The sequence below is a fragment of the Jeotgalicoccus huakuii genome (assembly GCF_036665975.1).
In the GTDB taxonomy this organism is placed as follows: Bacteria; Bacillota; Bacilli; order Staphylococcales; family Salinicoccaceae; genus Jeotgalicoccus; species Jeotgalicoccus marinus.
In genome coordinates this window covers 1-57671 of sequence record NZ_JAVIYN010000011.1, presented here as the reverse complement: position 1 = coordinate 57671, position 57671 = coordinate 1, and the positions used below count along the sequence as shown (strand labels likewise).

The 57671-nt window shown below is 35.9% G+C and carries 54 protein-coding genes, 2 tRNA genes, 2 pseudogenes and 2 riboswitches (1 of these 60 running past the window's edge); of the genes and pseudogenes, 20 read left to right on the top strand and 38 right to left on the bottom strand.

The genetic code is table 11. The features are described from left to right. Together V6E76_RS07170 and V6E76_RS07165 are read left to right on the top strand one after the other, a co-directional pair. Nucleotides 1-1261, top strand: partial view of a BCCT family transporter gene (locus V6E76_RS07170; RefSeq protein ID WP_247351644.1) — the 3' portion only. The gene continues 257 nt to the left of window position 1, outside the view; the window shows 1261 of its 1518 coding nt (coding positions 258-1518); the start codon falls outside the window, past its left edge; its stop codon occupies nucleotides 1259-1261. Continuing rightward, nucleotides 1262-3265 (top strand): CocE/NonD family hydrolase, encoded by a 2004-nt coding sequence (locus V6E76_RS07165; RefSeq protein ID WP_247351645.1) that lies wholly within the window; start codon nucleotides 1262-1264, stop codon nucleotides 3263-3265. It abuts the gene before it with no gap. A gap of 195 nt (nucleotides 3266-3460) precedes the next feature. On the opposite strand, the gene V6E76_RS07160 is transcribed toward V6E76_RS07165, so the two are convergent. Next, entirely contained in the window at nucleotides 3461-3739 is a 279-nt protein-coding gene (locus V6E76_RS07160) for a hypothetical protein (protein WP_247351647.1), read from the bottom strand. Between the two features lie 199 nt (nucleotides 3740-3938). On the opposite strand from V6E76_RS07160, the gene V6E76_RS07155 reads away from it, so the two are divergent. The 4 genes from V6E76_RS07155 to V6E76_RS07140 all read left to right on the top strand — a co-directional run bounded on the left by V6E76_RS07155 (nucleotide 3939) and on the right by V6E76_RS07140 (nucleotide 6611). Next, on the top strand, nucleotides 3939-4427 hold the full coding sequence (locus V6E76_RS07155) for a pyrimidine dimer DNA glycosylase/endonuclease V (protein WP_247351649.1): 489 nt from the start codon (nucleotides 3939-3941) through the stop codon (nucleotides 4425-4427). Continuing rightward, the gene (locus tag V6E76_RS07150) at nucleotides 4424-4795 is read left to right on the top strand and encodes a DUF1722 domain-containing protein (RefSeq protein WP_026867259.1); all 372 of its coding nucleotides are present in this window, start codon (nucleotides 4424-4426) and stop codon (nucleotides 4793-4795) included. Before V6E76_RS07155 ends, V6E76_RS07150 begins: the two co-directional genes overlap by 4 nt. 86 nt (nucleotides 4796-4881) lie before the next feature. Then, the gene (locus V6E76_RS07145; protein ID WP_247351651.1) at nucleotides 4882-5931 is read left to right on the top strand and encodes an ABC transporter permease; all 1050 of its coding nucleotides are present in this window, start codon (nucleotides 4882-4884) and stop codon (nucleotides 5929-5931) included. Nucleotides 5932-5945: 14 nt separating this feature from the next. After that, on the top strand, nucleotides 5946-6611 hold the full coding sequence (locus V6E76_RS07140) for an ABC transporter ATP-binding protein (protein ID WP_026867257.1): 666 nt from the start codon (nucleotides 5946-5948) through the stop codon (nucleotides 6609-6611). Nucleotides 6612-6969: 358 nt separating this feature from the next. Here V6E76_RS07140 and V6E76_RS07135 read toward each other — a convergent pair. The 14 genes and pseudogenes from V6E76_RS07135 to V6E76_RS07070 all read right to left on the bottom strand — a co-directional run. Then, nucleotides 6970-7692, bottom strand: a pseudogene (locus V6E76_RS07135) (nitric oxide synthase oxygenase); the annotation flags it as partial. Nucleotides 7693-7803: 111 nt separating this feature from the next. Beyond that, on the bottom strand, nucleotides 7804-8229 hold the full coding sequence (locus V6E76_RS07130; RefSeq protein ID WP_026867256.1) for a pyridoxamine 5'-phosphate oxidase family protein: 426 nt from the start codon (nucleotides 8227-8229) through the stop codon (nucleotides 7804-7806). Nucleotides 8230-8372: 143 nt separating this feature from the next. Then, nucleotides 8373-8609, bottom strand: a complete 237-nt coding sequence (locus tag V6E76_RS07125; protein ID WP_247351653.1) for a DDE-type integrase/transposase/recombinase — start codon at nucleotides 8607-8609, stop codon at nucleotides 8373-8375. Next, nucleotides 8606-8815, bottom strand: a complete 210-nt coding sequence (locus V6E76_RS07120) for an IS3 family transposase (protein ID WP_499797738.1) — start codon at nucleotides 8813-8815, stop codon at nucleotides 8606-8608. The genes V6E76_RS07125 and V6E76_RS07120 overlap by 4 nt, the downstream gene beginning before the upstream one ends. 117 nt (nucleotides 8816-8932) lie before the next feature. After that, nucleotides 8933-9097 (bottom strand): hypothetical protein, encoded by a 165-nt coding sequence (locus tag V6E76_RS07115; protein ID WP_247351655.1) that lies wholly within the window; start codon nucleotides 9095-9097, stop codon nucleotides 8933-8935. 538 nt (nucleotides 9098-9635) lie between these two features. Next, nucleotides 9636-10448: pseudogene (locus V6E76_RS07110) on the bottom strand (AAA family ATPase); the annotation flags it as partial. 155 nt (nucleotides 10449-10603) lie between these two features. Continuing rightward, complete coding sequence (locus tag V6E76_RS07105; RefSeq protein ID WP_499797736.1) at nucleotides 10604-10735, bottom strand: hypothetical protein; 132 nt, start codon at nucleotides 10733-10735, stop codon at nucleotides 10604-10606. Nucleotides 10736-10764: 29 nt separating this feature from the next. After that, complete coding sequence (locus V6E76_RS07100; protein ID WP_247351657.1) at nucleotides 10765-11946, bottom strand: zinc-dependent alcohol dehydrogenase; 1182 nt, start codon at nucleotides 11944-11946, stop codon at nucleotides 10765-10767. A 182-nt stretch (nucleotides 11947-12128) separates the two neighbouring features. Further along, entirely contained in the window at nucleotides 12129-12644 is a 516-nt protein-coding gene (locus V6E76_RS07095; RefSeq protein ID WP_166626379.1) for a type 1 glutamine amidotransferase domain-containing protein, read from the bottom strand. Between the two features lie 70 nt (nucleotides 12645-12714). Then, the gene (locus tag V6E76_RS07090) at nucleotides 12715-12849 is read right to left on the bottom strand and encodes a hypothetical protein (RefSeq protein WP_499797735.1); all 135 of its coding nucleotides are present in this window, start codon (nucleotides 12847-12849) and stop codon (nucleotides 12715-12717) included. Nucleotides 12850-13651: 802 nt separating this feature from the next. Then, entirely contained in the window at nucleotides 13652-14656 is a 1005-nt protein-coding gene (locus tag V6E76_RS07085) for a ThiF family adenylyltransferase (RefSeq protein WP_247351661.1), read from the bottom strand. Continuing rightward, entirely contained in the window at nucleotides 14656-15423 is a 768-nt protein-coding gene (locus V6E76_RS07080; protein WP_115885531.1) for a thiazole synthase, read from the bottom strand. The genes V6E76_RS07085 and V6E76_RS07080 overlap by 1 nt, the downstream gene beginning before the upstream one ends. A 1-nt stretch (nucleotide 15424) precedes the next feature. Beyond that, nucleotides 15425-15625: a sulfur carrier protein ThiS gene (gene thiS, locus V6E76_RS07075; protein WP_247351663.1), complete on the bottom strand. Its 201-nt coding sequence runs from the start codon at nucleotides 15623-15625 to the stop codon at nucleotides 15425-15427. A 95-nt stretch (nucleotides 15626-15720) separates the two neighbouring features. Then, on the bottom strand, nucleotides 15721-16209 hold the full coding sequence (locus V6E76_RS07070; protein WP_499797734.1) for a thiamine phosphate synthase: 489 nt from the start codon (nucleotides 16207-16209) through the stop codon (nucleotides 15721-15723). A gap of 172 nt (nucleotides 16210-16381) precedes the next feature. Further along, a riboswitch (TPP riboswitch) is annotated at nucleotides 16382-16491 on the bottom strand. 234 nt (nucleotides 16492-16725) lie between these two features. Further along, nucleotides 16726-16828: riboswitch (TPP riboswitch) on the top strand. A 105-nt stretch (nucleotides 16829-16933) separates the two neighbouring features. Between V6E76_RS07070 and V6E76_RS07065 the strand changes: the two genes are divergently transcribed. The 3 genes from V6E76_RS07065 to V6E76_RS07055 all read left to right on the top strand — a co-directional run bounded on the left by V6E76_RS07065 (nucleotide 16934) and on the right by V6E76_RS07055 (nucleotide 20271). Continuing rightward, complete coding sequence (locus V6E76_RS07065; RefSeq protein ID WP_026867267.1) at nucleotides 16934-17683, top strand: 3-oxoacyl-ACP reductase; 750 nt, start codon at nucleotides 16934-16936, stop codon at nucleotides 17681-17683. A 12-nt stretch (nucleotides 17684-17695) separates the two neighbouring features. After that, complete coding sequence (locus V6E76_RS07060) at nucleotides 17696-19003, top strand: NtaA/DmoA family FMN-dependent monooxygenase (protein WP_198687203.1); 1308 nt, start codon at nucleotides 17696-17698, stop codon at nucleotides 19001-19003. Nucleotides 19004-20121: 1118 nt separating this feature from the next. Then, nucleotides 20122-20271 carry a hypothetical protein gene (locus V6E76_RS07055; protein ID WP_169515939.1) on the top strand — a complete coding sequence of 50 codons (150 nt, stop codon included), beginning with the start codon at nucleotides 20122-20124 and terminating at the stop codon, nucleotides 20269-20271. Nucleotides 20272-20403: 132 nt separating this feature from the next. On the opposite strand, the gene V6E76_RS07050 is transcribed toward V6E76_RS07055, so the two are convergent. Both V6E76_RS07050 and V6E76_RS07045 read right to left on the bottom strand, forming a co-directional pair. Further along, nucleotides 20404-21825, bottom strand: a complete 1422-nt coding sequence (locus V6E76_RS07050; RefSeq protein WP_198687204.1) for a sodium:solute symporter family protein — start codon at nucleotides 21823-21825, stop codon at nucleotides 20404-20406. Nucleotides 21826-22060: 235 nt separating this feature from the next. Further along, nucleotides 22061-22624, bottom strand: coding sequence for a TetR family transcriptional regulator (locus V6E76_RS07045; RefSeq protein WP_051220536.1), 564 nt, complete (start codon nucleotides 22622-22624; stop codon nucleotides 22061-22063). A gap of 117 nt (nucleotides 22625-22741) precedes the next feature. Between V6E76_RS07045 and V6E76_RS07040 the strand changes: the two genes are divergently transcribed. After that, complete coding sequence (locus tag V6E76_RS07040) at nucleotides 22742-23248, top strand: carboxymuconolactone decarboxylase family protein (RefSeq protein WP_051220537.1); 507 nt, start codon at nucleotides 22742-22744, stop codon at nucleotides 23246-23248. A 689-nt stretch (nucleotides 23249-23937) separates the two neighbouring features. Here the strand turns inward: V6E76_RS07040 and V6E76_RS07035 are convergent. Beyond that, a complete protein-coding gene (locus tag V6E76_RS07035) occupies nucleotides 23938-24231 on the bottom strand; it encodes a SemiSWEET family sugar transporter (protein WP_026867061.1) in 294 nt (97 codons plus the stop codon). Nucleotides 24232-24522: 291 nt separating this feature from the next. On the opposite strand from V6E76_RS07035, the gene V6E76_RS07030 reads away from it, so the two are divergent. From V6E76_RS07030 to V6E76_RS06995, 8 genes are all read left to right on the top strand, one after another. Continuing rightward, nucleotides 24523-25851: an ABC transporter substrate-binding protein gene (locus V6E76_RS07030; RefSeq protein ID WP_051220538.1), complete on the top strand. Its 1329-nt coding sequence runs from the start codon at nucleotides 24523-24525 to the stop codon at nucleotides 25849-25851. Between the two features lie 78 nt (nucleotides 25852-25929). Next, complete coding sequence (locus V6E76_RS07025; protein ID WP_026867062.1) at nucleotides 25930-26820, top strand: carbohydrate ABC transporter permease; 891 nt, start codon at nucleotides 25930-25932, stop codon at nucleotides 26818-26820. A 45-nt stretch (nucleotides 26821-26865) separates the two neighbouring features. Next, on the top strand, nucleotides 26866-27702 hold the full coding sequence (locus V6E76_RS07020) for a carbohydrate ABC transporter permease (RefSeq protein ID WP_247351671.1): 837 nt from the start codon (nucleotides 26866-26868) through the stop codon (nucleotides 27700-27702). A gap of 29 nt (nucleotides 27703-27731) precedes the next feature. Then, nucleotides 27732-28844, top strand: coding sequence for an ABC transporter ATP-binding protein (locus V6E76_RS07015; RefSeq protein WP_026867064.1), 1113 nt, complete (start codon nucleotides 27732-27734; stop codon nucleotides 28842-28844). Nucleotides 28845-28878: 34 nt separating this feature from the next. Next, complete coding sequence (locus V6E76_RS07010) at nucleotides 28879-30711, top strand: glycoside hydrolase family 97 protein (RefSeq protein ID WP_247351673.1); 1833 nt, start codon at nucleotides 28879-28881, stop codon at nucleotides 30709-30711. Nucleotides 30712-30734: 23 nt separating this feature from the next. Further along, on the top strand, nucleotides 30735-31781 hold the full coding sequence (locus tag V6E76_RS07005) for a hypothetical protein (RefSeq protein ID WP_051220539.1): 1047 nt from the start codon (nucleotides 30735-30737) through the stop codon (nucleotides 31779-31781). Continuing rightward, a complete protein-coding gene (locus V6E76_RS07000) occupies nucleotides 31778-32731 on the top strand; it encodes a metallophosphoesterase family protein (RefSeq protein ID WP_026867067.1) in 954 nt (317 codons plus the stop codon). Before V6E76_RS07005 ends, V6E76_RS07000 begins: the two co-directional genes overlap by 4 nt. A 51-nt stretch (nucleotides 32732-32782) precedes the next feature. After that, a complete protein-coding gene (locus V6E76_RS06995; protein WP_026867068.1) occupies nucleotides 32783-33775 on the top strand; it encodes a LacI family DNA-binding transcriptional regulator in 993 nt (330 codons plus the stop codon). A gap of 192 nt (nucleotides 33776-33967) precedes the next feature. Here V6E76_RS06995 and rlmH read toward each other — a convergent pair whose 3' ends face one another. The 18 genes from rlmH to hutP all read right to left on the bottom strand — a co-directional run bounded on the left by rlmH (nucleotide 33968) and on the right by hutP (nucleotide 53408). Beyond that, the gene (gene rlmH, locus V6E76_RS06990; protein ID WP_026867069.1) at nucleotides 33968-34447 is read right to left on the bottom strand and encodes a 23S rRNA (pseudouridine(1915)-N(3))-methyltransferase RlmH; all 480 of its coding nucleotides are present in this window, start codon (nucleotides 34445-34447) and stop codon (nucleotides 33968-33970) included. 305 nt (nucleotides 34448-34752) lie between these two features. After that, entirely contained in the window at nucleotides 34753-35541 is a 789-nt protein-coding gene (locus V6E76_RS06985; protein WP_166626391.1) for an MBL fold metallo-hydrolase, read from the bottom strand. A 5-nt stretch (nucleotides 35542-35546) separates the two neighbouring features. Beyond that, nucleotides 35547-36293 carry a two-component system regulatory protein YycI gene (gene yycI, locus V6E76_RS06980; RefSeq protein WP_166626392.1) on the bottom strand — a complete coding sequence of 249 codons (747 nt, stop codon included), beginning with the start codon at nucleotides 36291-36293 and terminating at the stop codon, nucleotides 35547-35549. After that, complete coding sequence (locus tag V6E76_RS06975; protein ID WP_198687212.1) at nucleotides 36293-37606, bottom strand: YycH family regulatory protein; 1314 nt, start codon at nucleotides 37604-37606, stop codon at nucleotides 36293-36295. The genes yycI and V6E76_RS06975 overlap by 1 nt, the downstream gene beginning before the upstream one ends. Next, nucleotides 37599-39449: a cell wall metabolism sensor histidine kinase WalK gene (gene walK / locus V6E76_RS06970; protein WP_166626394.1), complete on the bottom strand. Its 1851-nt coding sequence runs from the start codon at nucleotides 39447-39449 to the stop codon at nucleotides 37599-37601. The genes V6E76_RS06975 and walK overlap by 8 nt, the downstream gene beginning before the upstream one ends. Continuing rightward, nucleotides 39450-40151, bottom strand: coding sequence for a response regulator YycF (gene yycF, locus V6E76_RS06965; protein ID WP_026867074.1), 702 nt, complete (start codon nucleotides 40149-40151; stop codon nucleotides 39450-39452). Between the two features lie 119 nt (nucleotides 40152-40270). Beyond that, nucleotides 40271-40343, bottom strand: a tRNA-Asp gene (locus V6E76_RS06960). A gap of 34 nt (nucleotides 40344-40377) precedes the next feature. Beyond that, nucleotides 40378-40449, bottom strand: a tRNA-Glu gene (locus tag V6E76_RS06955). Nucleotides 40450-40665: 216 nt separating this feature from the next. Next, nucleotides 40666-41952 (bottom strand): adenylosuccinate synthase, encoded by a 1287-nt coding sequence (locus V6E76_RS06950; protein ID WP_247351678.1) that lies wholly within the window; start codon nucleotides 41950-41952, stop codon nucleotides 40666-40668. Between the two features lie 114 nt (nucleotides 41953-42066). After that, entirely contained in the window at nucleotides 42067-43455 is a 1389-nt protein-coding gene (dnaB, locus tag V6E76_RS06945; RefSeq protein ID WP_247351680.1) for a replicative DNA helicase, read from the bottom strand. Nucleotides 43456-43478: 23 nt separating this feature from the next. Beyond that, a complete protein-coding gene (gene rplI / locus V6E76_RS06940) occupies nucleotides 43479-43925 on the bottom strand; it encodes a 50S ribosomal protein L9 (protein WP_247351682.1) in 447 nt (148 codons plus the stop codon). Next, a complete protein-coding gene (locus tag V6E76_RS06935; protein ID WP_247351684.1) occupies nucleotides 43922-45898 on the bottom strand; it encodes a GGDEF domain-containing protein in 1977 nt (658 codons plus the stop codon). Before V6E76_RS06935 ends, rplI begins: the two co-directional genes overlap by 4 nt. Nucleotides 45899-45900: 2 nt before the next feature. Next, the gene (locus V6E76_RS06930; protein ID WP_247351686.1) at nucleotides 45901-46821 is read right to left on the bottom strand and encodes a DUF2232 domain-containing protein; all 921 of its coding nucleotides are present in this window, start codon (nucleotides 46819-46821) and stop codon (nucleotides 45901-45903) included. 66 nt (nucleotides 46822-46887) lie between these two features. Next, the gene (gene serS, locus V6E76_RS06925) at nucleotides 46888-48165 is read right to left on the bottom strand and encodes a serine--tRNA ligase (RefSeq protein WP_247351689.1); all 1278 of its coding nucleotides are present in this window, start codon (nucleotides 48163-48165) and stop codon (nucleotides 46888-46890) included. A gap of 288 nt (nucleotides 48166-48453) precedes the next feature. Beyond that, nucleotides 48454-49701 carry an imidazolonepropionase gene (hutI, locus tag V6E76_RS06920; protein ID WP_247351691.1) on the bottom strand — a complete coding sequence of 416 codons (1248 nt, stop codon included), beginning with the start codon at nucleotides 49699-49701 and terminating at the stop codon, nucleotides 48454-48456. Continuing rightward, nucleotides 49701-51359 (bottom strand): urocanate hydratase, encoded by a 1659-nt coding sequence (gene hutU, locus V6E76_RS06915; RefSeq protein ID WP_247351693.1) that lies wholly within the window; start codon nucleotides 51357-51359, stop codon nucleotides 49701-49703. Before hutU ends, hutI begins: the two co-directional genes overlap by 1 nt. A gap of 21 nt (nucleotides 51360-51380) precedes the next feature. Beyond that, entirely contained in the window at nucleotides 51381-52871 is a 1491-nt protein-coding gene (gene hutH, locus V6E76_RS06910) for a histidine ammonia-lyase (RefSeq protein WP_247351695.1), read from the bottom strand. A gap of 93 nt (nucleotides 52872-52964) precedes the next feature. Further along, a complete protein-coding gene (gene hutP, locus V6E76_RS06905; protein WP_247351697.1) occupies nucleotides 52965-53408 on the bottom strand; it encodes a histidine utilization transcription antiterminator HutP in 444 nt (147 codons plus the stop codon). Between the two features lie 136 nt (nucleotides 53409-53544). On the opposite strand from hutP, the gene V6E76_RS06900 reads away from it, so the two are divergent. After that, nucleotides 53545-54000 (top strand): DUF2975 domain-containing protein, encoded by a 456-nt coding sequence (locus tag V6E76_RS06900; protein ID WP_247351698.1) that lies wholly within the window; start codon nucleotides 53545-53547, stop codon nucleotides 53998-54000. A 111-nt stretch (nucleotides 54001-54111) separates the two neighbouring features. On the opposite strand, the gene V6E76_RS06895 is transcribed toward V6E76_RS06900, so the two are convergent. Both V6E76_RS06895 and V6E76_RS06890 read right to left on the bottom strand, forming a co-directional pair. Then, on the bottom strand, nucleotides 54112-55233 hold the full coding sequence (locus V6E76_RS06895) for a tyramine oxidase subunit B (RefSeq protein ID WP_247351700.1): 1122 nt from the start codon (nucleotides 55231-55233) through the stop codon (nucleotides 54112-54114). A gap of 11 nt (nucleotides 55234-55244) precedes the next feature. Continuing rightward, nucleotides 55245-56576 (bottom strand): sodium/glutamate symporter, encoded by a 1332-nt coding sequence (locus V6E76_RS06890; protein WP_247351702.1) that lies wholly within the window; start codon nucleotides 56574-56576, stop codon nucleotides 55245-55247. 170 nt (nucleotides 56577-56746) lie between these two features. Here V6E76_RS06890 and V6E76_RS06885 point away from each other — a divergent pair, with 170 nt between their 5' ends. Further along, nucleotides 56747-57592, top strand: coding sequence for a MurR/RpiR family transcriptional regulator (locus V6E76_RS06885; RefSeq protein WP_247351704.1), 846 nt, complete (start codon nucleotides 56747-56749; stop codon nucleotides 57590-57592). Nucleotides 57593-57671: the final 79 nt, after the last annotated feature.

Sequence of the window (57671 nt, the reverse complement as noted above, 5' to 3'; positions counted from 1 at the left end):
TAGTTATGGAGCGATGCTATTCTGTGCAGGTATGGGTACCAGTATCATGTTCTGGTCGATTATTGAACCTATGTACTACTTCCAAGGACCACCATTCGGTTTTGAATCTGGCAGTGACACTGCAGCAGAATGGTCTGTCGCGTATGGAATGTTCCATTGGGGGATCTCTGCATGGTGTATTTACGCATTTCCGACCATAGTCATTGCGTATTCCTTTTTTAATAAAAAGAACAAGTCACTTAAAGTCAGTCAATCTGTAAGAGGAGCGCTTGGTAAACATTCAGATGGTATCATCGGAAAGATCATCGATATACTTGTCATATGGAGTCTTGTCGGTGGTCTTGGTACATCACTGGGACTAGGTGTACCGATGGTGTCCGCTGGAATTGGCCACCTTCTAGGTGTGGAACAGTCAATTGCACTTAGTATCATTATAATGCTAATCTGGTCGGTCATTTATATTACAAGTGCTTCCCTAGGTCTCGATAAAGGTATACGCAAGCTCAGTAACATCAACGTATATCTTGCACTTATATTAGCCATATTCGTCATAATAGTGGGTCCAACAAGTTTCATATTAACTTATTTTACAGACAGCTTTGGCATCATGGCGCAGAATTTTCTGAGAATGAGTTTCTATACTGACCCGATTGGCGGCGGTGGATTCCCACAATCTTGGACAGTATTCTATTGGGCATGGTTCTCTGCTACTGCACTATTTATGGGACTTTTCATTGCTCGTATTTCAAAAGGACGTACTTTGAAGAGCATGATACTCCACATCCTTGGTTGGGGTTCTATCGGTAGTTGGCTATATTTCGGAATTTTCGGAGGATATACGATGAATCTTCAACAGACAGGAGAACTCGATGTCCTTGGTAGTATGGCAGAATTTGGGGATGCTGAAACAATCATCAATGTTCTTGAAACATTACCGATGAGTTATATTGCGATATTATTTTTTGTCATTCTAGGATTCATTTTCCTTGCAACATCGCTTGATTCAGCGTCTTATATACTTGCTTCAACTGCATCAATAAAAGTAGACGAAGGTATTGAGCCTCCGACATGGCATACAATTCTTTGGGGTCTCATCATGGCCTTGTTGTCCATTTCATTACTGTTAATTGGAGGATTGAACGTAGTACAGACATCAGCCGTTGTCGTTGCGGTACCAGTCGTCATCATCTATATACTGCTTATCATTTCATTGATGAAATGGTTGAAGAACGACGATCATATATACGAGGAGGATAAATAATTGGGTGTATTCGACGTTGATTATACTAAAATTCAAGAAAGAACAGACTTTCCGTACGAAGTAGAAATTATTAACCATTGTTGGATAGAGATGTCAGACGGTATAAAATTATCAGCCAAACTATGGCAACCTAAAACATCTGGAAAGACAAAAGGCGCTGTACTTGAATATCTTCCATACCGGAAAGATGAATTCACTGCCCTTCGTGATGAAATCCGTCACAAATATTTTGCTGGCATGGGTTACACTTCCATCCGTGTAGATATCAGAGGTACAGGAGATTCTGAAGGGATAATCGAAGATGAATATCCAAAACAGGAGCAAGATGATGCACTGGACGTAATCTCTTGGATTGAAAACCAAGAATGGTCCAACGGCTCGGTTGCGATGATTGGTAAGTCTTGGGGCGGTTTCAATGGGCTTCAACTTGCTGCATTGCAACCACCTGCACTGAAAACAATTATTACTCTATGTTCTACGGATGATCGCTATGCAGATGATGTACACTATAAAGGCGGTACAATGATGGCCTCTGACATGCTTTGGTGGGCATCAACTATGTTCGCTTACAACGCAAGACCACCATTTCCAAAGTATGTGGGAGAAAAATGGTATGATATGTGGCTCAATCGTATGGAAAATACACCACCGTTCATCGAAGAATGGGTGTCACATCAAACACGAGATGATTATTGGAAACACGGCTCAATAGGTGAAGATTACAGTGCCATCAAAATACCAGTCCTAACCATGAGTGGTTGGGCAGATGGATATACAAATGCCCTATTTCGATTAATGGATAATCTAGATGTCCCTAAAAGAGGAATCGTTGGCCCTTGGGCACATGAATTTCCAGACATGGCCATACCAGGACCTCAAATGGGTTATCTTCAAGAGGTCATTGAATGGCTCGATCGCTGGATGACTGATGAAGGGGACCAAGACGCACATAAAGATGCCTTTCTCGTATATGTACAGGATGGTGTAAAACCTAAGACCACCTATGATTACCGAGAAGGTAAGTGGCTAGACTTATATAATGAAGAAACAAGTGAAATTGATATTTTGAAAAATATCAAAGATGAAGTTCCATTATTGAATCGTCAACAACATGGTCTTTATTCTGGAGTATTCTGTCCATTTGGTCAGGAAGGTGATCTTCCAGATGATCAATTAATTGACAATGCATTGGCTACATCATTCATGTTGCCACAACAGAATACTGCAATAAATATCGTTGGCCAGCCCATTGCAAAAATAAGAGTAAAATCCGATAAGGAAAAAGCGAATCTCCATGTTAGAGTGACGGATGTACACCCTACAGGTGAAAAGACACTCGTAACAAAAGGTCAACTCAATCTCAACCATTATAAAAGTCATGAATTCCCAGAGGATCTCACTGTTGGTGAATACATCGATGTAGAAATTCCATTAGATGTTATTGGCTATCAAATTGAAGCAGAGCATAGCATCGAAGTATCAATTTCACCAACATATTGGCCTCAAATATGGCCAGACAAGGAAATCGTGGATCTAACAGTCGATTTCTCTCATTCAGAACTATTACTTCCTGTTATCACTGATTTCAATGAGGTAAGATTGAAATATGAGCAGTCCGAAACTGCAACACCCCTTGAAAAGGAAATTATCAGGGATGGTTATAGAACTCGGAATGTCATCAAGAAACTTACAACAGATGAGTGGGTGTTAGATGACTTTTCTGATGAGGGGCTACGAACTTTGACCGAAACAAATATCACTTATGGATCTACTAACAATAATGTATATACAATAAAAGAAGGTGACCCTCTATCCGCTAAAGTAGAATGTGACTGGACTGTACAAGTGAAAGATAGCGATATCGATACAAACGTCGTAACAAAAAGTGTTATGAGTTGTGATGCTGATAACTATTACCTGTACAATGAAATGACGGGTTATAGTAATAATGAGCAATGCTTTTATAAAACATGGAATAAGACGGTCCCTCGGTTCTATACGTGATATAAATCTGTCCATTCATTGATAATCTAAGACTCTATGTCAAATAAGGTTAACGAAACATTTTACCTGACTGCCTCACTTACTGTATGCAAGTGAGGCAGTCTTTTTTGATTCTTTATAATACGATTTCGTCATCAAAATATAAGACAAGTTTTTCTATGCGGAATGCATGATAATTTACGTATATCAGAATAATTAGGATATAAAATCAAATCTCTCCATATTTGGTGTCCCATCTTCAAAGTACATACTAGAGTTCTTAATACCAAAAGCGTTGGCAAGGCTTGTAAGCAACGGATATAATGACGTCGCAAAGTTCTTTTCTTTATTATAAATAGGAGTAGCTGGGTTAATACCTACTAAAAAAACTACATATTTTTCTTCAATATTATTAACCACAAATGGACGGTAGTACGGGTGTTCAGGATTATTATTAAAAGGTCTAACCATTGATTTCAAATTCTTTATATCCATATTCTTGCTCCTTATTCTTACTAGTTTTCATTCTTTATTTACTATAAATCTCAGACGAAGAGCTAATTACTGAGTGTTACTTACAAGTGACATTTTTAGTTGGTGAATTGTCTGCACTTGATTAGACAACTCCTATGAGGGAGGTTATTGTTAAATCAAAGAAAGTAAAATGCTTATTACAATTAAGAAGGTGAAAATAATGCAAATTTTTAGAGTACATCAAAATCATGATATCAGTGCACGTTTCCTGGATAACAGACGTTTATCAAAACAAGTGTTAGAACTTTATCAAATTATTAGAGTTTGTCTCGCTGAAATGAATATTATTAGTGCTAATACTCGATATTTATCACATCCAATCGTCAAATTTATTTACAATAATGGTCATCCTTATTTATTGGATGCGTTTGAGCTTTTAAAGTCTTATGATCAAGAACATAAAAGAAGAGGAGGCATACGTTCTACAAATTTTAAAGAAAAACTTATAGACTTAGAAAGAATCATCTACAGTAACAAACATCTCTTTTCTGAAAGAAGTTTACCTGCTTTTTATGTTTATCAAGATACAAAAGTATGCGGAGAAATGGCCTACACTCATTATGAGTCTTTACTTTTTTTAAAGTGGAGTAATGATAAGGTGCCACCACGTTGTAATATAAACTTAGATAAAGGAGGGATATTAAAATGAAAGGTCGACATGTAATTGAGAAAAAATGGGCGTCAGAGAAGTACAATGTTATGTGGCACTCACAAAAATATTATAATCGTATAAGAGAAGAAATGAATAAAGGAGCTTCTATGGATTTATTGGAATCAATGATTTTTGAAGCGAAGAAAGAGGAGCCTACTAAAGGATCTATTGTGAATACATTTGATCATATGTGGGGATACTTCAAGAGAATATGCACATTAACAGAAAAGTATGAGTATAAAAAAATAAGAACATTATTCTTAGATGATAAAATAAAAGATATAGAATTGAAGCGATTTATTATTAAACTCTCTAATCAGTATGATGTGAAGTATCTCCAAGAATCTACAATTTTAAATATATGATAATAAAACTATAAAGTTATACTGGCAATACGAGGGAGTTTAAATAATTAAAGCTAATTAAATATCACAATGAAATGAGTGTTTTAATGTATCTAGCATGGAATGAGATTATAAGAAATGTGTTAAAGTTTAGTTTAATTATAGGCATTGTAATAATGATAAGTTACTTGCTACTATTGCTCTCGGGTTTAGCAAATGGATTAATGAATTTAAATAAGGAAGCTGTGGAACAATGGGAGGCTGATGCGATTGTTATAAATGCAGATGCAAATCAAAATGTTCAACAATCTATGATTAAAATAGAAGATATTAAAGACAAATTTGAAGAACAAGCAAATTTAAAAGAGCTTGCTGTTATTATTTCTAATAGTGCAGTTGAAGATAATGCTATTGTATTTGGCCTAGATGAAGGCTCCTTTCTAATGCCTGATTTAGTGGAAGGAGAGATGTTCACAAATGAAAATGAAGTTGTTGGCGACTATTCTTTAAAGGAATCGGGTTTTTCTATTGGAGATACGCTTGAATTATCAAGTAGTGAAGAGACGCTGAAAATTACAGGATTTACAGAAAGTGCACAATATCGTTCTTCCTCACTTTTATTTTCCAATAATGAGACCATAGAAAAGTTAAATCCAATGTTAAGTGAGGACTTAATAAATGCACTTGTTGTTAGGGACAGTAATTGGAAAAACGTAGAATTAAGTGATGATATGGAAGTATTAGCGATAGATGAATATATAGAGAATCTACCTGGATATTTACCTCAACAATTAACGCTAAACTTTATGATTATATTTTTATTTATCATATCGTCGTCAGTGATTGGAATATTCTTATATGTGCTTACATTACAAAAGACAAGTCTATTTGGTGTCTTGAAAGCCCAAGGATTTACTAATGGTTATTTAGCACGTTCAGTATTAGGTCAAACACTAATTGTGACTACGATTGGTACGCTTGTTGGATTGGCGCTTACCTTATTAACTGGTATCTTCCTTCCACCAGCAGTGCCTATAGAATTCGATTATTTAACAATGATTATTTATATGGTGGTCTTGATTGTTGTTGCTATGTTGGGAAGTTTATTTTCAGTTATCAGTGTTAGAAAAGTAGATCCATTAAAAGCGATCGGTTAAGAGAGGCGAATAGTATGCTTAAATTTATAGATGTGAAAAAGGTGTTCAAGGATGGTAATCAAAGTATAGAAGCAGTTAAGAAAACTTCGGTTGAATTTGACAAGGGAGCTTGTATTGCACTGATTGGACCATCAGGCTCTGGTAAAAGTACTTTCTTAACCATGGCTGGTGCCTTACAAACACCAACTGAAGGTGAGGTAATTGTTAATGGTCAGAAAATCACAGGTATGAATTCTAAAAGCTTAGCTAAGCTCAGAATGGATGAGATTGGCTTTATCCTTCAAGCTAGTAATTTGGTGCCATTTCTTTCTGTTCAGCAACAGTTTAAATTACTAAAGAAGTATAATAAAGATATCATGACAGATGATGAGTTAGAAAAATTGCTTAATAATCTATCACTAACAGAAGTGAAAAATCAGTTACCTAGTGAAATATCTGGGGGTCAAAAACAGCGTGTTGCGATTGCTAAAGCGCTATACACTAACCCTAGTATTATTCTTGCAGATGAACCTACGGCATCACTAGATACAGAAAATGCGATGAAAGTAATGGAAATATTAAAAGAAGAAACAATCAGTAGGGAGAAGACATGTATCATTGTTACTCATGATGAAAGATTAACAGAGTATTGTGATGCTGTATATAAAATGGTCGATGGTGTGTTAGAAAGTACTCTATAAAATTTTAATTATAGATTAATAAAATAGATGACAAAATCAATTACATATTGACTTTGTCATCTTTTACACATTACTAATATCTTCTGTTATTTGAACTAATTAAGCCAAAAAAATCTCAAGAAATACAGTGCTGATATATCAAGAATTTTCATTGTGAATATCCTATAGTTTGACTTGAATAAAATATACCCAGCAGTATTATATTTAAAACATATCGAGATTTTTTCAAGTAATTAGACAAATTATATATATTCAATTATAACGTTGTGAGAGAGCAATAATCTCTCACCTTACCGCTCCCATAGATACGGCTTATCGTATCTATGGGAGTTAATCATTGTAAAGATAACATGAATGATTATTGATAAAATGGGCACTTTTTATCCACATTTTTATACATTAGACTTGGTGAATTAACAGTATTGTTAAATCCTTTATGATAATTATGAGTAAGTGATGGAGATAGTGGAGGGGCCAGCCAGCTCCACTTACCTGTGACTTCTCTTCCTGCGATTTCTTCTTTCTTTTCAAATTGTTTAAATTGCTTTGATGCAGTGATATGGTCAACTATCGAAACACCGGCATCTTTAAAAGAGTGATATACAGCATAATTGAATTCGACTAAAGCACGGTCTCTCCAATATGTTGAAGTTTTAGAAGTATCGAGGTTAAAAGCTTTCGCAATTTCTTTAAGCTTGTTATATCGGTATTCGTCAGTAAAGTTTCTGACCCCAATCTCGGTCTCCATATACCATCCATTGAAGGGGGCAGTATGATATTTTATCCCACCAATTTCTAAATCCATATTAGAGATTATCGGAACAGTGTACCATTTAAGCTTTAGTTTTTCTAAATTTGGATAATGGTGGTGTTTAATATTAACTTCTTTTATTATGCCTTGAGGGTATTCATAATAAGTTATAGGTTGATGATGGGCGCTATATATTAGTGGTAAAACATCAAATTCTTTTCTCTCTTTTTCCCACCCGATTTTACATGCTAAATCAGTAATTTCTTTAGATATTGGATCGCCAATGTCACCATATCCTGCGTATCTAATAAGCTGTTCATTATATAATTTTATTTCATTAGAAAAAGATGAATAATAACGTATTCACCGCATTTTTACTAATAATGGAATTAATGTTTTATAATATAATACAAAAAATTAACGCTTTTACAGACGGTGGACCTAATCAAAAACTATTGTTTCTGGTGAATCAAGGTCATTACTATTCATAACTTTAATAATCTTAGGTTTCACTTGTATAATACAAAGGTTATCATCTTGCTTCGAATTAAAGAAACTTTTGTCTTGATTGTTCCAAATCCAATCAATAATCTTTGGATCTTCGGAAATTGACACTTCTCCATCTATTTCAAGAAAACTATGGTCATTGGTATCACTATATCCAATTAGAACATGAGCTCTAGGGTTATTCTTAAACTCTTCTATTTTATTAGAATCAATGTCAGTTTTAGAATACAGAGTTAATCCATCATTATAAAAAATCATATACCTACTGTTAGGTATGTTGTTGTGCGCGGTAGACAAAACACCTAGATTAGAAGAATCTAAAATTTTTATCGCTTTATTTTCAATAACTTTATTATTCATATGAAAAACCTCCTATACTGTTTATTCACATAACCATCTCTGTGTAAACTTAATATGTGGTATGTCACGAGTATTCCAGACAGTTTTTATATACTTCTTTCTTATACTCCTTTGGTATCATGTAACCAAGTGCGCCATGTGGTCTAATATTTATGGAACATTTGAACCTGTCTTAAATCATGCTTAATGGTACTCAGTGCTGCTGACACAAGATGGCTATCTTTATTTGGACCGGCACCATGTACAATAATTTCACGATTAAACAGGTCAACAAATACACATATATAATGCCACTTGCCAGACACTTTTACATAAGTTAAATCACTGACGAGTACCTCCATCGATGCCTGTCTAATAAAATTTCTACTGAGTCTATTCATGATATTCCGTTCATTGGATTGTGAGGGATACGATCTATATTCAATGAAGTATATAACGATACCAATCTTTCTGCTTTCATAATTCGACCGATGCGTCTTCGAGAGACTTGGAATCCAAGTTTATCTAACTCATGTTTGATTCTACGTGTTCCAAAACACTGACGATTCGTATTAAATATCCTCCACGCCTTTATGGCTGATGACATCCTCTGAATCATCAATATTCTGTTTATTCAATTCATAATATTAGGTACTTCTTGGGATTTGTAGGGCTTTACACATTGCTGATACTGAATATTTATTGGCATTCTCAAGAATGACATCTATTTTCGTCCCATGATCAGCACTTCTTGCTTTAGAATGTCATTTCCCATCTTAAGTTGTTCGTTTTCTTTTCTGAGTTGTCTCAGTTCTCTTTCTTCATCTGTACAGTTATCTAAATGACTGAAAGAACCTGGCGCCTGATGATGCTTGACCCACTTATCCAATTAGGATGGTTGATATTATCTACTATCACTATAAAAATTGCTTGGCGTAATGTTTTTATCATCTGCAAAAAGTGAGCATCAAGAAATAAATCCAATACTCTATTTTAATAATTTTTGAAGAATTCCATGATAAACTCCATAAATGATGTGATCGCTTTGGAAAAATAGCGACCTTTTTATAAGCAAAGTATAATAATCAGCGATATCAATGGGGAGTAAATAAGATGACCCCAGCACAATACAGGTGTCATCTACTCACAGCCTAACGCTTTTATTAAATGAATTGTCCACACTTGATTGGACAACTCCTATGGGGGAGGTTATTGTTAAATCAAAGAAAGTAGGCGATTTTTTATGACAAGACTTCTGATAGTTAGTAGTGGCAGTCGATGATTAAGGCTGAGCCATTATCTTTGGAAAGTGAGGTATTATAAAAACAGCAATAAGATAATTTCGTATTTAAAATTATCTTATTGCTGTTCTAGATTTATGTTCCAGACTCTTTTTTAATATAAATTCCTTTATTAAGTGGACCAGTTTACTTACCTTTAACTATTACTTCATCATTTTCAAGTACGATATCTACATGTTTTACGTCTGTATGATCTAAGTAGTAATCTGTGATTTTGTCGCGTACTTCTTGTTCAACAACACGACGTAACGGACGTGCACCCATTTGTTCGTCGTAGCCTTTATCAATTAACCAATCTTTGACACCTTGTGTAACATCCATTGTGATTCCTTTTTTATCTAATGTTTTTTGAACATCTTCTAATAATAAGTTCACGATGTCTTGTAATGCATCTTTACCTAAGTGCTCGAATTTAACGATACTATTGAAACGGTTAAGGAATTCAGGGCGGAAGAATTTTTTCATTTCATCCATAATATCATCAAACTCTTCATTTCCTTCACCAAAGCCAGCATTAGAAGTACAAATAATAATTGTGTTTTTAAAGTTAATGACATTACCTTGACCATCTGTTAAATTACCATCATCCATAACTTGTAATAATAAAGTTAAGATTTGTGGATTCGCTTTTTCAATTTCATCAAATAAGATAACTGAGTATGGGTTACGTCTAACTTTCTCTGTTAATGTGTTTGAATTATCATCATAACCTACATAACCAGCAGTTGTTCCAATCATTTTAGATACAGCAGTTTGATCACTATATTCACTCATATCTAAGCGAATTAATGCATCTTTATTACCGAATAAATCAATTGCTAACTGCTTTGCAAGTTCTGTTTTACCTACACCAGCTTCACCTACTAAAATAGGATTGTTTTTAGTACGTCTACTTAAGACTTCAGCAGTTTCTTGGATTTCTTTATCACGACCAATTATTGGGTCTAATAAATCATCGCGTGCTTCTTGTGTTAAATTACGGCCAATTTGATCTAAATAATTACCTTCATCATTTTGTCTTTGAGAATTAGATTGTTGAAATGCACGCGCGTTTTGCTCGGCAGAATTTCCACCTTACTGTTGTCGTAATTGTGCTAATTGTCCGGAGGAACTTCTTTCCCATTGATATAATATTTTTTAGTACCACTATTGACAGATTCTTGCATATATTGGAATATTCTTCTGAAAATTGAATCAAAATCATCATTGAAATATCCGTTAGTCATACATATCACCTCTAATAATACCCAATAATTTAATAGTCGTGAACAAAAGTTTTTATAGTCTGTTCTGGTTTAAATACAACTTTAATGTTGTTATCCTTCTTCTGATCAAATACTTTGTAAGCTTCGTCTGCTTTTTCAAGTGGGAAAGTATGTGTAATAATTTCTGTAGGATCAAATACTTCATCTTTAATCATCTCGTAAAGTTTAGGCATTAGATGAATAACAGGAGCCTGTCCACTTGTTACTGTAATATCACGGTTAAATATTAAATCTATAGGGAAATTATCAGCAGGTGATCCATATATACCGGTAAGCTGTATTGTCCCAAACTTTCTTACTGATTCAGTAGCAGTAAGTATTGGACTTATTGTTCCACGTTGTTGAGAATGCTCAGATAGCTCCTGTTCTGGACTCGATTGCTGTCCATCCATCCCTACACAATCAATAACAACATCTGCGCCACCTCGTGTTTTTTCTTTAAGAAGTTTACCTATTTCCTGTTCTTCATCAAAGTTATACACTTCAGCACCATTGTACTTTTTTGCGTGATTAAGACGATGCTGTACATTGTCAATCGCAATTACTCTCTCTGCACCTTTTAGTTTCGCAAACTTCTGCGCCATTAAACCGATAGGGCCACAACCTAATACAATAACTGTATCACCAGGTTTAACGCCTGAGTGTTCTACACTCCAGTAAGCAGTAGGTACAACGTCTGATAAGAATAAAACTTGCTCATCTTTTAGATTGTTATCAGGAACCTTAAATGAAGAAAAGTCAGCATGAGGTACTCTTAAGTATTCTGCCTGTCCTCCCCAGTGATTACCATGAAGATTACCAAAACCGAATAGTCCACCATTATCTAATTTCCAGTTCGCTGGTGTTTCATTAGAATTGTCACACTGAGATTCCATGTCGTTATTGCAGTAGAAACATTCTCCACACCCAATATTAAAAGGTATTACCACACGATCTCCTTTCTTTAGTTTTTTTACATCTTTTCCTATCTCTTCAACAATACCCATCGGTTCATGTCCAATTACAAAACCAGGTTCCATGAATAAATCACCTTGATGATATAAATGTAAGTCTGAACCACAAATCCCAGAGGCTGTTATCTTTATAATTGCATCAGTTGTTTCAATAATCTTAGCATCTTCAACATTTTCCATCTTCATGTTCTTATGTCCTTGATAAGTGACTGCTTTCATAAAATAACACTCCATTCTAAATATTATTTACAAGCATACTAAAATATTCCTCTTAACTTGACTTATAAACATAAATCTTTATAAAATCAATCATCTTACTACGAATATCTTCATTTGCGTTAATGATGACTATTTTATATAAAACTAAAGAGAAGACTGATAGTCTCCTCTTTAAAAAATGCTTATTTTAATAAATTTACAGATTCACGGTTAAAGTCTTCTAAATCATCAGGTGTACGTGAAGTGACGATGTTATCAGAAACTACAACTGATTCATCTACTACTGTTGCACCAGCGTTTTCCAAATCTTTACGAACTGATAAGAAACTTGTTAATTTTTTACCTTTTAATAAGTCTGTATCGATTAATAGCTGTGGTCCATGACAAATCGCAAATACAGGCATTTCATTTTGAACGAAATGTTTTGTAAATTCCCCAAAACGACCTTCTTCATCTCCACGTAACATATCTGGTGAGAATCCCCCTGGGATAAGTAATGCGTCAAAATCTTCAGGTTTTACATCGCTAATCGCTCTATCTACTGTTACTTCAGTATCTTCAGACTTACCTTTTACTGTACCTGTTTCTTTTCCTATTACAGTAATGTCATGTCCTTCGTTTTTTAAAGCCTCAACTGGACTTGTGTATTCAACGTCTTCAAAATAATTATCTAGTACAACAGCAATTTTTTTTGCCATAAATAAATTCCTCCTAAAGATTTTAATAGTAATATATACCCACTCCATAATCTTTAAAACATATGGTATGTCAACAGTATTTTAGACAGTTTTTATAGAATTCTTTCTTATACTCCTTTGGCGTCATATAACCGAACACACCATGTGGACTAATAATGACATTTTCCATTTTAAGTTGTTGGTTTTCTTTTCTGAGTTGTCTCATTTCACTTTCTTCAACTGTTAAGTTATCTAATTAAGTGATGCATATAAATTTTAGTGATATTTGGAAAGAATCATTTAACAATTCATTCATTTTATTCTTTCACATTGAGAGCGACTGTATCCACTAAGTTAATAATCAGAATAAACCAACTTCCAACTATTTTGCACTTTTGCTCTAAATAGTAAGTAAGTGCAAAAATTCTTGCCCATACAAACACAAACAACGACATGCTATCTTCTCATGATTCTGCTAAAGAAGTAATGAGCGACGACACCCAAAGACCAATTGCGTATGAACTGGATAAAGTAATCAAAGAAAATTTGAGTGTTGATTGACATAAGAGAGAGTATTCACAAGTAAGGATGAGACTTACTTTAAGAAGACTACATAAAAAATACGGAATATCCACTTGATCTTCAAAACTAGCATTAGATAATGTAGTCGACTAAGCAGAATTGATGGCTAGTGAATTATAATTTCTAAAAAGAGACCTAATATCAATCAGATATTAAGTCTATATTCATTATGCATAAATTATAATTAACACGCATCAACGGTGATAAGCTTCAAAACGTATCACTTTGAACTACGGGTTATTTGTGGTAACTCTCGGCGTATCGTTTTTTGATGAGGTTTTCTCTTAACGTTCCACCGAAATTTGTAATAAATAGTTCCTTCTGATGACCGTATCTTCACCTAATTCAACACCCTATAGAAATAACTGATGCCTTTTTAATTCTTAGTCTAGTATTTCTAAAACACCATAAAAACTCATCTATTTGAGATAGTTCACACTATATTTTTATACAGGATATTCACTCAGTTTCTCAATCATTTCTTGATATAAAGCATTGGCTTCTTCTTTTCGAGAGATGCCATGAACATTCATTCTGCCATCTTTAAATAAGGTCAGCTTATATTTTTTATAAGTCAATAACTTAACAAACGCACTTGCCCTGATAATTTTACCGGGCAGCTCCTGATTGAAAACCGATTCGTCGAACCTGAGTGTATATACACTTCCGCAATTAGATTGTACAGTGGCCAGCATATTTTTATTCAACTGTTCATATATCCGATTCTTACAGACCACACAGTCTTCATTCTTTAATTCATCTATATTTATCGTTTGAAAGCCGATTTTAAAAGTATCTAAAGTAATGAGCTGCTTGGAAAAACCTTTTCCTGATAAATAACGAATGACTTCAGAAACTTCCATACTGGCAATGAGGGAAATTACAGGAGGAAGCACACCGTTGATTGCACAGCTTTCCCCTGTCGATGGCAGAGTCTCCATCAAACACTTTAAACAAGGTCCTTTAAAATCAATCCCGTACACACTTCCCTTACTGCCTACAGCAGCACCATATACCCAGGGGATATCAAGCTTATGACAGGCTTCATTAATCAGAAATCGAATTTCAAAATGATCCATACTGTCAATTACAATATCCGGCTGATACTTTCTTAAGATTGCGGAGATGTTACTGGAATTTATTTCTGCATTGATCGGTACAATCTCAACATTACGGTTTATCTGACACAATTTTTCTTTGGCAGCATTAACTTTCAGCGTCATATCTTCTGCATCTTTTTCAGTATATAAAGCCTGACGATGCAGGTTGGTCATTTCAACAATATCCATATCAATGATGATGAGTTTACCTGCACCCATACGCACAAGCATTTCAGAAACGTGTGTTCCAAGTGCACCGGCGCCCATCACCATCAGTGTGGCTGACATCAGATTTTTTTGACTATTCTCTCCAAATTCATTAAACTTCATTTGTCTGTCGTATCTCTCCATTAAAGAAACTCCAGTCCTTCAGCAGGACTTGAGGCCTGTGCAGAATACCTAACCGGAATACGTCCTGCATCATAACCCAGTACCCCTGCATCAATTGAAAGCTTCATCGCTTCTGCCATTTTAACCGGATCTTTGGCATTCGATACAGCGGTGTTTAATAATACGGCATCTGCACCCAGCTCCATAGCATAGCACGCATCTTTGGGTGAACCGATTCCTGCATCCACAATAACAGGGATGCTGGATTGTTCTACAATATATCTTAAATTCAATGGATTATTAATACCGCGTCCCGTACCTATAGGAGAAGCGAGCGGCATGATTGCATGAACACCAAGTCTTTCGAGTCTTTTTGCAAGCACGACATCGTTTGAAATATATGGACAGACTGTATAACCTTTGTCCAGCAGTATTTGACACGCTTCGTATGTCGCAATTGGGTCAGGCAGTAATGTCTTATCATCACCAATAATCTCAACTTTAATCATGTCACAGACACCCGCATGTCTTGCGATTTCTGCGATGCGTACAGTTTCTTCCACTGTTTTCGCCCCTGCTGTATTCGGAAATGTCGTGTATTTTCTTAAATCAATATTTGCCAGCGGGTTGGGCAGGTCTTTATCAAATAAGTTCATACGTCTGACAGCGAAAGTCAGCACTTCTGTACCTGACGCTTCAATTGCAGCGGCCTGTATTTTCTCATCTGAGAACTTTCCAGTACCTAAAAATAGCCTTGAGTTAAATTTTAAATCTCCAATTTCTAACATATTATCCGCCTCCTACAAATTCTAATAATTCAAGTCGATCATTATTTTTCACTGCTTGTTGTTTAAATACACTTTTTTTTATCAATTCCCCATTGTGTTCCACTACAATACGATTATCATCTACATCCAGGTGGTCCAGCAGGGTAGCTATGGTAATATCCGTTTCAAAACAATGGAGTTCTCCGTTAACGGTGCACTGCATATTGTTTCATCCTTTCAAGTGATAGATTTTTAAGTACTGCGACAGCTGGGAAGTGTATTAACCACTTTATAATGTCTAAGCTATGGAGCATTTGCTTACATCAAATTTAATATTTGACCTTTTTCTTTTAACCTGGTGATTTGATTGGGTGAAGCATCCATAAATGCAGAAATTGCCGAGATACCACTGAATCCTGCCGGTAATTGATTGATAGTTGTTAAATTGATACCGCCAAGTGCTATCACAGGAATATCATAAGACAGTGCATCACGTACTTCTTGATGTGTACGCGGTGGCAAAAATTTCTTTGAACTCGATTCAAATATATGGCCGTATAATACAAAGTCGAGATGATTGTCCTGTGCTTTCTTGACAGATTCAGGTGAATGAGCAGACATGCTGACTGAAATATCCGGATGTTCTTTTTTATACGTTAATGCAGTTGGATCGTTTTCTCTAAAGTGGATGGCAGTTAAACGAAAAGATTCCAGCAATTTAGTCGAAGTATGAATGATGATTTTTTCTTTAGGGAAACCTGATTGAATAAGCTGACAAAGGAAAGATGATAACTCGTTGTCGGACATGGGTGTACGAAGTAAAAGATAATCGATACAGGATGAAATCGTATTGAAATGAACAATGTCCTTGGAAATTAATATCTTAAAATGTGTAATTGCAATAAGCATTATGTCACCCCTTAATATAAAAAAGCGCTGTTTTTCTATATAGAAAAACAGCGCAAGTATGCATCAACACATATTACTTTCGCCACTTTCCTACGCCAGTATGAACTGTATCAGGTTCCCGGAATCCCAAAGTCTACACTTTAATCTCAGCCTTTTTCAAAGACACTTCCAGTGGTCTTAACTATTTAATTTTCCAATCAATAACTTCAAGTTACTCTAAAAAGTTAAATATTGCAAATAAAATTATATTTTAATTATACTGATAACTATCTTTTAACATTTACTCAATCATATAAGAACTAGATAGCAGTACAGTTACAGAATTGAATTTGAATTGTGTTTGTTCCAATTCACATAATTTGTGATTTACTTGACGTATCTTCGTAAAGTAATACAATGATGTTAAATAGAATAGATTCGCACTAGGGGCGTTTTTATAAACTGAGATGAGGGTAACCTCAGACCCTTTGAACCTGATCCAGTTAAAACTGGCGTAGGAAAGTGTTACATCGATACAGTTGTATATCTATGTCTTTGCGGGCATATAATTTACTCTCGGTACGTAACTTTCCTATGAAGGCTGCGTATTTTTTTATTCTAAAAAATTATAGGAGTGATTTATTTGACAAGGACAGTTTTAGTAACGGGAAGTGGAAGAGGACTTGGTAGCTATATCGTAAAAGCACTAAGTGAAAAAGGTTTTAATGTCATAATTAACTACAACAACAGTAAAGAAGAATCAGAGAAGTTAAAAAACGAAATTGGAGCACAAGCCATTGCGATTCAAGCGGACATTACAGACCGTGAAGCAGTTGAGCAGTTAGTTAAAAAAGGAACTGAACATTTCGGACAGATTGATGTTGTTGTAAACAATGCACTCGTTAACTTTAAATTTGATCCAACCGCTCAAAAATCATTCAAAGATTTGACTTATAAAGATTACGAGCAACAGTTAGACGGGACACTAAAAGCTGCATTCAACGTATCACAAAGTGTAATACCACAGTTTTTAGAACGTAAAGACGGTGCAATTATTAGTATTGGAACTAATCTATATCAAAATCCTGTAGTACCATATCACGAGTACACCACTGCAAAAGCTGCTTTAATTGGGTTCACCAGAAACGTTGCAGCAGAACTTGGACAATATGGTATCCGAGCAAATGTTGTTTCTGGCGGTTTACTGAAAACAACAGACGCAAGTGCAGTCACAACACCAGAAGTATTTGATTTAATCGCACAGTCCACACCATTGAGAAAAGTAACAACCCCACAAGACGTTGCTAATATGGTTGTTTATCTTTGTTCTGAGGCAGCAGATGGGGTTACAGGGCAAAACATCACGGTAGACGGCGGACTTACTATGAACTAGGCGGTATATATTATGAATAATTCTAAACAGTTAAATATAGGAATTTTATTGTATGGTGTGGGTCACCATCAGGCAGCATGGTTAGAAGACGATTCGAGTGTCAATGAATTCACGACAATTGAATATTATGAAAATCTGGCAAAAATTGCAGAACGCGGAAAATTTGATGCCGTATTTTTCGCAGATTCACAAGCCTTCCCCGCAGATAGTCCAACAGAATTACCAGCGAGTTATTTTGACCCAATGATTGCATTAACTGCTATGAGTAAAGTCACAGATAACGTTGGACTTGTTTCAACTATTTCAGGTACATTTAATAACCCATTTACCACAGCAAGACAGTTACTCACACTGCAACACATAACAAAAGGACGCATGGGATGGAATCTGGTGACATCAATGACCGACCGCGAAGCACAAAACCACAGTATACCTGAATTGCCTGAGAGAGCCGTTCGTTATAAGAAAGCGGATGAATTTGCTGAAGTCATGAATAAATTATTTGAATCGTGGTCAATTGAAAGCTACAAGCCAGATAAAGAAAATAACACAATTACTAAAAATAAGAATATTCAGCCATTCAATCACAATGGTGAAAACTTCCAAGTTAAAGGTCCGCTAACTTTACCTTTAAGAAAAGAGGGTAAACCAGTGGCTATGCAAGCCGGGGCTTCAAAAGAAGGTGTTGCACTGGCTGCGAAATATGCTGATGCTGTCTATTCAGTTTCTTGGAATTTAAGACAAGCAAATATTTATCGTGAAAAATTAAATCAAGCCATAAAAGAAAGCCGTCGTCCAGACAACTATATCAAAGTATTTCCGGGACTAGTGACTTACGTGGGTAAAACAAGAGAAGAAGCGCAAGAAAAGAAAGCAAAATTAGACAACCTACTTCCAATTGATACTGCACTTAATCAGCTCGAATTCTTTATTCAGCAAGATACAAAATCATGGAAACTCGACGAAAAAGTACCAAAATTGCCGCCAGTCGAAGAATTCAAAGGACCTGTTGGACGTTATCAAACTGTTTTAGAAATTATAGAAGACAGAAATCCCACAGTCAGAGAACTACTCGGTTATCTCAACGCTGGAGGTGGACATTTAACACTCATTGGCACGCCTGAAGAAATTGTCGATGAATTAGAAAGATGGATGAATGAAGGTGCCGCAGATGGATTTAACTTGATGCCTCCAACACTCCCAGGAAGTCTTGAAGACTTTGTCGACTTAGTCATTCCGGAAATGCAAAAACGCGGCATTTTTAGAAGAGATTATAACGGTGAAACGTTTAGAGAAATGCTGGAACTCGATAAGTATTAAGCTGAATGATTCATAGGTACATCTCAATTTTACGTTGTGTTTTCATATTGAGGCTGGGACATAAATATCTCCAGAAAAAATAATAACTTTTGAGAACTTATGTCCCCGATCCCCAAGTACGAAGGTTATAAGGGCTGAATTGCTTATTAATATCCCGGTAAGCGAGGATGAAGTCAAAACTCACAAAAAAACATTAACAGCTGAGACTCAGGTTTTCGCTTATATAAATCATTTTTCTGCAGACAGAGAAAATTTAATTATTCATTCCAATGTCAAAAAAGAAATCAGGGTTCAGAAAGTGAATAATTATATAATAGTATATTTATTAATAGGTATATCTTTCGGCCATTTAGAAGTTTATTTTGTTAAAAACAAACAGATGAATAAATGGATTTACCAAGCCTTATTTTGATAGCTTCTACAGCCCTATCTATACCATTTAGTGTCACTCACTTTTGGTGCTAGTTTAATCCTATTTCAAGTTGTAGTACTTATGGGATTATATATAGAGGATTTGATAAATAAAAATAGAGAAAGTGATAAGATAAAATTTAAAGACTTATAATTTGAGAAATTTCATTGTGTCTTGATACTTAACTCACCATTCTAACAATTTAGGGCGGTGAGTATATAACAAGTTTTCTTGTCCTAATCAAATCTAGTTCCTGGATTACTTATGATACACTTCGGCTTATCATTTTTCGATGCGGACGTTTAACAATTTGATTGAATGTCACTTTGGGTTTTCAGAATAATCCTTCTAAATTAATGTAGTCTAACGACTTTAAATGTAATTTTCAAACCTTGGTATCTTCGTATATATACTACCAGCCCGTGTTATATTCAGTCATTCATTTCGATAAATCAACAGTATTTTCTAAACTCTTATATCCATCTTGATTTAGAATAGCTTCTTCATTTTCAAATAATTTTTCTACTGTAAGATCTTTATCCCAGTAGCCTTAGTTAGAACCAAAGAAGTTCTCAGCGACTCTTCCTGCTGCCACTTCGAAAATTTTACCATTATATTGATTATCTTTGTGAGATAACCACAAAACAGCATAAAATTTCATCTGGTCGTCATGAATATGGACGAACACGTGAAACGATTGGTCACTATGAACCGACCCAGAATGTTTTTCGCTAAAAAAGCAGCCCATCAGTCTATCTTTAACGACATCATCCTGGTTACAGCCTGGATGACGACGCTCGCAGCCATTTGGATTTCTTACGGTTACTGGCGAAGTAAACGTAAGGAGAGTAAATAACCATCTAAAAATTACAGCAAGGAACAGACACAGGTGATTAAAAACAGGGTTCAGTGTTCGAGATGATGATCTCAAACACTGAACCCTTTGTCTATCAATTAATGATATTGCTATTTTGATTGCATTTAATTTTTATGCTTTGGCTGTTTCTTTACCATTTGTGATGAATGTCACTGCAAGCAGTATAATCACAGACACCGGCAGCCCGATGAAGATGGGATGCAAACCGAAAGGATGTCCTGCAATCTGCCAGAGGACGGCGATAATCAGTCCGCTCCACATGGAAGCAAGACCAGCAGCCGTCGTCACCTTTTTCCAGAACATGCCTAAGATTACCGGTGCAAACAAACCTGAGACTGTCATCGCCGTGCCGGTCACCATCAGATTGACAATTCCAGGAATGGTAAGTGCCAGCACAAGCGCAATGACGGATATAATCAATACCGACAACCTGCTCCATAACAGCATCATTTTATCACCGTGGTGTGAAAAGTTCGGTCTGATGATATCATTGACGAGCGAAGACGACCCTGCCAGAAGGAAAGAGTCCGCACTGGATATGACGGCTGCGAGCAGCAGGACAATCATAAAGACGACCAGCGGAAAAGGGAATACTTCACCTACGACTCCGTAATAGACGAGAACTGGATCAATATTTCCAAGCTCGAGGCCGTAGCGGCTGAGTACGCCGATGGCGACAGCAACCGCACCGATCGTTACCGCGACGATCATGGAAATAATATATCCGCTGCCTGCTATTTTTATACTGTCGGCTGCCCAGACCCGCTGCCAGAGATCCTGCCTGACAAATTGGAAGACTGCAAGCGTGAGAAGATAAATCATTATCTCACCCGGTGTAATATTCATCACGCTGAGCATATCGCCTTCACCGGCAGATGCGGCCCGGTCCGCAATCGAACCCCAGCCTCCTGCAGCTATCAATACTGATGCAAACAGCAGGACAACACCGAGCACAAGAATAATTCCATGGAAAGTATCCTGCCATATGACGGTCTTCAGTCCGCCGAAATAAGTTTTAAGCGTGAGCAGTACCCAGCCGATGATAATTCCAAGCGTAACATCCAGGTCGAGAGTCACGTTCAATATCGTCGCGATGGCGACAAACTGCATACCGGTCATCGCACAATATGAAAATAGTATACTGATGACTGTCGGTATGCGCGTCTTCTCACCATAACGCAGTGCGGTATAGTCACCGATTGTGACCATCTTATAAGTCTCTCCAAGACTTCGGACACGATTGAGGACAAACAATGCAAAAATGATGACGCACATAAACATAGTAATATGTATCCACTGCTGGCCCATCCCGAGGCTGTAACCATTCTCCATGTAGCCGAGCAAGGTCGATCCCCCGACGCCGGTGCCGATAAATGTCAGGATTAAAGGGAAGAATGAAACAGTTCTGCCGGCAACATTATAATCCTCATATGTTTTCGTCTTTCGGTTGATATACAGAGCCAGCAAAATCAATAATATGAAGTACACAAAAACAATGACTGATAAGATGATTCTCTCATTTTCATCAAACAAATAACCACTCTCTTCCTTAATTTTGAATTGTCATGGGTGTAATGAATTATGCTGCTAAAGCATCTTTTTAATAATATCATATCTTAACCTGAATCATCCATACTGCCACAGGAAACATTAAATGACTGAAAAGTTTAAGCAAGTAAGAACTCACTAAAATCATTCAAATTGAGACTGATGAATAACAATTTCTCAGGAGTACCAGTCCCTGATATGGTTTTACTTATGATATCACTCAATCTGATATATTAAATCTACAAATTTCTAAGAAGCTTGCGACTAGTTCGTCAATAGATGCATCACAACCATCTTCAATCCACTTCATTAAAATATTTAAAAATCCTCCTGTATTGTAATATAAAGCATATACCATATGAGTATCTTCTATTCGAAAATTAAACTTTTCTTTAACTTCTAAATGTATATCAGGTAATAACTGATTGAATTGAAGTAATAAGAATGGGGTTAAGTTATGTAGGTTAATTAATTTCAGAAACTCAATTTCTTCTAAACAAATTGAAAAGAATTCCCTAGATAAATATTTCATATTTAACTTATTTGCATACTTCAATCTATTTACATACTTTGTTTTTATTAAATTTATTCCGTAATTGAGAATATCTAGTTTTGAATTATAATTTCTGTAGAATGTTGTTCTATCTAGATCTGCGTTTTTTGTTATTTCAGAAATTGTTATTTTCTCAAAAGATTGATCTTTCATAAGTTCAATTAAACTTTCATAAAGCCATAGCTGAGAGTTTTTAACTGATGGATTGTTAGAATACTTTATTTTATTCATCTCCTAGCAACAAAAATCAAATTATGTTGAACTTCAAGGCAAAGTATTGAAATACAATTAATTTAAATATACTCTATAGTCAAAAGTTCAACAAGTGTTGCAGTTAGGAGTGGGAGAATGGGGAAGATTTTATCCAAAGGTACTATAAAAGTCGGTAGTTTAATGAACTTAAAGAATAGAATTAATTACTTTAAGGTAGCCCCTGACGGTATGGAGAATGTCATCCAACAGGAAAGATATGTAAATAAAATTAAGTTAGATAGAAAATTTATACCATTAGTAAAACTGTATATTTCTCTTTTAAATGGTTGCTCATATTGTATTGAGATGCATTATAAAGAAGCTACTAAGAAGAAAATTGATCAGAATCGTATTGACTGTATTTTGAAACTAAATACGGATAATAAATTATTTAGTGAGAAAGAAAAAACACTTTTAAACTTTGCAAAAAAAGTAACTATAATTTCAGAAAATAGAATTTCTGATACAGAGTACCTAGATGTAAGAAAGTACTTGTCAGAAAAAGAATATATTGATTTTGTTTTGCTCATAAATCAAGTGAATACCTGGAATCGTATTTCGATTAGTTCAGGTAATACAGGCAAAGATATACCAACTGACTAAACTTAGTACTTATACAAATCTTTTTATTTATTATGATTGTTCAAGTAATGAATACTCACCTAAACTTTAAAAAATTACAGTGGATAATGTAGTCGAACAAGCAGAATTAATGGCTAATAAATTGTAAATATAAAAAAAGACCTAATATCAATCAGATATTAGGTCTATATTCATTAACCATAAATTATAATTAACACGCATCAACGGTGATAAGCTTCGGCGTATCGTTTTTCTATGCGGCCTTTTTGTAAATATTATTAATTTCTCACTTCATCCCTTCCTCAACTTATTATGGAAGATACAATCACTAGCAGTAGTTTATGTATTCAGTGAGTACATTAATTATTAAATAAGTCTAGAAACGAGACAAAATTAATAGGCATGTCCCCCTTTGAGCATTTCAGGAAACACACCTTAAAATCAGACTAAATCTAAAAGTTCACTTTTTGGTAGTGCATCACATTTTTTCGTGTTGCTTATCGCAATCTCAGATCGTCTCTTATTATTACACATACTCAGGTTATGGTATATTAAGATCTTCCCAGCCAAGTATGATATTATCTCTTTTTATTGTAGCTGTTTTCTTTATTTAAGGCATAATCGTTTAGTTATTTTTTGACGACTTTTTTGGATGAGCTTTTTTAACCAATAAGATGCAATACAAAAAGAATATCAAACAGTTTATATAACTATAAATTTTCTACAACTATCTTCTTCTCACTTTTTTCTACACGGTAATTTCTTATAGATACAATTAAAATGATAACTGCGGGAATAAAAGTAACAACATTTGTCAAGAATATCGCTAAATCACCTATTAATATTCCGTAAATAACCCATACAAGCACACCAGTCGTTGAAAGACTATACATAGGTATAGAGATATCCTGTGTTCTTTGGGTTTTAATAACTTTAAATGCTTGTGGGATAAATGCAGAGCTAGTTAAAACGCCCGCTAGTATACCCAAAAGTGTAATTGACATTTTTCCTCTCCTTTTTATTTTTATAATTATTCTATAATAAGATAATACAAATAAATATTTTAGTAAAGTTTTTACTATAAAAATCATAAATATATAGTTTTTTTACATTATATTGTTATTTTTCTATTTAAATTTATCTATTAACCGTTTAAATTGAGCTAAATTACTATTTAAAAATTTTATTTTACTAATTTTTTTACTTATTTTTACTTGAAGTTAACTATTGCTTAATAAAAGGATTTTATAATGACACTGTCACATAAGAGTGATAAAAATTTCAGGAGGAATAAAATGAATAAAAAAAGCAGTAATTTATTATTATTTAGTTCATTGATGTTAATGATTTTTGTTCTCGTAGCCTGTAGTAATGATTCATCAACTGATGAAGAAACGGCAAGTGGTGACGGGGCAGGCTCAGAAAGTGATTTATCAGCGGACCTACAATATTGGTCTAGCTATAATGAAAGTGAGCCACAAGCTAGAGTATTGCTTGATGCAGCAGATGCGTTTATGGAAGAAAACCCAGGTGTTTCAATAGAATTTACTTTCAATGGTAGAGACAACTCTGAATTATTACCAACAGCCATTCAAAGTGGAAGAGACATACATATGTATGATGCCAATGCAGTTAATATTATCAATCGCTTTTCAAACTCGAACATGAACTTAAATGAATTTTTTGAAGAGTCATATCCAACTACAGAAGATACACCTCTAAAGGATTACATTTCACAGCCAATGATCGATCTCGCTAGAGATTTAGGAGAAGACGAATTATTCTATGTACCTATGAATCCACAAGCTTTTGTATTCATGTATAACAAGTCAATTTTTGATGAGGCTGGTGTTAATGAAGTTCCACAAACATGGGAAGAGTTTGTTGCAGCCGGCGAAAAAATTATTGAAGCAGGATATACGCCTTTAACAACAGACCCTAATTACTCTACAGGGATTTTCGGGTATTACCTATCAAGTCTCAAGGGAGAAGATTGGGTATTCGATTTAGTTGAGGACGAAACTTATGAAATGTGGAGCGATCCAGCGGTTTTAGAAGCAGCCAAAGCTATTGAAGAATTAGCAGATAAAGGTTTCTATGCGGATAATGTTTCAACAGTACAATTCCCACAAGCTCAACAAGAATTTGTTATTGATGAAAATATAGCTATGTATCTTAATGGAACATGGATGCCTGGGGAGGTACAAGATACAGTGAGCGAAGACTTCGAGTGGGGGCAATTCCAATTCCCTACAGTTGAAGGCGGAGTTAATGATAATACACATACTGCGTATAGTTCATATGGTATAGGTGTAAATCAAGATAATACAAATGAAGAAGCTGAAGCAGCCTTCAATTTTGCTGTTTTTGTCAACACAGGTGAATGGGACCAACAAATGGTAGATCAAGCTAAAGCATTACCAATTGATACAAATAACGAAAACCCAGAAGCTTTAACAGATATGGCTGAGATTTTTGAAAATACAGAAGGTAACTATGTTTCTCAAACAGCAATCGCAACTAACTCAGATAATTCACAAATAATTCGCTCAGCTTTCATCAACTTAATTTCAGGAGAATCAACTGCTGAAGAATTTATTGCAGAAATCCAGGATTCAAATTAGTTAATATACTTTTTGAAAATCACACAAGGGGTTGCCTAGATCAGGCAATCCCTTGATTAAAATTGAAGGTGTTAAATTATGGTAATGAAGAAGAAAACGATATTCATGTTTTTAGCCCCAGCATTAATATTGTTTGGTTTGTTTATACTTTATCCAGTAGTGAGAACTGTAATAATGAGCTTTTTCAATGTAAATACAATAACTTCTCCAACAAATGAATGGAGCTTTGTTGGTATGCAAAACTACATAGATTTATTTAGTAATCCAACATTTAGAATATCAATGGTAAATATAATAAAGATTTGGGCTATAACTGGTTTCTTTACACTAGGTATTGCGCTTGTTTTTGCAGCAATTTTAAGCACTAAAATTTTTGGACGTAAATTCTTCACTTCTATTATATATTTACCAGAAGTTATATCCGTAATTGCTATTGGATACGCTTGGTTACTTTATGTATTTAATAGTCAATTTGGTTTAATAAACTCATTCTTCTCGGTAATAGGATTAGAGAGTCTTTCTAATATTGAATGGACCTCACCTGATATGTTGTTAATTTCTATGATCATTGCTGCTGTATTTGGGGCTATAGGTCAGTACACATTAATGTACTTATCCGCAATGACTCGAATTCCTGAAGACTTTTATAATGTAGCAAGAATTGAAGGTCAAAATAGTATCTATCAGTTCTTTAAAATTACGTTACCTTTAATAAAGGATGTTATTCGAACTACTGCAGTATTATTTACGACATCAACAATTGGGTTCTTTGCTTTCGCACGTGTATTTAGTCATATTTCTACAATTACGCCGATGCTTTTTACTTACAATCAAATATTCGGTACAGAAATAAATCCTGAAACTAATGTTGGTATGGGTGCGGCTTCAGGTGTAATGATGTCACTAGTTGGAATATTCTTCTTTATTCTATCGAATTATATTATTAAAAAGTCAGATTACGAATATTAAATGCTGAGGGATTTTATGAAAAATATAAAAGCAAGATTATCAAGAATGTCGTTTAATAAAAACCAACTCAAATTGACTCCTGCTTATATTATACTGATTGCTTTTACAGTATTTATGGCATACATGTTGGGTTGGATACTATTCGCTTCCTTTTCTTCAACTCGTGGTATTTTCACAGGTAACCTATTTCAAGATGGACTTAATTTAGATAGTTATCGTCAAATACTCTTTAACAGTAATGGACTTTTAACAATCTTTAACACTTTAATTTATACAGTACCTAGTTCATTATTACTTATTATTATCTGCGCACCAGCAGCTTACGTTTTAGCAAGATTTGAATTTAAAGGTAATAAGTTGACTCAACAATTAATGGTCATAGCACTTTCAGTACCTGGAATAATGATTACGATGCCATTATTTTTCCATTTTAGTTCTCTAGGTGTTCATGACTCTAGACTGGTTATCATTCTATTGTTTACAGCAAACTCAATACCATTTGATGTATATTTCTTAACCGCATATTATAAAAATTTATCATATAGTTATGAAGAATCAGCAGCTATAGATGGTGCAGGTCCGCTAAGAACTTTTTGGGAAATCATGTTTCCCATGGCTAAGCCAGCAATAATTACAATTACAATTTTTAATTTAATAGGAAAATGGAATGCGTATTTTTTACCATTAATTTTTGCAAATACTCCAGGTATGCGACCGGTCGGGGTCTGGTTAGAAACGACTATTACTTCAATGATAACTACTGGAAATTACAGTGGAATGTTTGCGGCTGTTGTACTAGCAGCTTCACCAACTATTATTCTGTACTTCTTCTTAGCCAATAGGCTATTGCAAGGTGTAGAACAAAATGGCGTTAAAGGATAATTACTTGTATTTACTAAGGAGAAATAAGAATGACAAATATTAAATTAGAAAATATTTTTAAAACATATGGAGATGCTTATGCTGTACAGAAATTTAATTTAGATATAAACAGTGAAGAATTTATCGCTTTAGTTGGCCCCTCTGGGTGTGGTAAATCTACAACATTGAGAATGATTGCTGGATTAGAGGAAATAAGCAGTGGAGATTTACTTTTTAACGATAAAAAAGTCAATAAACTTGAACCTAAAGACAGAAACATTGCAATGGTATTTCAAAACTATGCACTTTATCCTCACCTGACTGTTGAAGAAAACATTAGTTATGGGTTAAAGGTAAGAAAAATACCTAAGAAAGATAGAGAGAGTAAAGTCACAGAAGCAGCGTCTATATTAGGATTATCTAATTATTTAGATAAAAAACCGGGTGAACTTTCCGGTGGACAAAGACAAAGAGTAGCCTTAGGTAGAGCCATTGTCAGGGATTCAGATATATTTCTTATGGATGAGCCACTATCTAATCTTGATGCCAAGTTAAGAGTAGTCATGCGAGCAGAAATCATAGAATTACATAAAAGACTAAAGACCACAACAATTTATGTTACTCATGACCAAGTAGAGGCAATGACTATGGCAGACAGAATTGTAATAATGAACAAAGGTGAGATTCAACAGATTGGATCGCCTAGGGAAGTGTATCACAAACCCGCTAACACATTTGTAGCAGATTTCATCGGTTCGCCTCCAATGAATATTGTTGATGCAGAGTATATCAGCGGTAAATTATTTATAGAGGATACAGAATTTGAAATAGTACTGAATGACAAACAACGAGAAATATTCAGTAATAGTAGAATTGAACATGTAAAAATCGGTGTCCGACCAGAAAAATTAAATATTATAACTAATAATGAAGATGAATATGAAACAGTTATAGACTCTAATATAAGATTAAATGAATTTCATGGCTCAGATCAAATCTTATACTGTAACTGTGGTGTAGAATTAATTGTTAAAGTATCAGAAAATGTAAAAATTAATATCGATGAAAAAATTTCTCTAGGATTGCAAGCTGATAACTTACACTTTTTTGATTATGAAAATGGTGAAAGATTGGAGAGTTTTGATTTCGGAGATGAAAAATAAAAAATACATTTTTGTCACTTTAATATTGATAACTGTGTTTACATTAATCTTAGCGATTTGGTTGTTTAATAAGAATCGAATAGATATGAGCTTAACTAGTCCAGAAGAAAAAATTCAAGTTAATATTTTTAAAAACAAAGATGACCAATTACAGTATTCAATTTCAATGAATGACAAAGAAGTAATACTACCTTCCGACCTAGGCGTGGATATCGAGGGAATTGGAGATATCGGTCATGGTGCTAGTTTAATTGAATACGATATTGAAGAAGTAAATGAGGAATATTTGAACCATGGAAACACAAATGTCGAACATAATCATCATAATCATTTGAAGTTGAAGCTTAAGAAAAATAACTATGAATATTTTCTACACTGGAAAATATGGGATAACGGTATAGCCTTTAAATATGAATATCCTAATACTCAGAATAAATCGATTAATGAAGAAAATTCAACATTTAAATTTGACCCTGAGACTTTAGCTTGGTATCAAATGAACAATAATACAATGCAAGACATCTATAATAGTAAAAAAGTGAAGGATCTAAATGGTAATGAGATTATGACAGCTTTATCGACTTTTGAATTACCAGATAATCAAGGTTATGTATCTTTATCAGAAGCGAACTTAAAAGATTATGCAGGAATTGCTTATAGAGTAACAGATGAGAAATCATTAAAGGCTCATTTTTGGAATGAAAGAAATGGGTTTGATACCAATTCAAAAGAATCACCATGGCGAATAGCAGTAATTTCAGATGATCTTAATGGTTTGGTTAACAATAACATTGCAGAAAATGTATCTGATCCTCCAAATAGAAAATTAAGTAAGTACGATTGGATTGAACCAGGAAAAGCGACATGGTTTCATGCAGTTGATGATAGTGGAAATTTAAATGAAGAAGACGGAAAAGAAGTACTTGAAAATGCTAGTGAACTTGGAATTAAATACATGGTTATAGGTAACGATTGGATTAACTGGGGAGAGACTCTAGATGATTCCTTACTAAAAGTAGAACAGATTGTAAATATGGCTAATCATTATGATATCGGTATATTTATCGGTAAGGATGTTCCAGGTTTGGAATACAATTTATATGAAAAAGATACAAGGGATAAATTCTTAAAAAAAGTAAAAGAGACTGGGATTTCAGGGGTTAAATTTGGTCATATAGAGCAAGAACATGCAGAAGCAGTTAACATATATCATGAATTACTCCAAACAAGTATGGATTTAGAACTTTTAGCAATTTTCCATAATTCCAATAAACCTACAGGATTATCAAGAACATATCCAAATCTTTTGTCACAAGAAGCAGTTCGTGGAATGCAATATAATTTAAGTACGAATAATACTAATATCATACCATACACACGTTTAATCTCAGGTGGTGCAGATTTTACACCTATAAACTTTACCGATCCAGTCAGATTAGGTGATGGAACATGGACACATATGTTAGCTAACACGGTTATTATTCAATCTAATTTACTTACCTTCATGGATAGTCCAAATACTATAATGAAGAATGACGGAGCTGAGTTTGTGAAAAATGTACCGGCAATTTGGGATGAGACTATTGTACTACCGGAAAGTGGAATAGGAAAATTATCTGTGTTCGCTAAAAGAAAAGGTGATGACTGGTTCCTTGCAGTTCAAAACTCTTCCGACAATAAAGAATCGTTAAATCTTAGATTAGATTTTCTCGATGAAGATATCGAATATTCCTCATTAGAGTATTCAGACATTAAAAATGAAAATAATAAATATGAAATTAATGAAGAAAAACGTAATAATTCCAGTGAAATAAGTATTTCTCTTAATGAAGGTGGCGGCTTTGTTGCACACTTCAAAGCAAAATAAAACTTAGTGAGAAGGTGAGTATTTTGAGTTTTGACCGACAAATAAAGACCTGTATAAAAATAATTAAAAACCAAAAGAAAATTACAGGTATGCCAAGTATAAAAGTATTAGCGGATTTTCCTTGTGAAGTTATTGACAATAAACCTTACTTTTACGAGCTTGAATCAGAGTATGTGTTCTTCATTAGCCATCCACCATTAGATGACGCTAATCTTTTAGATATAGTCGTTAGTTTGAGCGAAGAAAATTTGATAGACAAGATAATCATAGATAATCAATATCTAGACTTTATCGAGTTTGGAAAGAAAGTTAAATTTTCACTAACTATTAGTGAATTATCAGAAAGGACACATACACTGGAAATACATTCACTTTTACGTGAAGGAGGCCAAATTATGAGGATAGAACATAATCAACCCGATAGATTAATCGGTGAGTATACTGAATACCCTGAAACTGAAGTAAAGGCAGCACTCCATTATATGTCTGCTTCAAGGGAAATATTAAGACTATCCGGTGCAGCTAAGACAGTAGAAGAAAATAAATTAGGGCACTTCCTTATTTTAGGTTTCGAGACAAATAATTTCATGCATAAAGACTTCCCTCCACATTGGCATTTAATTTTGAGATGGCCATATCGTGCTGGTTCTCAAGCTCCACATATATATTTAGACAAAGAAGGAAAAAATGTTTCTAATAGAGTATCAATCGATTGTATGCCGAAATTATCTGCTACTTATAATGTCGATGAATGGTTTGGGTTTGTGGATATGTATGGAAAAAAACAACTTTTTATAAAAGTTGATGATGATGGTGGCTATAGTTTAACAAATGATAAAGTCACAGTATACAAAGTGTCACCATATAAAAGTGGCAGTGGAGTGTCAATTTCCATGAATGGACATAAAATTAAATATATTTTTGTTGATGACAACTCATCAGATGGGAAAATGACGATTATTTCTCAGTCATCTATTGATGAAACATATTTAAAAGAATCACTTCATTATGATCCACATACAGGGAAAATTTTCGAAATTGAGACTGATTATGGTAAGGGGGAAATATGACTAAATTTATAGTTTTTTCAGACCTTCACTCAGAGATTATAGATAATTACAAGGAGAGAGTTGCTAATATTATTGGTGAATCAGTGATATCTCAACCTGATTTTATAATAAATCTAGGAGATATGGGATATTTCGGACAGACTTCTAATTCACTTTGTAAAGTCGAAAATCAGCCTGTTAATTATAATATTTTTTATGAAGAAGATACGCTGAAGTATAAAGATAGAACGAATGAAATTTTAGAAAGTTTCTCAATGCTACCAATACCTCTTATTAATGTTTTAGGAAATCACGATATGGATTTTAATACAAAAAGTGATGCGATTGCATCCTATGACATTCCCAATAATTTCTACTATAAAGATTTAAAAGAGGTAAGACTAGTAATTTTGGATACAAATTATTATATTTCTGATAGTTCGAAAGAAATAGATTATGAATGTGGTAATAATTTTAATGAAAAAAAACAAGCAGTATTAAGTGATGAACAGTTACGATGGCTTGAGAATGTTGCTTTAGTTACCGATAAAAGAATAATTATACTATCTCACAATCCTCTCAAAGATGAAAAGAGAGGTATTGCGAATGCTCATAAGTTCAAAAAAATAATAAATAAAATGAGTAGCAGAGTAATATGTTTATCCGGGCATAAGCATATTGATAAAATGGAAGTTGAAGATAATATAGTCTATGTAGAAATCAATAGTGCTTCTTATTTTTGGCAAGGTAGAGATAAACTTTTACAAAATGAAATAGACGAGGAAGATTTAAAAGATCATCCTGTTCTCCCTTATATAATAAGGTATAGAAAACCGCTTTTTGCTATAGTAGAATTAAAAGAAGATTTTTTAAGTATCTACGGGAGACAACCACTTAAAATGAAAGAGGATGAATATCTTGAAAAGAAAGGTATTTCTCAGAAGATAAGTGATTACCATATAAAATTATAATTATTTATATATAGTAATTTATTAAAAACATATGTTAGTGGGGAATCTAATTTGGCTACTATAAAAGACATATCGGAGAAAACAGGTTTTTCAATTGCAACGGTTTCACGTGTGCTTAATTACGATTTTACTTTATCTGTGGGTGAGGAGACTAGACAAACAATACTTGATGCTGCAGAAGAATTATCATATAAGAAGAAAAATCTACGCAATCATAATACTATCAAGTTAGGTGTCCTGATGTGGTACACAGAAAAGGAAGAGCTTAATGATCTTTATTATAGATCAATCAGGCACGGAATAGAAAATAGAAGTAAGCTACTTAATGTACATCTAGTAAAATTTTATAATAAAATAGAAAACTTAAAATCTGAAGAACTACAGGGGATTATTGCGGTTGGAAAATTCAGTGATAACCAAATCAAAACTTTATCGAGCATTTCTTCTAATATTGTTTTTGTAGATTCAAGTCCAAATGATGAAATTTATGATTCAGTTGTAATAGACTTTAAAACTGCTACAAAAAAAGTATTAAATCATTTTATTGAAAATGGACATGTCAATATTGGATACATTGGTGGAAGAGAATCATATACAGATAATTCAGCGAGTTTAAAAGATAGGAGAGAAATTGCTTTTAAAGAATATCTAGCTGAAAAAAAATTGATGCATGAAGATAGAATGTTCATAGGTGACTATTCTGTTGAGCATGGGTATAAACTGATGAAAGAAGCAATTGAAAAACTGGGAGATAATTTACCAACTGCCTTTTTTGCAGGAAATGATCTATTAGCAATCGGTGCTTTGAGATCATTACTTGAGAAAAAAATTGATGTACCTGATCGAGTAAGTGTTATTGGTTTTAATGATATTAGTGTAACAAAGTATGTATATCCAACATTGTCCACTGTTAAAGTTTATACAGAAGTAATGGGGGAGACATCGGTTGATTTACTATTAGAGCAAATATCAGGAAGAGAAGTATCGAAAAAAACGTATATATCTACAGAATTAGTAATCAGAGAGAGTAGTAAACAAATTTAGAGAGTAAGTTAATCTTACTCTCTATTTTTTCTTTTATGAAAAGTTTGTGTATAAGAACTAAAATTGTTGAAAAAGAAACTATGGAACATAAGAGACATATATTCAGCATCTAGTAAACAAGTTTAATGTTTATTTTGCTAAAGTATTATTTAGATTAAATTGTATGTACGTAACTATTTTAATAAACACGCATCAACGGTGATAAGCTTCATTCCTCAATATCTTATTCACTCTAAATATCTGTTCCATCAACATCACCTTCATCATCTGGTGAGGGTAGGTGAGGGAACCGAAGCTGATTTCTTGGTTACTTCTTTTCTTCACTGATTCACCAATCCCATTACTGCCACCGATCACAAATACAACGTCACTTTTTCCTACATTCATCCATTTTTGATATTCTTCTGCGAATCCTTCACTCGTAAATTGTTTCCCTCTAATCTCCATCGTCACGACATGTTGATTGTCTTTTATTTTCGATAAAATTCTCTCTGCTTCTTTATCTTTAATCAGCTCTATATCTTTCTCACTCGCATTATTCGGTTCTTTTTCATCTGCGACTTCAATCACATCTATTTTTGCATATTTACTTATACGTTTTTTGTATTCTTTTACCGCTTCAACCCAATATTTTTCTTTTAATTTCCCAACCGTAATCAACGTAATCTTCACGTTTTCACCTATCTTTCATCATTATTTTCTATTATACAAAACTGTGGAAAATAACGCATATACACTGTAATTTTATGAGTTATCAAGCACTTATCCACAACCTGTGCATAACTTTTCTACCAAAAACCCTTTGTTTTAGCCATTTTTTTGGGGCGAAACCCTATTTTCTTATTCATTTTTTTGAATTCCACATCTTTTTCCACATTATAAACGCATTTACCCACAGTTTTTATTATCTCTGTGGATAACTTGTTTATTCGCTAAAATAATAGCCAGATTACAGTCTCCTATAATCTGGCTATCTTCTATACTTGATACAGTTCTGTCGGTACAGCTTTATCTGTATCGCATATCATTACACCGTTATGAGTATCGATGTCATACTGATTTAAAATCTGTTCAACACTCATACGTGCGAGTTCTTTAATGTTATTATCCAAGCTCAAATGTCCTAAATAAATGCGTTTTGTACTGTCAGTAATAACGTCTTTCATAGCATGGGCAGCGTCTTCGTTTGAAACGTGACCAACGTCTGACAGGATTCTTTGTTTAGTATTCCATGGATAACGCCCCATACGAAGCATATCAACATCATGGTTGGACTCAAAGACAAAGATATCACTTTCTTTGATAATACCTTTCATTGTGTCTGATACGTAGCCTGTATCTGTAATCAATGAGATTTTCTTGTTCTCTTTAGAGAAAGTATAGAACTGTGGATCAATCGCATCATGTGACACGTTAAACGATTGAATATTCATTCCTAAGATATCTTTTTCTTCCATTGGATTAAACAAGAATTTCTTTTCGGGATTAACAATAATATCCTTACGTTCTATGGCCTGCCATGTTTTCTCATTGGCATAGATTGGAATATCGTACTTTTTAGCAATCACTTTTAAACCTTTAATATGATCTACATGCTCATGTGTAATAAATACAGCATCAACATCTTGGAGTGATTTGCCAATTTGATGGAGCGTTTCATCCGTTTTTTTACACGATAGTCCAACATCAACGAGTACACTGCCTTCAGTTGATTCTATGAATGTACTGTTTCCAGTTGAGCCACTTGCTAATACGCTCATCTTCATGTGCTTCACTCTCTCTCAATAATATCTTCTGTCTGACTTAGTGCATCTACATATAATATGCGCTCAATATCACCATCTGTGATTTCGAACTGCCATTTTGGTCTCATCATCACCTGATTATTTTCTTCTAGTATGATGTAGTAACCCAGTTTTGCACTTTCTATTACTGCATTACCAGTAATATCTTCGTTCATATACAATTCTTCAATAATGACATTGGGATTTCTAACAGTTTGCTTAACAGAATAGTCACTTGGTTTTATACTTTCTATATAACCTTGTGACACCGTCATTGGTTCTTCACTGAAGTATAACCTAGCAAGTTCGTTAGAGAAAATTGGATAATCCTCATACATTTGGTTGAAGACGACTGCGTCAGATTCACTCATTACTTCATCATAATGATACGCTTCGCCTTTGTAAACCGAATTGTTTTTAAATTCCTCAAGTCCACCGCGTGTAAATGCCACATCTTCATCTACTGGTACAGTGGTTTGATTATTTGTCGAATCATCTGCTGAATTAGCGTCTTCAGTCTTAATATCTGCAGGTTCTCCAACGATCATCTGCATCTCTCTACTTTCATAATCTTCGAGTACGGATGTATCTATATTCGTTTTCGATAAAACATCTGACTGCTTTGATAGACGGCTGACTTCTTCATTTGATTCATTATATATCATATAGATTAAAACGAGGTTGATGACGATAAAGGCGGCTAGGAAAATAGATTTTGTTAATTTCCAATCCATTATGATAAGCCTCCTTCATTAAATTTCATCCATGTACCGTCGTATTTAACATACCACTGTGGTGTATAATCAATAAATTCAAAATCAGTATCATCGTTTGCATAAGTCATATCATAACCTAGGACAATTTTGGAAACCTTTTGTAAATCTAAGTTGTCATCTAATGCAATTTGATAACGGACGTTCTCTATATCGTATAGTTCAACTTCTCCACCATCTGAAACTTTAGCAGCCGTACGAATCAATGGTATGGAATATTCGTACACTGAATTATTTCCGTATTTAACCGTAGTAGATGATGAGAGTGAATTACTAAAAATCACTCGTCCATGTAGGGTAAATCGATAGGTTGCTGAATTTTCTTCTGGATTATATTCAAATAAGAGATTATTTTGAGCTAAGCCGTTATGAGAGTTTAAGAAATAATATATATCTTGAATTGTTTTATGCTCGTTATCACTCGCAGTTGTCGCTTCGTTTAAGTTTGTATAGTTATACTCAAAGGTTTCTGGATTAAACGTTGCAATACTATTCTCACTTTCATAAATCGAAGTCTCTCCTGAAGATGGACTTTCTACAGGTTGATCCATAAACATAACCCTGTTCATAACGTCCACATTGATCTGTGAAATCATAAATCTCTCTACATTTAAGCTACCAGGGGAAGAAGGTCCATATATCGCTGTCATGTTGTTTGACGTATTTTGATTGGTAATGATTGCAGTATAATCCTCAAAGTTTTCTTCATGGTCATCTACGAGACCTTGTAAGAAGTCTGCACTAATATCCGTTTCGACAACGGCAACTCTAGAGCGACTTTCGTCTAGTAAATTGAAAACAACATTTTCTTCTTTCATATCTACAACAATACGATCAAAGGAGAATTCAGCTATCGTCTCATCATGATTTAAACCCAGCATCTGAAATAGCGACTTAGAGGGTACATCTGAAAAATAATCAATGATTAAAAACTCTTCTTCCTGTGTCTCTTCACCACGAACGCTCAGGTTATTAATAGAGTTATAGATGTTCATACTCGTCACATTGGAGCCATCTAAATGTTCTCTAACCTCAATTAAAGTCTCAGGTTCTGTGGTTCCTTTAACTTCATCACCACTAACCTTGACCATCTGATAAGTACTCATGACTTGTTCAAATGTAACACGTTCACCTTGACCAATATTTGTAGTGCCTTCAAGTGTTGTATCTATTTCTGAAAACTCTGGTTCGTAACTCCATACCCTGTAGGTCAAAACGACACTAGTTAAGACAAGTACAATGAGGAGGACTGATTTGAATATGCCTTTATACATCCCACTCATCCTCCTCTATCACTTCACAAGGTAAGTTGATAAAGATTGTTGTCCCTTCATTTTCTACACTGTTCGCCCAAATTTTACCGTTGTGTGCTTCAACAATTTCCTTAGTGATTGCGAGTCCAAGACCCGTACCACCCATTTTACGCGCACGTGCTTTATCGACACGGTAGAACCTATCAAAGATACGTTCTACTTTATTTGATGGGATACCTAGACCGTAGTCTTTAATACGTACAGTCATGCGATTATATAGGGTATTCTGTTTTAAATGAATATCGACACGTTTCGGACTTCCATGCTGATACTTAATTGCATTGGAAAGGACGTTATCTAATACCTGACCCATCTTATCGACAGCGATATCTGTAAATAACGGTGCGTCAGGGATGTGACGATTGAAAACAACTTCATCCTTATGTGTCATCTCAAAGCGGTCGATAATACGGTTAATGAATAACTTGAAGTCGACGACTTCTGTTGATATTTCTTCTGCATCATTATCCATTCTTGAAAGCTGTAAGAGATCTTCAACCAAGCGACTCATTCGGTCAGTCTCTTCTCTCGTTACACTCAAGAATTTCGGTGCGATATTTTCATCCTGCCATGCACCTTCTTGTAACGCTTCTAAGTAACTGCTCATAGATGTCAGTGGAGTACGTAATTCGTGCGATACGTTCGCAACGAATTCACGACGTTCTGCATCGATTCTTTCTTGTTCTGTAACGTCATGCAATACAGCAATATAACCATTAATAAATCCAGTATCTGTAACGATTGTAGAGAAGTTCACTCGAATCGTTGTAACGCCATCCGTTGTATCAATGAAGATCAGATGACTCTCGTTTGCTTCCTGAATGATGTTCTCTAAGTTTAAGTCTTCACCCAGTTTAAGAATATTGAGCATATCATCGCCTTGGAGCTCATACGGTGATTTATTTAGATTCAACATACCAATGGCCATATCGTTAACGATTCTAATACGACCTTTTCTGTCGGTCGCAATGATGCCATCAGACATGTGTGTAATTACTGAATCGAGACGTTTCTTTTCACTTTCTGTATTCGCCTGGGCTTCTTGAACACGCTTAGAAAGGATGTTAAAACTACCTGCTAATTGTCCGATTTCATCATCACTATAAATTTGTACACGTGATGTATAATCCCCTTCGGACATTAAGAGGGCTTGGTTTCTCATATCTGTAATTGGCTTAGTGATGGTTCTCGCCACAAAAATACCGAGTATACTTGTAATGACAAGAGAGAAGAATGTCGCAATAATAAAGGTATTATTGATTGCTTCTAACTGCTGATACACACTTTCCATATTTGATTCAACATAAATAACACCGACAACTTGATCGTCGATGATAAGCGGTTGATTTAAAATCCAGACGCGTTGGTCGTCCTTGTCTACATTGACGAAAATCTCATCGTTAGCGATACCTGAATTCAGGGCATCTTGAGAGAGGTCATCACTTATTCTTGAGCCAACCATTGATTCATTAGAGATACGGCTTGTACCTACAAGCACATTATCCGCATTGATATAACGAATCTCTTCGATATCGGGTCTGTTCCCATAATCAGCTAAGAGCGTTTGAATCTGGCTAAACATTTCAGCCCGATCATCTCCAGTCTCTTCCGAGATTTCCTTGATTCTAGTATCGATAATCGATACTTGAGATTCTATGCTGTTTTTAAAGTTCCCAACCAAATCCCGCTCTAAGCTGTTAGTAAAATACAATCCTATAATTTGCATACCAATAATGATCAAGAGCATATAGATCATTACAAGTTTAAATTGTAAGGATTTTAGGTTTTTCAAAAACTGCCTCATTTAGTCATCACCTTTTATAAAGTAACCAACACCACGACGTGTCATAATGTACTCTGGGTGACTCGGGTCATCTTCTATTTTTTCGCGTAAGCGACGTACGGTAACATCGACTGTACGAACGTCACCGAAGTAATCATAACCCCATACAGTTTCAAGTAAGTGTTCACGTGTCATCACTTGTGCTTTATGTTTAGCTAAATACAAGAATAACTCAAATTCACGGTGTGTTAGATCAATATCTTCACCGAACTTTTTAATCGCATAAGAATCGGGAATTACTGTAATATCTCGAATATAAATATTCTTGTCTTCTGGCACTTCTTCCTTAGCAGTTGATACACTGTTTCTTCTCAAATTAACTTTCACTCTTGCAATGAGCTCTCGAGTAGAAAAGGGTTTTGTTACATAATCATCTGCACCGAGTTCTAAACCAAGTACCTTATCGATTTCAGAATCTTTGGCAGTGAGCATAATAATCGGCATGTCATGCTTTTTACGTACCTCGCGGCAGATTTCCATACCATCCATGCCTGGGAGCATAATATCTAAAAGTACTAAATCTGGGACTGTCTCCATAATTAATTCCAAAGCATCGTTACCGTCATAGGCTGAGTAGACCTCGTAACCTTCTTTTTCTAAGTTAAATTCCAATATATCTGCAATCGGTTTTTCATCATCCACAACAACAATTTTCTTAACCATTTTAATGCCCCTCCGTTTCGCGTACATAATAGTATACGTAAACTTATCCATCTTTAAATGTATCACTTTTCAAGCAAATAAAAAAGTCTGATAGCTTAATTGCTACAGACTCTTACAGACGGTCCCGACGGGAATCGAACCCGCGATCTCCTGCGTGACAGGCAGGCATGTTAACCGCTACACCACGGGACCAACTTACTTATGCAGTTTTAATAAAAATTAAAAGTGACCCGTACGGGACTCGAACCCGTGTTACCGCCGTGAAAGGGCGGTGTCTTAACCGCTTGACCAACGGGCCATATTCTTAATAGATAAATAACACAAAATATATTATACCATGAAGCGAAATTTGAATACAATAGTTTTTTGTAGTTTTAACTAGTGGAATTGATTAATTTCTTAATTGTGTCTTGTAGTTTTGATTTCGAAGCCGAGCTAACACCAGAGCACGCCTTCATAACAACTAATCAAAAAACACCTCGATTAAAAATCGAGGTGCTTCATAATATATAACTTATGCCCAGAAGTCTTTTAGTAAGTTTGTTTGGTTACGGTCTGGACCTACTGAGAAGATAGAGATAGATACACCACTTAGCTTCTCAATTTCACGTAAGTAGTTATAAGCATTCTCAGGTAGTTCGTCTAATGACTTCACGCCCGTAATGTCTTCTGACCAACCTGGCATTTCTTTGTAGATTGGTTTTGCACGTTTTAAGTCTTCTAATGTTGCTGGGTATTCTGTAATTTCAACACCATCGATTTCATAGGCTGTACAGATTTTAACCGTTTCTAATCCACTTAATACGTCGATCGAGTTAAGTGATAGGTCCGTAATACCACTCACACGGCGTGAGTGACGTAATACAACTGAATCGAACCAACCAATACGACGTGGACGGCCTGTTGTTGTGCCGTACTCGCGTCCGATTTCACGGATGTGATCGCCGTCTTTATCAAATAGTTCTGTTGGGAATGGACCATCTCCAACACGTGATGTATAGGCTTTACACACACCGACAACATTTTTCACGTTTGCTGTACCAACACCACAACCAACTGTCACATTACCTGCAACTGGGTTACTTGATGTAACGAATGGATAAGTACCATGATCTACATCTAACATGATACCTTGTGCACCTTCGAATAGTACATTTTCATTACCTTGGAAAGCATCATCTAGTAGCTTAGAAGTATCACATACATACGGTGCTAAACGTTCTGCAGCTGCTTTATATGGTTCGTAAATTTCTTCGTATGTGAAGCCATCGTGATCATATAAAGCTTTTAATGTATGATTTTTGATCTTAAGGTTTTCCGATAAACGACGCTCGAAAACTTGAGCATCTATTAAATCTGCCATGCGAATACCGATACGCTGAACTTTATCGACATAAGAAGGGCCAATTCCTCGTTTAGTTGTACCAATTTTATTATCTCCACGAGCTTCTTCTTCCAACTCATCCTGGAGTAGGTGATACGGTAAGATGACTTGTGCACGGTTCGAAATTCGTAAGTTATCTACACTCACACCACGTTCGATTAATCCATCAAGCTCTTTGATTAAAGAGATTGGATCGATAACAACCCCGTTACCGACGACTGCAAGCTTGTCTTCGTAGAAAATTCCTGATGGTACCAAGTGAAGTTTATATGTTTCTCCGCCAAATTGAATCGTATGACCTGCATTATTTCCGCCTGAGAAACGTGCAATAACGTGTGCATCTTCAGATAGGAAGTCTGTAATCTTTCCTTTACCTTCGTCTCCCCATTGTGTTCCAACAACTACTGTTCCAGACATATGATTGCCTCCAAATGATTGATTATTTACCGTTTATTATTCTACCAATCTTCATACTAAAAATCAAGAAATTCCGAACGTTTTTCACAAGTCTCATGAAAAACATTCGGACTTTTAAGCTGGCGGTATATAATTATCGTCATAATCTCTTCGATCTTGATCGAAAAAGCTGCTATACGATTTGTTGAATATCAGTTTAACTGTCCCTGTAGGGCCGTTACGGTGCTTAGCTAATATAATTTCTATTTCATCTTGAACACTCTGAGCACCTTCTTCGTCATCCTCACCATCACCACGATTATAATAATCATCACGGTATAAGAAGGCAACGATATCTGCATCTTGCTCAATTGAGCCTGACTCACGTAAGTCACTCATCATCGGTCTTTTATCCTGTCTTGCTTCAACACTACGAGAGAGCTGACTCAGTGCAATGACAGGGCACTGCATTTCACGTGCTAAGCCTTTTAGCATACGTGAAATCTCTGAGACTTCCTGCTGACGGTTTTCACCTTGACGACTTCCCGAACCTTGAATGAGTTGGAGGTAGTCAATGATGACCATATCGAGGCCATGTTCTTGTTTGAGTCTTAAGCACTTCGCTCTAATCTCATTGACACGTATACCCGCTGAATCATCGATGAAGATCTTAGAGTTCGCCAGTGTACCGATTGCCGTTGTGAAGTTATCCCAGTCCTGATGGTCGAGTGAGCCTTGACGGAGTTTCGTCGCGTCGATCATACCCTGACTCGATATCATCCTACTTACCAATTGATCCGCACCCATCTCGAGTGAAAATACAGCAACAGTGTAGCCTGCAGGTGCAGTCCCAACATGGCTCGCAATGTTTAAAGCGAAGGCTGTTTTACCCATGGACGGGCGGGCTGCAAGGATAATCAAATCGTTACGACCAAAACCGGACGTCATGAAATCTAAATCACGGAATCCTGTCGGGATACCCGTAATACCATTATCATTCCCAGCCAGTGCTTCAATTTGTTCATAAACTTCATGCACAACGTCTTTCATGGACTTAAAACCGTCATTACGACGACCTTCAGAAACACCCATAATACGTGCTTCAGCTTCTGAAAGTAAGTCATTTATGTCGACTTCATTTTGAAAACCATCATTCGCAATTTCATCTGCGACTGCAATCAATTTACGTCTAAGCGACTGTCTTGCAATAATATCTGCATAGAACTGCCAATTACGACTCGTCGGTGTGACATTTGCGAGTTCCGCTAAATAACGTGGGTTAACCGTGTTATTGAGTTCATCCATCGACCTTAACTTATCTGAAATCGTCACAACATCAAGCTCAGCATTTTCTTCAGATAATAGCATCATCGCACGGAAAATATGTTGATGCTCATGTCTAAAGAAATCTTCAGGTTCAATGACTTCTGCCACATTTAAAAAGATAGAGGAATCGATAAAGATTGCCCCGAGCACCGATTGTTCTGCATCATTATCGTGTGGCATACGGCGATTCATTTCCATTATCGATTCCTCCTAACTTAAATTTACTGTTCAACAACGTGTACTTTTAACTCTGCTTCCACTTCACTATGAAGTTTGATATTCACTTTATGGTAGCCCAAACTCTTAAACGGTTCTGGCATATCTAACTTACGCTTATCTAATTTTACGTCATGCTGACTTTGGTATGCTTCAATAACTTGCTTAGAACTAACGGATCCAAATAGACGACCGTCTTCTCCAGCTTTAGTTTTGATTTCAACTTCTTTACCTTCAAGTTCAACTTTTAAATCTTTAGCTGCTTGAAGTTCATCAGCTTCTTGTTGACGAACCTCTTCGTTATGCGCTTCTAATTTTTTTAAATTTGCTTGATTAGCTTCTTCTGCAAGTCCTTTTTTAAACAAGAAGTTATGTGCATAACCTGTTGCTACTTCTTTTACTTCGCCTTTTTTCCCTTTGTTCTTAACATCTTGTAAAAATATTACCTTCATTCTTTGTCACTCCTATTATTAATAAAAGTATCAATGACTTCTTTTAATTCATTATACGCTTCATCCATTGTTTTGCCTTCTATACGCGTTGCAGCATTCGTTAAGTGTCCGCCGCCGTTCATTTCTTCCATGATGATTTGGACATTGACCTGGCCGAGAGAACGCGCTGAAACACCAATCGTTTCATCTTCTCTAATCGCCATAACAAATGATGCCTGAACACCCTCAATTTGTAGTAGTTGGTCTGCAGCCTGAGCTACTGTCACTGGATGATATGTCATCGTATCATCTGCCTTAACGATTGCGATACCTTTGTCACTTATTTCGGCTGACTTAATTAAGTAACTGCGGGCAATAAACGTATCAATATCATCTTTTAAGAAGGTTTGTGCAAGTACTGGATCCGCACCGTTACTACGTAAGTAACTTGCCGCATCAAAGGTACGTGACCCCGTACGTAGTGTATAGTTTCTCGTATCAACAATAATACCAGTCAACATAATCGTTGCCTCAATACGAGAGAGTTTCTTCTGTTTGTTTTGATATTCTAATAACTCTGCAACAAGCTCACTCGCACTAGAAGCATAAGGCTCCATGTAAACGAGTAGGGGACTTGATATCATATCATCTGCACGTCTGTGGTGGTCGATAACCACTTTTCTCGTCGCTTTATTAAGAATATCTTCATCAAGCACCATGGACGGACGGTGTGTATCAACAATAACAACCGTTGTTTTTGGAGACATCTTATCCCATGCATCTTCGCTGTTAATAAAGATATTATATAAGTCTTCCTTAGCTTCGACTTCTTTCATCAAGCGGGATAGAGTTTCATCAATATCTTCGTCATTTAAGATGATATTTGCTTTAATGCCATTGGAGGAAGCAATTTTTGCAACCCCAATTGAAGAACCAATTGAGTCAACATCAGGGCTCTTGTGACCCATAATGATGACATTGTCACCCTCTAAGAGAATATCTCTTAAAGCATGAGCCATGACGCGTGCTTTAACACGTGTACGTTTTTCCATTGGATCTGTCTTACCACCGTAAAATCTTGCACTACCATTGATAGTTTTGATTGCAACTTGGTCGCCACCGCGACCGAGTGCTAAATCTAAAGAAGATTGCGCTAGCTCACCGACCTCAATATAGTCTCTTGAACCTTCACCAATACCGATACTTAGCGTAATTTGAGCACCATGTGCATCTGAGCTCTCTCGTACCTGGTCAAGTAAAACAAATTTAGTCTCTTCAATTTTAGATAGACTTTTAGCTGACATCACCATAATAAAACGGTCATTAGAAAAACGTCTTAAATAGACATGATTTTCTGTCGCCCAGTCATTAATGATGTTAGTCAGACTATTGTTTAAATCACTCTTAAGTGCCTCAGTCATGTTCTGAGTCATGTCATCATAATTATCGAGGAATAAAATTCCGATAACAGGATCCTTATCTTCTAAGGCGACTTCCATATTTTTCTCATCGGTAATATCTAGGAGTAACAGTGAATTATGTTCATCATAATAGTGAACCTGATACTTCCTATCTCCATATGATGTGTCAATAGACTGTATATTATTCGCTTTTAGGGTTGTCATAATATTCGGGAAGACTCTGTTGATTGGTTCATGATGATAATCTTCAGGAATCTGCTCACACATATAGTGGTTCATCCATGCGATTTCCTCATCGTCATTTAACATGATAACGCCAAGTGGTAGATCATCTATAACATATTTTCTTGCACCGGCTATATCTTTAGAAAGCTCTAATAAGCGATTCTCACTTAAGACGAGCCAACGATGTAAATAAATATAAACCAAGATTAATATCACAATACTAACCAAGATAGCGATAATTCCAAATACCGTATAGTTCAGCACCATAGCAATGCTAAGTATTCCAATGTGAAATGCCAATACGATAAAAGGTATGAGCATCAATTTTTTATCTAATACTCGAAACATTGCTACTTCCTCCTCAATTCCATAATCAACCTGATTCTAAATATCATTTCGAATAGACCAATAAGGATTGTAAGTGGTCTAAAGATGGCAAGCGGAATCAAAATGATAATAGATAATACCTTATTTACCTTCTTGTTAATCATAAAATAATAAGCAAATGCAAGTCCATGGATGAAAATTGCTGATTCAACGATGATTGAGATATTACTATATAGTGATATTGTACTTTCTTCCCAGTTACCACTAAAGAGTGTAATTAAGAAGATGATCATGTACACATAAAGTAACATGCGTGGCATCATCCACTTATCAAAGCTTCTATAGTGCCACATTTTTATCGTATCGTTTGGCAATATCCTAACGATAAGAATGACGTAAACTGCCAAGAAAAAGCTCCCTATGATGAGGAAGGCTGGTAGATTTTGAAAATATAAATCTAATGACTGCAAGATTGTCTCTGGATCTAGTGCTTCTGGTGTCAGTGCGCTAACTGAATTTAATTGTTCTTTATACCAGTCTCTAAATGTTGAATATATTTCTGATAAAGGTCTTAAGAAGCCCATCATTTGCATGATTAAAACCATGGCCATCACACTAAGGCCAAGTGCAAATGTCGTATAAAATATCGTGATTTCTTGAGACAATTTTTTCTTAAGTGTGTAATCTAACAGACTACTTATGATGTATAGAATGATGAAACATGCCGCTGCAAGCGGTGATAAAAAGAGCAAGGCTGGAACTAGGAAACTGAAGAATAGAATCCAGTAATTCGTTGCCGATTGCTGTTTAATTTTTAATAGTAAGTATACCGCGAATGGCATCACAACAGCACCAAATACTAAGGTGATTTCTGTGAGCATTATATAAACTGTAACAGCGAGCAGTGTAAGGGCTAAGGTACCCGTAGATATTTTGTTATTCAATGTTACACTCCTCTTTTAAAAATAAATGCTCCTATTAAGTGCGAATAGGAGCATCGAGTATTTATATTATAACCTTTCAAGCTTCTCCTGACCACCCATATATGGTCGTAAAACGTCCGGAATTGTGACAGTACCATCTTCATTTTGATAGTTCTCAAGTAGGGCAGCCATCGTTCTTCCAACAGCAAGTCCACTACCATTTAAGGTGTGTAAAAGTTCAGCTTTAGAATCTTTATCACGCTTGAATTTAATGTTGCCGCGACGTGCTTGGAAATCTGTCATATTTGAAATTGAACTGATTTCCTTATAATCATTGTAGCTTGGTAACCAAACTTCAACGTCGTATGTCTTAGAAGAACCAAAACCAATATCACCAGTACATAATAGCACTGTGCGGTGAGGGATTTCTAAAAGGTTTAAGATGTTTTCTGCATGTTCCGTCATCTCTTCTAGTGCTTGCCATGAATCTTCTGGACGTTCTAGGCGTACCATCTCAACTTTGTTGAACTGGTGTAGGCGAATTAGTCCTCGTGTATCTCTACCTGCTGAGCCCGCTTCACTTCTAAAGCACGCTGTTTGAGCAGTGAATTTCACTGGCAGTTGTTCATTCTTTAATGTTTCATCTTTGTGGAAGTTTGTAAGTGTTACTTCCGATGTTGGGATTGTGTACATTTCTTCATCTTCAATTTTGAATAAGTCTTCACCGAATTTTGGTAATTGACCGGTTGCATACATTGCTTCAGCTCTAACAATCTGTGGCGTCATCATTTCACGGTAGTTATTTTTCGCATGAACATCTAACATGAAGTTCATCAGTGCGCGCTCTAGACGCGCACCGTCACCTGTATGGTAGACAAAGCGCGCACCTGATACTTTAGCAGCACGGTCAAAGTCTGCAAGTTCTAGATCGTCTAGGATATCCCAGTGTGCTTTTGGCTCAAAGTCAAAGTTTCTCGGCTCTCCAGTACGTCTAATTTCTACATTTTCACTATCATCCTTACCTTGAGGCACATCATCATGAATTAGGTTTGGAATACGGCTCATTTTATCGTGAAATTCTTTTTCAATCGTATTTAAGCGCTCATCAATATCTTTGATTTCTTCTCCGACTTCACGCATTTCTTTAATGACATCATCAGCATCTTCTTTATTTTTCTTTTTAATTGCGATTTCTTGAGAGACTTTATTGCGCTGACTTTTCAATTCTTCTGTTTTTTGAATTAGTTCACGGCGTTCTGTATCAAGGCTTAAAATATCATCAATGACTACAGGATCTAAACCTCTTAATTCAACTTTTTTCTTCACATTGTCCGTATCTTTTCTAAGCAGTTTAATGTCTAACATAATATGACCTCCAATTTTTATTTATAATGCTATCTAAGTCAGCAAACAAAAAGACCACGTCCCCGGTAAGGGACGTGGTCTACGCGTTGCCACCCTAATTAGCATCAGTACACTGATACCATCTCTAACTGATAACGGCATAAGCCGACTACTTCTTGAATGAAAGATAGAAATTCACAATTCCGACGGTTATTTTCACCAACCATAACCTCTCTTGAGTTGACGGTCTTGCTACTGCTTCTTTCGGAAGTAGTAATTATTAATTTGATGTTATCTTAGCTTATCAAACTAAAAATTGCAAGTTTTTAGTTTAAGTCCTGGACGTTCAAATACTACTTGACCGTTAGCAATAACAGTATGAGCGTGATTGACGCCGTAGTGATATGGAATATATTCATGATTCGGTGCATCCCAAATGACTAGGTTAGCATCATCACCTTCATCGATTGTGCCTCTGTCCACATCGATTGCTTGTGCTGCATTAACTGTGACTGCATTCCAAATTTCATTCGGTGTCATCTTCAATTTTAAGGCTGCTATTGCCATGATCATCTGAAGATTATCTGTCACACAACTACCAGGGTTGTAATCTGTAGCAAGTGCAACAGCACCGCCTTGATCAATCATTCCACGTGCATCAGCGAATTCATTTTTACCTAGGTAAAATGTCGTCCCTGGTAATAAGACAGCAACTGTATTTGAGTCAGCCAGTTGTTTTTTACCCGCTTCACTTGCCGCAACTAGATGGTCTGCACTAATTGCATCCTGTTCAATTGCGAGTTCTAAACCACCAAGTGGATCAATTTCATCTGCGTGGATTTTGACTCTAAATTCTTTTTCTTTCGCTTTTTCCATATACTTTCTAGATTGTTCAACAGAGAAGACCCCTGTTTCTGTAAAGATATCTGCAAAATCTGCTAGTTCTTTTACATCATCGAGTAAGGCAATCATTTCATCCAGAAATTCTTCTGAGTCTCGTCCCTTAGGAATTGCATGTGGGCCTAGGAAGGTATGACGCATTTCAATTGGAAATGCTGCTTCTAGTCGTTTCGATACTTCGAGTTGTTTGAGCTCTGTATCTTTATCTAGTCCGTATCCACTCTTACTTTCAACGGCCAAAACACCATGTTGAATCATGCGAGTAATATTTTTAGCAGCCTTATTAAACAAGTCGTCAGCTGTTGTCTCTCTCGTTCTTTCAACAGTATTTAGAATACCGCCACCTTGTTCAAGTATGGTTAAGTAGTCCACACCTTGGCGTTTCAGTGACATTTCATGCTCTCTAGAGCCACCGTGAACCACATGTGTATGAGGCTCAACTAGGGCAGGGGAGACAATCATACCTTGTGCATCAATGACCTCGTTAGCTTCAAAATCGCTTGTATTTTTTCCTGCATAGACGATTTTTTTATCATTGATGACAACGACTGCATCATCAATGATCTCAAGTTCGTCCATCTCTTTACCCTTCAATGGTCCTTCTGTTTTCTTCGGTAAAATTAAAGATTTTATATTTGTAATCATTAAATCGTTCATTATTGATTCTCCTTTAGCATTGGAATATTGACGCCTTTTTCCTTGGCTGTTTCAATCGCGATATCATAACCAGCATCAGCGTGTCTTACAACACCCATACCCGGATCTGATGTTAATACACGTTCGAGACGACGTGCTGCACGGTCGGTCCCATCAGCTACGACAACCATACCAGCGTGCAGCGAGTAGCCCATACCCACACCGCCACCGTGGTGAACACTAATCCATGATCCGCCCGCAGCTGTATTAACTAGAGCATTAAGAATTGCCCAGTCTCCGACTGCATCACTGCCGTCTTTCATGCTTTCAGTTTCACGGTTCGGACTAGCAACGGATCCTGAGTCCAAGTGATCTCGTCCAATAACAACGGGTGCAGAAAGTTCACCTGACTTCACCATGTCATTTAAGGCTAGTCCCATTTTGGCACGTTCCCCATAGCCTAACCATGCAATTCTTGATGGTAGACCTTGAAAGGCAATCTTCTCTTCTGCCATATCTAACCAGCGGAGTAGTTTTTCATTGTCTGGGAACAGTTCACGCATCTTTTTATCAGCTGCTTCTATGTCTTTCGGATCTCCACTTAAGGCTGCAAACCTAAATGGTCCTTTACCTTCACAGAATAAAGGTCGAATATAAGCTGGTACAAAGCCAGGGAAATCAAAGGCATTGTCTACACCTGTATCATAGGCAACTTGGCGAATATTATTACCATAATCAAAGACGACTGAGCCATTTTTTTGAAAGGCTAACATTGCTTGAACGTGTTTGGCCATAGATTCACTTGATAATTTCACATATTTAACGGGGTCAGATTCTCTTAAGATTTTTGCTTTTTCTAGAGAATAGCCTTCAGGTACATAACCGTTTAATGGATCATGGGCAGATGTTTGGTCTGTCACGACATCAATTTTAAAACCACGACCTAGTATTTCATGGTGGACTTCAGCTGCATTACCAAGTAGCCCAATTGATAACGGGCGTCCTTCATTTCTTGCCTTGTCCGCTAAGTCTAATGCTTCATCCAGTGATGCTGTTTTCACATCTAGGTAACGTGTTTCGATGCGTTTATCTATTCTAGTTTCATCAACATCCACACAAAGTGCGACGCCTTCATTCATAGTCACTGCAAGTGGTTGTGCACCACCCATACCGCCTAAACCAGCAGTTAAAGTTACCGTTCCACGTAGACTACCGTCATAGTTTTGATTGGCAAGTTCTGCAAAGGTTTCATATGTGCCTTGAACAATGCCTTGTGAGCCGATGTAAATCCATGAACCTGCTGTCATTTGTCCGTACATCATGAGTCCTTTTTTGTCCAGTTCGTTGAAGTGTTCCCAAGTTGCCCATTTCGGTACCAGTACAGAGTTCGATAAGAGCACTCTCGGCGCTTCTTCATGTGTTTTAAATACTGCCACAGGCTTACCGGATTGGATCAACATCGTTTCATCAGCCTCTAAATTTCTTAAAGTGTTTTCGATTGCTTCAAAAGACTCCCAGTTTCTCGCTGCTTTACCGATGCCACCGTAAACCACTAAATCTTCCGGACGTTCTGCAACTTCTGGATCTAAATTATTATAAAGCATACGTAATGCCGCTTCTTGCTCCCAACCTTTACACTCGATTTCTAAGCCTTTTTTAGCTTTGATTTCTCTAACCATATTGGTCATCCCCTTTGATTTTTATAACACTTCTCTTAAAGCCTTTGATAGGTCGTTAATTTCATATGAAAAATTACGGTCTTGGTCTATGAAATTTGCGATTAGACGATACTCATTGAACTTCTCAAGCGTTTTTGGTGATAATTTATCAATTCCTTTAATTTCAACCGCAGTTAAAGCAATAAAAAGCTCAGTCGCTAAGACATTTCTTGTGTTGTTAATAATGTCTCTTGCATGCCTTGAACCAATGGTCCCCATAGAAACGTGATCTTCTTGATTAGCTGATGATGGAATAGAATCCACACTAGCAGGGTGGGCGAGCGTTTTGTTTTCAGATACTAGACTTGCTGCAGCATATTGTAAAATCATCGCACCAGATTGAAGTCCTTCTTCTGGACTTAAAAAGGCAGGTAAATCGCCGTTTAAGGCCGGGTTGACGAGACGTTCGATGCGTCTCTCTGAAATATTTGCGATTTCAGCGACCCCAATTTTTAAGAGGTCCATTGCAATAGCTATCGGTTGCCCATGGAAGTTACCTCCAGAGAATACTTCATCCTCACTAAAGATAAGTGGGTTATCATTTGCTGCATTCATCTCAATTTCTAATTTTTCTTTCACGTATTTTAAGGTCTGTAGCGATGCCCCATGGACTTGTGGAATACATCTAATTGAGTAGCCGTCTTGAACCCTTAAGTCACCTTGTCTTGTTGTCAGCTTAGAACCTTCGAGATAGTCGAGCATTTGTTGTGCAGCATAGATTTGTTCCGGATAACCCCGTGACTCGTGAATCTGATGATTATAAGCATCTGTAATTCCGTTTAGGCTCTGATGAGTCAGTGAAGCAATCCAAAAACTGTCCTGCATCATTTTTTCGGCCTCAATGTAATTAATGACCCCCTGAGCCGTCATAGGTTGAGTACCATTTATAAGTGCCAGACCTTCTTTGGCCTGAAGGGTAATAGGTTCAATACCTAGGGATTCTAAAACCTGTCCCGTCGGCTTTTGTTCACCTAAATAAAATACCTCTCCTTCACCAATTAAAGTGAGTGCCATATGAGACAGTGGGGCGAGGTCACCTGAGGCACCCAGTGAGCCTTGCTCAGGCACGACTGGAATAATCCTTTTGTTGATGAAGAGTTGCAGTTGATCTACAAGATCTCTTGTCACACCAGAATGTCCCTTAAGCATCGTGTTTAGTCTCAATATCATCATGAGTAGAGCAACGGGCTCATCAAAAGGTTTACCCACACCACAAGCATGCGAGCGAATTAGGTTCACCTGTAAATCTTTCACCTTCTCTTTTGAAATCAACACATCACAAAAGAGACCAAACCCTGTTGTGATGCCGTAAATTGTCTTCTCTTGGTCGATAATTTTATCAACTACTTTTCTTGAATGATTGACCCTTTGATAAGCTTCATCTGAAATTTCTACAACGCTGTCTGTATTTCCCAGGAAATCTTTGAGCGCCTCAATATTTAAATTTTCTCCCTCGAGCTGTAAAACTGTCATGTAATCCCTCCTAAATTTACGTATTAAAAAAAGACATAAAAATCCACTTGGATTCTCATGTCCCTATTAGCTAATGTCTATGACACTGATTATTTAAATGTGATTAATTCCTAAACCTAACGCTTCGTGTTCCTTACCTTTAATTGGTGCACCAATGGTACCGTAAAAGCAAACAGCGAGCCATTCACCCTCATCATCACTATCGTACGGATTCCCTCTGACAATTGAAAAAGTCAATCCAACAGTTCGCATGATGTCTCCAACACTGAGATCTCCACGAGTTACACCTTGTAAGGCTTCTAGAATCGCATGGTAGAGTGAGTGTGTCTCTCGGTATATATCTCCATCAATAATATCACCACGTTTTGCAGCAGTTTCTACCGATGAGATGACTTTTTTTAAATCCATAGAACCTACTTTACCCGTCATAATCTTAAATGACTTAAACTGAGGTAAGATATCTAATGCTGTTGTCTCATCTGTCAGTGCAACAAGTGTAGTAAACTTTCCGAAATCACGATGTGTATTTTGACTCATATATATTTATACCTACCTAATGTCTAATAACTATGTCCATTATAGCGCTTTCATTTTTAGAATACAAGAATGTAATGTTTGTTTATATTGGGCGACAATGCTAAATTTATTTATATTATTGAAAGAGGGTATAGCTATGTTTAAAAAAACAAACGTATTGAGACTCTCCTTAAGTTTTTTAGTCGTCATTCTATTATTTTTCGGATTTTTAATCGGTATACAGTTTTTCACAGCAGAAGTTGATATTCTTTTCGTTCAATATTTACTCGCAGCTGTTCTGTGGATCGATATGATTTTAGGCCTTTTGATTATTTTTAGTTTTTTCAAAATGCTATCACTTATAGACAAAGATGAAATATTTACAACACGCGCACTTTCCATCATGACCAGGATTCAAAACTTCATTCTTGCGATTGCGATTATCTCTTTAGGTCTCATGCCATTCTTTGTTACAGTTGCTCACCTTGATGACGCACCAGGCTTTGTCCTATTTGGCGTCGGTATACTATTCATACCCTTCGCTATCTATTTTTTAATATTGGTATTGAAAGATATACTGATTAAGGCGATTGATCTGCAGAAAATGACATAGATATCCTTCTGCTGGAACTTGAGGAGATGACGAGTTCACGCAACACCTCACTAAACAAAAATACGTGGATACTCGCCGAATATCCACGTACATATATAAACACAAATCCACTTATTGAGTCAGATACGAATTTTCCCATAGTGGTAGTTTCGTACCAATACCTTTATCTAGCGCATTTTTATAGATCTTATAACCCCAAGCGGCGTCTTCCGTCGGCAGTCCACCTGTTAGCATTACAATGATTTCATCTTCTGACTTTCTACCTTCTTTATTTCCGGCTATAATATCACCTAAATCATCGATATCATTGGCTTCAAATTCACCATCATTAATCATTTTAAGAAGTTGATAGGTCATTGCCCAGTCTATACTATCCAATCCATCTGGATGATTTAAACCATCTTCTAACCATTTTTCATGCATGGACCATAAATCTGATACTAAGCGATTTTTTCGATAAAATTCTTCATCAAGATCTGCTGATCCTGTGAGAATAAGTAGTGCGCCTGGTTTTAAGCTCGCATCATTAATTTTTGGCTTAACTGCACCGGATGTTGCTACTGTAATGATGTCAGATTGCTCAAGCATTTGGTCTATGTCATCAAGTGCCTCAACATCTACACCATGTTTTTCTGCTAATTTCCCAGCGATTTGTTTACCTTTTTCTAAATTGATGTCGTAAAGAACAATTTTTTCAATGCCTGGAACACCTTTAATAATAGCATCAATACAAGATTGGTTAATTGCACCACCACCCACTGCACCGATGACTTTTGCATCTTTTTTAGCTAGATACTTTGCTGTAACTCCTGGTACTGCACCTGTACGAACAGATGATACTAAGTTACCTGCCATTATAGATAGAGGAGCCCCTGTATCTTTATCATTTAGAGTAAATGTATGAATTGATCTTGGTAATCCTTTTTCAGCATTAGCAATGTTTGAACCATACCATTTGTTACCGACAACATTAAAGTCGCCGCCTAAATAAGAAATTAGTGACATAAACCGTCTATCTGGACCTTTAACTGGGATGTTCGGGAATTTTTCATTCTCATTAAACCAAAGCATTAGGCCATGATCATTTCTTTTAGGTCCACCGAGTAGGTAGTCCCCCTTACTTAAGAGTACAAACATTTCCTCAAGTGTTTCAATACATTGTTTCATATCTAAGGCGCCCGCTTCAATCATTTCTTCTTCTGACAAATATAAAAATTCTACTTTACTAGACATTAAATTCACTCCTAATTTTTAAATGAAATCCATTTTCTATTTCTAGAGATGAGTAATATCACGATGCTCGCTAACATTAATATGCCTGCAAGTAACCAGTGCTGACTGTTCAATATAAAGATAGGTGAGAAAGTGATAATCGCTATTTCAACGGGAGCAATAGGAACGTACGCTAAGCCAAAGTCGTCTAAAGTATTACTCTCAAGTTTAGGGTCCGCAATTCTAATCAGGGCAATCGCCATCGCTACTGCACCAGTAATCCATCCAAAAGTGAAGATTCCTTTTTCAAACCAATTTTCTTTGAAATATAAACCTGAGAAATATCTGTAGAAAACATAGGCTAGGACGATTCCAAATATCATAAGAATTATGAATGGTACTAGATTTTGAGCAACGACTGTTAGGTTAATTGATGCGATACCAAAAGCAACCAGATAGTCCGTTGCCCCGCCACCAATTTTTGACATAGTATTTTTATCTAGGTATTTATCGGCCTTAATCATTTCGATAAAGATTCTCATCAACAAAGCGACAATAAAGGCTAGGGAGAAGGCTGGAATAGTTACACCTTCCATTAAATTTTCACCTAAAATACTGAGGTAATAACCAATGGCGGTAGCAGTAACGACTAAAATAACGTGGAAAATCAAAGGGTCAATAACAATTGATGATACACGTTCTTCACCCATGGAAGTGTAATCCTTTTCTTCTAAAAGACCAGTCTTATAACCCTTAGGAAGATCTTCAAACTTTTGAATATAGTTTGTATGACCTTTTTCCGCTGCACGTCGTATTAAAAAAATTCCTAAGCCGATGGCAGTGATAGCTCCAATTGTTGCTGAGGTCATAGCGAGTGAAGTGGCTTCTTCCCAACCTTGTTGATGAAATGCATCACCAAGTGCAGCGGCTGTTCCATGTCCGCCAACAAAACCAGCTGCAAGTAACAGCCCAAAACCATTATGCACATCGAATATTGGGCCTAAAAAAATGAGGGCAAATATTAAACCGCCGCCCCAAAATAGAAGCATAATCACTTGGGAATATGACCAAAGCCCACCCACCTTATTAATGACTTCTGACCATTTAAAATTAGCGGTGGAAAAGGGTAACGACGCAAAAACAAATGCGATTAATAGGCCGGGATATGTACCTATAAAATCCGTAAATGGAAGTACATCAAGTGCAAACGGACCTAAAATCAGTCCAATGATTCCTGCGATAATACTTGCCGGCATAAAGGTTCTCTGTATAAACGTGAACTTGGCACGGATGACTACACCGAGAATAAGCAACATAGAAATTAACCCGAAATCCGTTAACATCTCCCAAACAGTAAACTCCATAAAATCCCCCTTTATTATAAAGCGTTTTCATTCACTTAAAATATATCAGACTAAATGGAAAAAGTAAACTTTTTAATCATTAAAAAGGAATATATATTCTATTTTAATCTAGTGTAAAATAATTTTTAGAAGGTATAATATAGAAAAGTCCAATAGCGAGGTAGGGACAAATGACAAATAATATAATAAGAAAAATTATTGAAGAAAAAGATAGTATGAGTAAGAAACAAAAACAGTTCTGTGATTTTATACTAGATAATTATCAAAACATCGAAATATACTCGATTAGTACAATGGCAGAAAAATCAGGAGTAGGGACAACAACGATTCTAAGAACAATCAACAGTCTCGGTTATAGTAGTCTAAATGAATTCAAAGTTGATATTCACAAAGTAAGAATCGAAAGCCATGCACCGACTTGGTGGCAATTTGAAGATGATCAGCGTGACGATAATGAAAGTCAAAGTAGGTACATCTGGAAAAACATCAACCTCTTACAACAATATTCCATGGATAAAAATTTAGAGCAGTCTATTTCAGACACTGTAGAGATTTTCAAAAATTCAAGCCGTATTAATATATTTGGCTTGAGAACATCTAGGTCAGTCGCCATTTACCTAGAAAACTCTATCAATCAATTCTATCCAAAATGTAACCAACTCAGCTATGAGCCACACTTTGTATTCGACAGACTTTATCATATGAAACAAGATGAAGTCTTAGTACTCATCGCTTTATCGCAATTTACTCAACTGACTTATCAAGTTGCAGAATATGCTGTTGAAAAAGGTATACCCATTATCTTAATAACAGACAATCCAGACAACACCATTATTCCACTTGCAACAGTGACTATGAAACTCGCACATTTCGACAAACATTACTCAATTGTCCCAGCGATTTCCTTGGTTGAAACTTTGACCGTCGTACTCGGTAGTCACCTCGATGATGACAGACAGGAAATTCTTAAAGAAGTCGGTGCATTAATCGCAGATAAAGACATTACTCAGTTGTAGTAATTTTATAGGCAATGTATTTGATTTCCACGAACTCGTCTTATTTTCGAAGACCAGCAAACACTCTAACCACAAAAAG

Coding starts and splice junctions, on each gene's coding strand:
- V6E76_RS07160 (WP_247351647.1), bottom strand. CDS start 3,739: ATGGATATAAAGAATTTGAAATCAATGGTTAGACCTTTTAATAATAAT.
- V6E76_RS07155 (WP_247351649.1), top strand. CDS start 3,939: ATGCAAATTTTTAGAGTACATCAAAATCATGATATCAGTGCACGTTTC.
- V6E76_RS07150 (WP_026867259.1), top strand. CDS start 4,424: ATGAAAGGTCGACATGTAATTGAGAAAAAATGGGCGTCAGAGAAGTAC.
- V6E76_RS07145 (WP_247351651.1), top strand. CDS start 4,882: ATGTATCTAGCATGGAATGAGATTATAAGAAATGTGTTAAAGTTTAGT.
- V6E76_RS07140 (WP_026867257.1), top strand. CDS start 5,946: ATGCTTAAATTTATAGATGTGAAAAAGGTGTTCAAGGATGGTAATCAA.
- V6E76_RS07130 (WP_026867256.1), bottom strand. CDS start 8,229: ATGAATAATAAAGTTATTGAAAATAAAGCGATAAAAATTTTAGATTCT.
- V6E76_RS07125 (WP_247351653.1), bottom strand. CDS start 8,609: ATGAATAGACTCAGTAGAAATTTTATTAGACAGGCATCGATGGAGGTA.
- V6E76_RS07120 (WP_499797738.1), bottom strand. CDS start 8,815: ATGTCATCAGCCATAAAGGCGTGGAGGATATTTAATACGAATCGTCAG.
- V6E76_RS07105 (WP_499797736.1), bottom strand. CDS start 10,735: ATGACTAACGGATATTTCAATGATGATTTTGATTCAATTTTCAGAAGA.
- V6E76_RS07100 (WP_247351657.1), bottom strand. CDS start 11,946: ATGAAAGCAGTCACTTATCAAGGACATAAGAACATGAAGATGGAAAAT.
- V6E76_RS07095 (WP_166626379.1), bottom strand. CDS start 12,644: ATGGCAAAAAAAATTGCTGTTGTACTAGATAATTATTTTGAAGACGTT.
- V6E76_RS07090 (WP_499797735.1), bottom strand. CDS start 12,849: ATGAGACAACTCAGAAAAGAAAACCAACAACTTAAAATGGAAAATGTC.
- V6E76_RS07085 (WP_247351661.1), bottom strand. CDS start 14,656: ATGGAGAGATACGACAGACAAATGAAGTTTAATGAATTTGGAGAGAAT.
- V6E76_RS07080 (WP_115885531.1), bottom strand. CDS start 15,423: ATGTTAGAAATTGGAGATTTAAAATTTAACTCAAGGCTATTTTTAGGT.
- thiS (WP_247351663.1), bottom strand. CDS start 15,625: ATGCAGTGCACCGTTAACGGAGAACTCCATTGTTTTGAAACGGATATT.
- V6E76_RS07070 (WP_499797734.1), bottom strand. CDS start 16,209: ATGTCCGACAACGAGTTATCATCTTTCCTTTGTCAGCTTATTCAATCA.
- V6E76_RS07060 (WP_198687203.1), top strand. CDS start 17,696: ATGAATAATTCTAAACAGTTAAATATAGGAATTTTATTGTATGGTGTG.
- V6E76_RS07055 (WP_169515939.1), top strand. CDS start 20,122: ATGAACCGACCCAGAATGTTTTTCGCTAAAAAAGCAGCCCATCAGTCT.
- V6E76_RS07045 (WP_051220536.1), bottom strand. CDS start 22,624: ATGAATAAAATAAAGTATTCTAACAATCCATCAGTTAAAAACTCTCAG.
- V6E76_RS07040 (WP_051220537.1), top strand. CDS start 22,742: ATGGGGAAGATTTTATCCAAAGGTACTATAAAAGTCGGTAGTTTAATG.
- V6E76_RS07035 (WP_026867061.1), bottom strand. CDS start 24,231: ATGTCAATTACACTTTTGGGTATACTAGCGGGCGTTTTAACTAGCTCT.
- V6E76_RS07030 (WP_051220538.1), top strand. CDS start 24,523: ATGAATAAAAAAAGCAGTAATTTATTATTATTTAGTTCATTGATGTTA.
- V6E76_RS07025 (WP_026867062.1), top strand. CDS start 25,930: ATGGTAATGAAGAAGAAAACGATATTCATGTTTTTAGCCCCAGCATTA.
- V6E76_RS07020 (WP_247351671.1), top strand. CDS start 26,866: ATGTCGTTTAATAAAAACCAACTCAAATTGACTCCTGCTTATATTATA.
- V6E76_RS07015 (WP_026867064.1), top strand. CDS start 27,732: ATGACAAATATTAAATTAGAAAATATTTTTAAAACATATGGAGATGCT.
- V6E76_RS07000 (WP_026867067.1), top strand. CDS start 31,778: ATGACTAAATTTATAGTTTTTTCAGACCTTCACTCAGAGATTATAGAT.
- V6E76_RS06985 (WP_166626391.1), bottom strand. CDS start 35,541: ATGAAGATGAGCGTATTAGCAAGTGGCTCAACTGGAAACAGTACATTC.
- yycI (WP_166626392.1), bottom strand. CDS start 36,293: ATGGATTGGAAATTAACAAAATCTATTTTCCTAGCCGCCTTTATCGTC.
- V6E76_RS06975 (WP_198687212.1), bottom strand. CDS start 37,606: ATGTATAAAGGCATATTCAAATCAGTCCTCCTCATTGTACTTGTCTTA.
- walK (WP_166626394.1), bottom strand. CDS start 39,449: ATGAGGCAGTTTTTGAAAAACCTAAAATCCTTACAATTTAAACTTGTA.
- yycF (WP_026867074.1), bottom strand. CDS start 40,151: ATGGTTAAGAAAATTGTTGTTGTGGATGATGAAAAACCGATTGCAGAT.
- V6E76_RS06950 (WP_247351678.1), bottom strand. CDS start 41,952: ATGTCTGGAACAGTAGTTGTTGGAACACAATGGGGAGACGAAGGTAAA.
- dnaB (WP_247351680.1), bottom strand. CDS start 43,455: ATGGAAATGAATCGCCGTATGCCACACGATAATGATGCAGAACAATCG.
- rplI (WP_247351682.1), bottom strand. CDS start 43,925: ATGAAGGTAATATTTTTACAAGATGTTAAGAACAAAGGGAAAAAAGGC.
- V6E76_RS06935 (WP_247351684.1), bottom strand. CDS start 45,898: ATGTTTCGAGTATTAGATAAAAAATTGATGCTCATACCTTTTATCGTA.
- serS (WP_247351689.1), bottom strand. CDS start 48,165: ATGTTAGACATTAAACTGCTTAGAAAAGATACGGACAATGTGAAGAAA.
- hutI (WP_247351691.1), bottom strand. CDS start 49,701: ATGAACGATTTAATGATTACAAATATAAAATCTTTAATTTTACCGAAG.
- hutU (WP_247351693.1), bottom strand. CDS start 51,359: ATGGTTAGAGAAATCAAAGCTAAAAAAGGCTTAGAAATCGAGTGTAAA.
- hutH (WP_247351695.1), bottom strand. CDS start 52,871: ATGACAGTTTTACAGCTCGAGGGAGAAAATTTAAATATTGAGGCGCTC.
- hutP (WP_247351697.1), bottom strand. CDS start 53,408: ATGAGTCAAAATACACATCGTGATTTCGGAAAGTTTACTACACTTGTT.
- V6E76_RS06900 (WP_247351698.1), top strand. CDS start 53,545: ATGTTTAAAAAAACAAACGTATTGAGACTCTCCTTAAGTTTTTTAGTC.
- V6E76_RS06895 (WP_247351700.1), bottom strand. CDS start 55,233: ATGTCTAGTAAAGTAGAATTTTTATATTTGTCAGAAGAAGAAATGATT.
- V6E76_RS06890 (WP_247351702.1), bottom strand. CDS start 56,576: ATGGAGTTTACTGTTTGGGAGATGTTAACGGATTTCGGGTTAATTTCT.
- V6E76_RS06885 (WP_247351704.1), top strand. CDS start 56,747: ATGACAAATAATATAATAAGAAAAATTATTGAAGAAAAAGATAGTATG.